Below are 57,671 nucleotides of genomic sequence, written 5' to 3' on the forward strand. Positions count from 1 at the left end.
GGTACGCTTCTTAAGCGGTTTCTCTGAATAATACATAATAAGTTGATTTTGTGTCAACTTATTTTAGGACGGGACAATTTTAAGAATCAAAAAAGCACGTTACTAACGTGGCTTTTTTGTTGGTCTATGATTATGTAAGTGCTTAATTTTTATAAGAATTCAATAAATGTTCTTTAAATTAAACTTTTGCATATTTTTGGTATTTGTAATTAACGAGATAGTTTTTTACCATTTTCAAAATTAGATGAATAGTTAACTTTTAGTTAATATTATATTGTCATATATCTATAAAATCTTTTCACAATGATTTTTTTTAGCGTTATAATTTTAAATAATACAATTAATTTAAATTAGGTGAAAGACCTGTAAACACATAATAACATAAGTGAAATGGAATGAAATAAAGCAACTTAAAAAATTACAGTTACTATATAAAATGTAATAATATTTTAGCGTTTTGATAAAATAATATCACGATTACGCTAAACATATACCTAAATTTGAAAAATAGAATTCATAAAAAACAGCAATACATATACAACTTGAATTCTTTTTTATATTTCAAAAAATGACAAATAAAAAAAACCTTAAAAAAAAGAAAATTACTCTTTTCCTTATTGGCGTATCAATGTTTTTTGCATTTCAATCTTGTGGAACAAAAATTAAAAGTGATGCTATTAAACCAAGCTTAGTTGATAAAAACGCCACAGAAATTACTTTTAATTTATATAATAAATTAGAATTGATTGCTAAAACAGGTTTTGCTATTGGTCACCAAGATGCAACTTCGTATGGAATTGGTTGGAGACATGAGAACAACCTTTCCATCATTAAAAGTGATGTTCAAGAGGTTGTAGGAGATTTTCCAGCTGTTTATGGTTTTGACATAGGTCACATTGAACTTGCTCAAGAAAAAAACTTAGATGGTGTACCTTTTAATGATATGAGAAACCTTATTATTGATGCCTATAAAAATGGAGGTATTATTACTATAAGCTGGCACTTAGACAATCCTGTTTCTTTAGGAGATTCTTGGGATCCTACACCTGCTGTTTCAGAAATTATTAAAGGTGGTAAAAACAGAGAAAAATACGAACTTTGGGTTCAACGAGTGGCAAATTTTTTAAATACACTTCAAATTAATGGTGAAAAAATTCCAGTAATTTTCAGACCTTTTCATGAAATGAATGGATCTTGGTTTTGGTGGGGAGAAGGAAATTGCACAGCTTCAAATTATATAAAATTATGGCAAGAAACGGTACAATTACTAAAAGACAAACACAATTTACATCATATCATATATGCTTATTCACCAAACAAATTGAATCCTACCGATGATTATTTAAAATACTATCCTGGAGATGAATATGTAGATATTTTAGGAATTGACATTTACGACTTTAACAATTCTGAAGCATATAGTAATGCAATTACACATGATTTAAATATTGTAAAAAAAATTGCAACAGAAAAGAAAAAATTATTTGCATTTACAGAAACCGGATTAGAAAAAATACCTACTCATAAATGGTTTACAGAAGTTTTGTACCCAACCATTGAAAACTCTGGAATTTCCTGGGTTCTTTTATGGCGAAACCATACAACATCGCACCATTATATGCCTTTTAAAGGACACACGAGTGAAAATGACTTTATTGAATTTGAAAAATTACCAAAAACATTCTTTTTAAAAGATTTACAAAAACTTAAAAACTAAATAAACTTATGAAATTACTTCACACCGTTGATATATTAATAATACTACTGTATTTAATTACCATTGTAGTAATTGGTCTTGTGCTGAGAAAAAGAGCTCAGCAAAGTAAAGATGATTATCTACTTGGGGGGAAATCCATTCCTTGGTATATGCTAGGCTTATCAAATGCTTCTGGAATGTTTGATATTTCCGGAACCATTTGGCTAGTAACGTTAATGTTTGTTTATGGAATAAAAAGCGCTTGGATTCCTTGGTTATGGCCCGTTTTCAACCAAATATTTTTAATGGTTTATTTATCTAAATGGTTGCGTCGTTCTAATGCAACAACTGGAGCCGAATGGATTGGAACACGATTTGGGTTTAAAAAAGGCGCTAAACTTTCACACATTATTGTGGTGGTTTTTGCACTTATTATGTGTTTAGGATATTTAGCGTACGGGTTTATTGGTTTAGGAAAATTTATAGAAATTTTTATCCCTTGGGAAATTGTAAGTAATTATGTGCCTTTTGCGGTTTCACCGGAATTTGTACCTCATTTTTACGGAATTATATTTACACTTTTTGCAGTGTTCTACTCGCTTTTAGGTGGTATGTCTGGTATTGTTTGGGCAGATGTAGTTCAATTTGCAATAATGACAGTGGCCGCTTTGGTAATTGGTTATTTAGGTTTTCAAGCAGTTGGAGAAAATATTTTAAATGTTCCAAAAGATTGGATGAGTCCAACCTTTGGTTGGAAATTAAATATGGATTGGAGTACAATAATTCCTGAAGTCAACCAAAAAATTCAAGAAGATGGATTTGGTTTATTTACGGTTTTCTTTATGATGATGGTATTTAAAGGTGTTTTAGTAAGTATTGCTGGCCCTGCTCCTACGTATGATATGCAAAAAATTCTTTCTACAAAATCATCTGCTGAAGCTTCAAAAATGAGCGGATTTGTTTCTGTTGTTTTAATGCCAATTCGTTATTTAATGATTGCTGGTTTTGCTGCATTAGCACTAATTTATTATGAAAAACTAAACTTAGTAAATTCTGCAGGAGTTATAGATTTTGAATTAATATTACCTACAGCTATAAAAGAATTTGTTCCAGTAGGTTTATTAGGACTTTTATTAGCGGGACTAATAGCTGCATTTATGTCAACTTTTGCTGGTACGTTAAATGCCGCTCAAGCTTATTTAGTAAATGATATTTATTTAAAATATAAGAACCCTAATGCCTCCTCGGTTCAAATTAAAAACATGAACTATTTAACTGGAATTTTAGTTGTAATTGTGAGTATCATATTAGGTTTATTTGCCAAAGATGTAAACTCTGTATTACAATGGATAGTTTCTGTATTATACGGAAGCTATGTTGGTGCCAATATATTAAAATGGCATTGGTGGAGATTTAATGGTGAAGGTTTTTTCTGGGGAATGGCAGCTGGATTAATTTCTGCAGGAATAGTTCCTGAATTATTCCCAGAGGTGTTAGGATTGTACTTATTTCCAATAATATTATTAATATCTATTGTGGGGTCAATAATAGGAACTTATTCAGCACCTCCTACAGAAGAAAAAGTGCTCCTTTCTTTTTATAAAAATGTAAGACCTTGGGGTTTTTGGGGGCCAATTAAAGATAAATTAATAGCCGAAAACCCAATTTTTAAAGAAAATAAAGATTTTGGAATTGATATGTTTAATGTTACTATAGGTATTATTGCTCAAACTACTTTAGTAATACTACCAATGTATATTATATTCAGACAAACCATACCAGTATATATTGCATTTGCAATTTTAGTGATTTGTGCATTTTTATTGAAAAAATACTGGTGGAATAATTTAAAAGAAGAAATTGATTAGTTTAATTGAGACAATATGAAATTGAAAACACAAAAAAACAACCTCAAAAAGGTACAAAAGCACACTGAAAAGTTACTTCATAAAAATAATAAACCTATTGCTAAAACAAATGGAATATTTAAACGCTATAAAAATCCAGTATTAACTTGTGATCATACACCAATTCATTGGCGTTATGATTTAAATCCGAAAACAAACCCTTTTGGTTTAGAGCGAGTTGGAATAAATGCGGTTTTTAACGCTGGCGCCATTAAATGGAACAATAAGTATGTTTTATGTGCCAGAGTTGAAGGAAATGATAGAAAATCATTTTTTGCAATTGCTGAAAGCCCAAACGGAATTGATAATTTCAGATTTTGGGATAAACCTTGTGTAATTCCACAAATTAGCGGAAATCCAGATACAAACGTTTATGATATGCGTTTAACACTTCATGAAGATGGTTGGATTTATGGCATATTTTGTACGGAAAGAAAAGACCCAAATGCTCCTGCAACTGATACTAGCTCTGCCATCGCAAATGCAGGAATTGTTAGAACAAAAGATTTAATTAATTGGGAAAGATTACCCGATTTAATTTCAAATACTGGTCAACAACGTAATGTAGTTTTACATCCAGAATTTGTTAATGGAAAATATGCATTGTATACAAGACCTCAAGACGGTTTTATTGATATTGGGAATGGTGGTGGAATTGGTTTTGGCTATGTAAATTCTATGGAAAAACCAGTTGTAGAAAATGAAATAATCATAAACAATAAAATATATCACACGGTTTACGAATTAAAAAATGGACAAGGTCCAGCTCCTATTAAAACTTCAAAAGGATGGTTACACATTGCTCATGGAGTTAGAAATACTGCCGCCGGCTTACGCTATGTTTTATATATGTTTATGACAGATTTAAATGATTTAACAAAGGTAACTCACCAACCTGCCGGATATTTTATGGCGCCAACCTATAAAGAAACTTTAGGTGATGTATCTAATGTACTCTTTACAAGTGGTTGGATTAAAGATGAAGATGGAACAGTTTTTATTTATTACGCTTCTTCAGATACTAGAATGCATGTTGCCGTTTCTTCCGTTGAATTATTAGTTGATTATGTTACAAATAGTCCTGAAGACACCTTTACATCAGCAGGTTCAGTTCAAACAATTATAAATTTAATAGACAAAAATAAAGGATTATATTAATGCACAAATCCGCAGAAATAGTTTCAAAAGCGCTGGCAATTGAGCTGGAGAATATTTTAAATTACTGGACACAAAATTCCATTGATGCAGTTAATGGTGGTTTTGTGGGTGAAAGAGATCATTTTAATAATTTGGTTCCAAATGCTTCAAAAGGAATTATTTTAAATTCCAGAATTTTATGGTCATTTTCTGCTGTATCAAACCATTATAAATCAGAAAAATACAAATCATATTGTGAACGATCCTACAATTATTTAAAAACTTATTTTAAAGATTCTAAATATGGTGGTGTTTTTTGGGAACTCGATTCAAAAGGAACTCCAATAAACAATCGAAAACAAGTTTATGCACATGCATTTATGGTATATGCACTATCAGAATATTACATTTTTTCTAAAAACGAAGAAGCTTTAAACTGGGCAATTGAGATCTATAATTTGATAGAAAAATATGCTCATGACCAGGTTTATCAAGGCTACATTGAGGCATTTAACGAAGATTGGTCATCTATTAGCGATATGCGATTGAGTAATAAAGATGCTAATGAAGCTAAAACAATGAATACCCATCTTCATTTATTAGAAGCATATACCAATTTGTATAAAGTTTATAAAAATGAAAATCTAAAAAATAACCTATCAGAGTTGCTGCAGTTATTTTTAAATAAATTTTTAAATTCAGAAAACCATTTAAACCTATTTTTTGATGAACAATGGAATTTAAAAAGTAATATTATTTCTTTTGGGCATGATATTGAAACTGCTTGGCTTTTAATAGAAGCTGCAAAAGTTATTAAAGATGAAAAAATACTAAAAGAAACTGAAAGAGTTGCCATTTTAATTGCAGATACGTTTTTAAAAAAAGGGATTGATAAAGATGGCGGTGTTATCAATGAATTCAAACCTGAAACTGAAGAATTTGATTTTGACAAACATTGGTGGCCACAAGCAGAAGCTCTTGTAGGTTTACGCTATGCTTTTAATATTACGGGCAACGAAAAGTACCTTCAAAAATCTCTTGAAATTTGGAATTTTATTGATTCAAAAATATTAGATAAAACAAACGGAGAATGGTTTTGGAGCGTTGACAAAAATGGCTATATATATACTAATAATTACAAAATAGGCATGTGGAAAGCCCCTTATCACACCTCAAGAGCTTGTATTGTATTAAATAAACTTTAAAATAAAAATAAAAATGAAAATAAATTTATTAATACTTTATGTTTTAAGTACAATAGTACTTATTTCCTGCAAAAATAATGCTACAAATAACAATGAAAATTCAACTGTTAAAAAAGACACCATTGCTCTTATTTCCGTTAAAAACACTTCCTTTTATAAAGGAAACAAACCATATTTTTTTGTAGGTACAAATTATTGGTACGGACCTTTAATTGCTGCAAAAAATATTGGAGATAGAGAACGCTTGATTAAAGAGCTAGACTTAATGAAGGAAATAGGAATTGATAATCTGCGAATTTTAGTTGGTGCTGAAGGCGATGGCGGTGACTCAAGAGTGCATCCTGCATTACAGCCAAAACAAGGCGAATATAATTTAGATTTATTAGATGGATTAGATTTTTTATTGTTTGAAATGCGTAAAAGAAATATGTATGCTGTTTTATACTTAAACAATAACTGGATTTGGTCTGGTGGCATGTCACAATATCTTGAATGGAATGGTTACGGTACTGTTCCAAATCCATTTTTAGAAGAATACACGTGGGATGAATATATGAATTACACCAAGCAGTTTCACTCGTGCGAACCCTGTAAAGAAGCATATTATAATCATTTAAAATTTATAATTGGCAGAACAAATTCCTACACAGGAAAAAAATATTCTGAAGATAATGTAATTATGTCATGGCAAGTTGCTAATGAACCAAGAGTTTTAATGACTCCTGATCACGAAAGTGCATTTAAAGATTGGTTAAATGAAACTGTTTCAATTATTGAATCTTTAGATTCTGTACATTTAATTTCTACAGGAACTGAAGGTAAACACGGGTTTTTACAAGTTATGGACATGTATGAAAGAGTGCATAGTAATAAAGATATTGATTATTTAGCAATGCATATGTGGCCAAAAAACTGGGGATGGTATAATATTGATAATGAAAAAGCATCCACGCTAACATCTATTGAAAATGCAAATAACTACATGAATGAACATATAGCAATTGCAAAAAAAATGAACAAACCAATTGTGATGTCTGAGTTTGGATTTCCGCGTGAAAAAGAAAGTTTATCCTTAAATGCTTCTGTTGAAAATAGAAATACATTTTACAGTGCCATTTTTGAACGTATTACTGAAAGTAAAAAAACAAATGGCGCATTGGCAGGTTTAAATTTTTGGGGATTTGCTGGGTACGCTAAAACAAATGAAGACAACGGAAAATGGATGCATGGCGATGATTTTAGCGCAGATCCTCCACAAGAACCACAAGGCTTAAATTCAGTTTTTGCTTCAGATACATTAACATTAGAGTTAATTAAAACTGAAAATAAAAAATTATTGGATAATTAAATGTTTAAATTTTTAAAATAAATTTTATTTTAATTTTGGTTAAAAAAGAGGGCTTACAAAATTATGTAACCCACTTTTTTCAAACTCTTTTAGCAACTTAATTAGATTTAAAACTTGATGCTGGTAATTGAGCGCTGTTAAATAAATTAGACTGTATGGTATTTCCCCAAGCAAATCGAACGTTTTTTGGCTCTTTAACTTTTTTTGAAGAAACTTCTATTGATTTATTTTTAATTGTTGCTTTAGCAGAATAGTACACTCCATCTTCTCCGCATATTTCAAATTGTGTTATTTTTTTATCGCTAAAATACAATCCATCTGCATTATCAAATTGTACAATAATGGTGTTTTTATTTATTGAAAAACTTTTAAAAAGAGGTCCATCAACAATTGCTTCAAATGTTTTATAATGTTTCGTAAGCGCTAAATTTGCCAATCTAACACCTACAGATTTTTTATCTTTTGGATGAATATCATCTACTGGTGAAACATCACTAATTACAACCATACCGGTTTCAGAAACTTTATTTAAAACTTTACGTTGCGCATCTCTAATTTCTGCACCACCAAAATGATTTTCACCATAATTATAAGGTGCAATTTGAACATAATAAAAAGGGAAATTTTTATTCCATAAAGATCTCCAAGATTCTATTAATGATGCGAGTGTTTTATCATACGTTGATGCTCCAACATTAGATTCCCCTTGGTACCAAAGAGCTCCAGCTATTTCAAAACCAATTAATGGATAAATCATGGCATTAAAAGCTCTGGCAGGCTCTGTTGGTCCCCAAGCAACAGGCTTTAAATTATTAGCCGCTTTCAATAAAATTGAATCTTTTTTAATTACATTTTCTGGCATCCAAATTTCAGCAGGAGTTCCTCCCCAAGCTGAAACTACTAAACCAATTGGAATATCTTTTAAATTTTCTTGTAATCTTTTTGCAAAATAATAAGCGGATGCACTTGAATTTTTCATTGTTTCAGGAGTACAAACTTCCCAATTTCCATGTAAATCATTTTGAGGTGAAGTTGCCGAAGATTTTGAAACCGTAAAAAAGCGAATAGTTGGATGATTGGCATTTTTAATTTCATCTTCCCCATTATTAATTCCCCAAGCTGCAGACATTTCCATATTAGATTGCCCAGAACACAACCAAACTTCACCAATTAAAACATCTTTTAAAATAATTTCATTATATCCATTAATTTTAATTACATAAGGTCCACCGGCCCTTGGCGTTTTTACATTAATTTCCCAATATGCTTGGTTACTTGCTTTTGTTTTAAATTCTTCTTCAGTCCATGAAGGCATTATTACAACCTCTTCATTTGGGTTTGCCCATCCCCAAAACTTCACATCATTGTTTTGTTGTAAAACCATATGATCTGAAAATAGTGCTGGTAAGGTTACATTTGCAAATGAAACATTTACTAACAATAATAGTAAATACGATATTTTCTTCAGCATATTATTTATTTTAAAATAGTTTCAATTTCTTGTAATTCTTCAGTTGTAAAACTTAAATTTTTTAAAGAGCCTAAATTATCTAACAACTGATTAGTACTACTTGCGCCAACCAAAACAGAAGTTATTCTTTTATCTTTTAAAAGCCATGAAATTGCCATTTGAGCTAAAGTTTGACCTCTTTCTAAAGCCAGATTATTTAACTTTATGGCTTTATTAATTACAACTTCCGTTACCTGATTCTCTTGTAAAAATCCGGTACTTTTTGCTGCTCTAGAATCTTTAGGAATTCCTTTTAAATATTTGCTTGTTAAAATACCTTGTTCTAATGGTGAAAATGCAATTGATCCAATCCCTTCATCTTCTATAACATCTAACAAACCATTTTCTACCCAACGATCCATCATACTATATTTTGGTTGATGAATTAAACAGGGAGTTCCTAATTCTTTTAGTATTTTAGATGCTTTTAACGTATCTTCTGCACTATAGGATGAAATTCCAACATACAATGCTTTTCCCTGACGAACAAATAAATCTAAAGCTCCCATAGTTTCTTCCAATGGTGTTTCTGGATCTGGCCTGTGGTGATAAAAAATATCAACATAATCCAGTCCCATTCTTTTTAAACTTTGGTCTAAACTTGCAACTAAATACTTTTTTGAGCCTAAATCTCCATAAGGACCTGGCCACATTCCCCAACCAGCTTTTGATGAAATTATAAGTTCATCTCTATAACCTTTAAAGCTTTCTTTAAGAATTTTACCAAAATTTTCTTCGGCTGAACCAGGAGACGGTCCATAATTATTGGCTAAATCAAAATGCGTAATTCCATTATCAAAGGCAGTATGCAAAATTTGTTTGCCATTTTTGTAGTCATCAACATCTCCAAAATTATGCCATAAACCTAAAGAAAGAGCAGGTAGCATCAATCCACTTTTCCCACATCTTCTATACTTCATTGTATCATATCTATCATTTTTCGCTATATATTTTTCCATTTTGTTATTAGTTATTATTTCAAAGGTTTTTGAATAAAGGTATTAATTTTTCAGCAATTTCTTTATGTTCTTGTACGCTTGGATGTGAAGAACATCCGCTATTGTAGGCTTTATCTAATTCGAATATTATTGGATTTTTATCAGTATTTGATTTAAAATAATTTTGAACTTCTTTTAAACAAGAAATTAATAAATTATTTGTCTCTCCAATAATCATTGGACTATTTATGAATACCACTTTTGACGTTGGATAATGTGAATAAACCGTTTTTACAAAATTTATATAATTAGAAATAAACTTTTCTTTGTTAAAAGGTAATCTACTTTTCACTCCATCACCTAAAGATAAATCATTTGTCCCCATGCAAATACTAACAATATCTGGTTGAATTTTAAATTCGTATTTTTTAGTTGAATCCGAATTTAAGTACAAATTTTCATAAACTTCAGGCAGTATTGGCTTCTCTATATGTTCATCATTCCAGGCTCTATACATTCCAATACCAGAAACTGAACTCAACATAAAATTAACATTTAAAGCTCTTGCAATTCTTGGTCCATATGCCAGATATGCATTATGATGATCTAGATATTCACCAGTATCACAAGGAACATCACTGGAATCAGCAGCAGCTCCACATGTTACAGAGTCTCCAATAAACTCTATAGTTGCTTTTTTTGAATTTGGAAATTGCAATATTTTTTGAGCGGTAACTCCTTTAAAAATTATTGTGCCACTACTAGCTTCAGTAGCTTTAAAAATTCCAATTTTGTTTTGATTATTCTTTGGTAAACTCAATGGAATATTAGTCATTGACTTTGAATCAATTTTAAATTTTTTTTGATATTTATCATTAATTGCTACAACAACATAATTATGAGAATTGTTGCCAGATTGTAAGTGTAAATTAATAGAATCTCCTTCAACAATAAACTCAACCGATGCTGCAGAACTTATAAATGCTACACTTGAATCTTTAAAAACTTCTGTTCTACCTTGATAAAAAAACTGATTATTAACGGCATTAAAATGTTGTAAATTGGAATCATTTTTTACACCACAACCAACATTTAATATTAGAAAAAATATAGAAATAACTTTATACATGTTTTTTATTTTTAAAATATAAAGCTATAAAAATTCATGTTAAATCTCTTAATATAATTCATCATTTACTCCTATTATTTAAGCTAACAATTATAATATTTAACACCTATAAAACTCTCTTTATCCCTTCAAACTTTTCACGAAATTCACTAGGTGTAGAATTTTTAGATTTTTTAAAAACTCTGTTAAAATTAGCTATATTATTAAAGCCACATTTAAAACTAATTTCGCTTATGCTTAAATCGGTTTCAATTAACCAACGTGTTGCGTAACTTATTCGTGTATCATTTGTATAATCTACAAAGGTTTTTCCGGTTCTTTTTTTTATAAATCGGTTAAAAGAAACGGGGCTCATACTTACAATATTTGAAATTTCATTAAGCGTTATTTTTTTATTAAAATTTTCCTGAATGTACTCGTACACTTTTTTAATTTTATCACTATTTTCAAATACTTTATTTTGCGAAGAATAAGTGGATAATAACCGCTGATTTCTGGAATTTGCTAAATCTTGTAAAATTGACATCAATTCCATAAGGTAGTCAATACTATCAATTTTTGCAAGTGCTTTAATTCTATCCTTTACATCAAACGCCGTTTTTTTGGAAAACAAAATTCCATAACTAGATCTGTCAAACATGTCTTTTATAGGCTTAAAAATCCTACGAGAAAGCATTTTATCATCAAACAAATCATTGTGAAATTGAATGGTAACTTCATTTATACTTTTACTAGTACATTTATGTAATTCCCAACAATGTTCAATATTAGGCCCAACTAAAACCAATTCAACTTCATCAATTTCTTCTATACTATCGCCAACAAATCGTCTAACACCTTTGCCGTTTGAAATAAAGTTTAATTCATATTCTGGATGAAAATGAATTGGGAAGTCAAAATCGTCTTTTACCCTATCAAAAACCAAAAAACTATCTTCTGGTGCCAGCGGTGTAATTTCTCTATGAAACGTTTTATTCATACTAAAAAAAAATTATGTTGAAATTTTAGATTAAATAATGACAATATTCAACAGGTAATTATTGCATCTAAAATACATTATTTTATACATCTGCCAATACGTATTGGACTGTTTTAAAGTAATAATGTAATTTTTATATAATACTTTGTAAATATAGTATTACTCTAAATTTAGTTCTTTTTTAAATTTTATTGCTTTTTAATTTAAAAGTTACATACCATTCATATTTTATGTTGATTACTCTTTTCCTTTAAAAAAAATAACCTATTTTTATAATTACAACATTTTAAAAATCAAATGCTTAAAATTTTCATTACTCCATATGCAAAGTATCTATTTAAACCAAGTTTTATATTTAAGCTTTCAATGTTTTACAATTGCTTTTATTTTATTATCCCTATTTAGATTACGTACATATTTTGGCTTAAGTTTATTATTTGCTGCTTTGGGGGTTTTTCAATATATGCAAGTATTTTTAGCAAATACTTTATATTTTGAAGTGTATCCAACTATTTTTGTTTCGTCTGGCTCTTCTGTAATCTTTACAGGAAGCATTTTCGCAATTTTATTAATTTACATAAAAGAGGATGCCATTGAAGCTAGAAAAGCTATTTATGGAATTTTGGCTGCAAATATTATATTATCCTTACTTCAATTTTCTATAAGCATTGGTTTAAAAGGTGACAAAGTATTAAATGTTTATAATCTCCCCGTTGAACTCTTCAATCAGAATTATAAAATTTCAATAATTGGAACTTTACTTATTTTTTTAGATTCATTTTTAATAATTTTTGTATTTGAAATAATATCAAAAAAAATTCAATCCATCTTTTTTCGAATATTATTTTCATCTCTTTTTATTTTAAGTATAGACTCTGTTTTGTTTGCCGTAGGAGCTTTTTATGGTACTGATCAAGTAAACAAAATAATTATTTCTGGCCTAATTTCTAAAAGTTACGCGGCTATTCTTTATGCTATATTTTTCACTATTTATTTAAAACACTTTGATAAAACAAATTTAAAATTAGATGCCAAAGGAAATGTGCTTAAAGATATTTTTCATTCGCTTACATTTCGCCAGAAGTATGAAAAAATTTACGCAAAAAGCATTCAACAAGAAGAAGAATTAATTAAAAGTGAACAAAAACACAAATATTTTGTTGAACAAACCAATGAAGGTTTTTTTAAAATGGAAGCTGAAATTCCAATTCCAATAAACCTAAGTGAAGATAAACAAATTGAGCTCATGTACCGGTATTTATTTATTTCAGAATGCAATGAAAACTTTGCCAAAATGCGCGGTTATAAAAATAAAGAAGAAATTATAGGTACTAAATTAAAAGATTTACAAGGTAATAAAAATGAAGACGTGAATTTTGCCGCACTTTCCAAATTTATTCAATCTAATTACATTACACTGCAAACCAAAACAATTGGTTTAGATAAAAATAAAAATGAACGCCATTTTTTAAACAATACAATTGGAATAATTGAAAATGATAAGTTATTATCGTTTTGGGGAACCCAAAGTGATGTAACCGACAAAATAAACGCTGAAATTGCTCTAGAAGAAGCAAATACCATTATAAATAGAAGTCAATCTGTAGCATTTTTATGGAGAAATGAGGAAAATTGGCCTGTTGAATTTGTTTCTGAAAACATTGTAAAACTAACTGGCTATGAACCTAAAGATTTTATAAATAAAACTATTTCATATGCAGATATTATTTATGCAGACGATAAAGAAAGAATTGGTAACGAAGTTAAAATTGCAAGTAGTAATTTAACTACTACTAATTTTAATCACCAACCTTATAGAATTATAACCAAAGACAAAACTATAAAATGGGTGCAAGACGAATCCTACATTCGTAGAAATAAAAACAACGAAATTACTCATTTCGAAGGAGTTGTAATAGATATTACCGAAAAAATAAATGCCAACATTCAATTGGTAAACGAAAAAAACAAAGCTCAAAATTACTTAAATGTTGCTGGTGTAATGTTGGTTAGTATTGATTCAAAAGGTATTGTTCAATTAATTAACCCCAAAGGTTGTGAAATACTCGGTTATTCAGAAAATGAAATAATAGGTAAAAATTGGTTTGATAACTTTCTACCAAAAGATGAAATACATAAAATTAAAGAAATTTCAAACCTAATATACAAAGGAAAAATTGAACACGTAAAATATATTGAAAATGAAATTCTCACAAAAAATGGAGATAAAAAGTTAATTGCTTGGACAAACGTTTTAATTTTAGACCTCCAAGGAAACATTACATCTACATTAAGCTCTGGAGAAGATATTACAGAACGTAATAAAATTCAAGAAAAACTTAAAATTAACGAAGAAAAATACAGAACGCTTTTTGAATATGCGCCTGAAGGTATTTTAATTGCAACTACAGAAAGTTATTATTTAGATACCAACACAGCCATGTGTAAAATGTTAGGTTATACTCGTAAAGAGCTCATAGGCCTGCACGCTACAGATATAGTTCAACCTTTAGAAATTAACAATATTCAACCAGCGTTGGACACTATAAATTCATCAAAGCCTTATGAAAAAGAATGGCAATTTAGGCGAAAAGATGGAACTTCATTTTCAGCAGAAGTAACAGTTACTACTTTACCAGATGGCAATTTATTAGCCTTAGTGAAAGATGTAACTGAACAAAAATTATTAAAAGCTAATTTAATACAAGAAAAAGAATTATTGAAAGTAATTATTAATAATATTCCTGTAATGCTTTCCTTATATGATCCAAACATAAATATGTTGTTTTTAAATAATGAATTTGAAACAAAATTAGGCATTACAACAAAAGATGCAGATGAAATGGATATTATGGAGCTATTTTATCCAGATGAAAAAATTAGAAAACAAGTAGCTGACTTTATGTTAAATGCACCTAAAGAATGGAGAGAGTTTCCAATTTCAACAAAAAACGGAACCATTTTAAATACTGAATGGACCAATATTAAATTAGACAACGGAACCCAAATTGGAATTGGATTAGACATAACTGAACGAAAATTAATTCAGAAAAATTTGATTAGGTTTAATAATAGATTACAAGTATTAAATAATGTAAATTCTACAATTTTACTTTCTAAAGATTTAAACTCTATTGTAGAAAATATTCTATTAGAACTCCAAAAAACTATTCATTATAAAAGAGCTTCATTTGGAGCGTATGATTCTGAAAGCAATACATTTAAAATGTTAAGTGTAATTGTAGAAGAGAAGGCTTCAAAACCTTTAATTAGCAAAGTAGAAGCTTCAAAGTTTATTTTTATAGAACTCGATAAACTTAAATCTGGTGAACATCAAATAATTGAGGATATTTCAGCATTAAAAAGTCCATCACCTATTATAACTACAATGGTTTCTTTAGGTTTAAAATCAGTACTTTTTGTTCCATTAATTTCTAATGAACAACTTAGTGGTATTCTTTCCCTATATAGTGATTCTGATGAAACTTTTTCACAAGAAAATATTGATATTAGTAAAGAAATAGCAAATCAATTAGCTATTGCTGTAAATCAACATAAATTAAAAAATGAAATACTTGAATATACCGAAAATCTTGAAGAAAAAATAAAAGAAAGAACTGAGCAGTTAGAATTTTCAAACAAAGAATTAAGAGATTTTGCACAAATAGTTTCGCACGATTTAAAAGCGCCTTTGAGAGCCATAAGTCAGCTTAGTTATTGGGTTTCTCAAGATTATAGTGACAAAATTGACGCGGCAGGTCAAGAACAACTTGCAATGTTAGTTGGTAGAGTAAAACGATTAGATAATTTAATTGAAGGTATTTTACAATATTCTAGAGCTGGTAAAGCTAGAGAAAAAGAAGTTTTAATTGATTTAAATACTATTGTTGATGATGTCATTATTTCTTTAAATCCAGACCACAACATTCATATAAAAGTAGAAACTGATCTTCCAAAAATATTAGCTGACCCTACACGTTTTAGTCAAGTTTTTCAAAATTTAATTGCAAATGCTATTAAATTTAATGATAAACCTATTGTAAATATAACTATTGGCTGCATTCAAAAAGAAGATATTTGGGAGTTTTATATTTCAGATAACGGCCCTGGAATTGAAGAAAAGTATTTTGATAGAATAATTCAAATTTTTCAACGCCTTGAAACACGTGACAACCAAGAAGGAACCGGTGTTGGATTAAGTTTAGTAAAAAAAATAATTCAAATTTATAATGGAGAAATTTGGATCACATCAAAAATAAATAAAGGAACAACATTTCATTTTACATTACCCATAAAAATTTAATTATGAAAAATTCAAATCTCACCATATTATTAGTAGAAGACGATAAAGTTGATGTAATAACAATTCAACGTGCCTTACGCGAATTAAAAATATTAAATCCAGTTGTTATTTGTGAAAATGGCTTAGAAGCATTAAATTTCCTAAATAATGAAGAAAATTTGTTACCAGGAATTATTTTATTAGATTTAAACATGCCAAAAATGAATGGTATAGAATTTTTAGAACATAGAAAAAAAAGCCAAATCATTAATTTAATTCCAACCGTTGTTTTAACAACATCTAAAGACGAACAAGATAAAGTTGAAAGCTTTAATTTAGGTGTTGCAGGTTATATGATTAAACCTGTAGATTACTTAAAATTTGTTGAGGTAATTAAAACAATTGATTTATATTGGACACTAAGTGAATTGCCTAATAAAAATAGATAAATTGTAAAATGAAACATCTGTTATTAATTGAAGACGACCAGGTTGATCAAATGGCTTTTGAAAGGTTTGCAAGCACCAGTGAATTTAATTTCACATATAAGGTTGCAAATTCAATTTCACAAGCAAAAGACACGCTTAAAATTGAAAAATTTGACGCCATTGTTTCCGATTATTTTTTAGGTGATGGCAATGCTTTTGAAATATTAGAATTAAAATTTGATATTCCAATAATTGTAATAACAGGTACCGGAAGTGAAGAAATTGCAGTACAAGCCTTAAAAATGGGTGCATATGATTATTTAATAAAAGATGTTGATGGCTTTTATTTAAAAATGTTGCCTATAACTGTTGAAAATGCACTTCAAAGATTTCAATCTGAAAAAGAATTAAAAGAATACCATACAAATTTAGAAGAATTAATTGCCCAAAAAACAGCAGAACTAAAAAAAGAAATTGAAATTAATAAAGAAACTTCAGAAGATCTTTTAAAAATGAATATGATTTTTAAAAACTCAAATGAAGTTACTTTTATGACCGATTTTAATGGAGTTATTACTTTTGTAAATCCTAAATTTACAGAATTGTATGGATATACTTCAGAAGAAGTAGTTGGAAAAAAAACTCCTAGAATTTTAAAAAGTAACATTCCAAATAATATTGATTATGATAGTTTTTGGACTAAATTAACCAATAAACAAAGCATTTCTAACTTTAGTTATATCAATAAAAAAAAGGATGATTCATTAATTCCAATTGAAGGTTCTTTTGAACCAATTCTTGATTCTGAAAAAAAAATCATCGGTTATTTAGTCATACAAAGAGATATTTCTGATAGAATAAAAAGTCAAAATATTCAAAAAGTATTATTTAATATTTCCAATGCAGTTAACACAACTAAAAATTTAAAGCAATTAATAAAATCAATAAAAAAAGAATTACAAATAATCATAGATTCTACAAATTTTTATATTGCTCTTTACGATGACATTAACAACAAAATTACGCTACCCTTTTTTGAAGATGAAAAAGATTTTTTTACTTCAATACCTGCAGAAAATTCAATAACTGAATTTATCATAAAAACCAAAAAACCATTATTAGCCTCTGGAGAAGAACTAGTTGCATTAGGAAAAGAAAAAAACTTTAATATTGTTGGAACTATTCCAAAACAATGGCTTGGTGTTCCTATTAAAGTTGGAGAAGTAATAACAGGCGTAATTGTACTGCAAAGCTATAAAAGCACAAAGGCTTTTACCGAGGATGATAAGAATTTATTAATCTTTGTATCTGACCAAATTGGTCTTTCTATTCAAAATAAAAAAATTGAAGAAGACCTAACAATAGCTTTGGAAAAAGCTACAGAGTCCGACAAACTTAAAACTGCATTTCTTCATAACATAAGTCATGAAATTAGAACACCCATGAACGGAATATTGGGTTTTACCAGTCTTTTAAAAAACCCTCAATTATCGGATGAAAAACAACAATCTTTTATTGATATAATTACCAAAAGTGGAGAACGTATGCTAAATACGTTAAATGATTTAATGGATATGTCTAAATTAGAAACAGGACAGGCAAAATTGAATTTAACGGAAACAAATATAAATCAAGAATTAGAAATTTTATTTTCCTTTTTTAAACAAGAAGCAACCAATAAAAAATTACTTTTAAACTTAACCCTACCAAAAGGAGAAAATCATATTTCTATTAATACTGATAGAGAAAAATTATATGCAGTACTTAGTAACCTCCTAAAAAATGCTTTAAAATTCACAAATATTGGAGGCATTGATTTTGGATATACTTTAAAGGAAAACTGCTTGGAGTTTTATATTATGGATACCGGTATTGGAATACCTAAAAACCGACAAACAGCAATTTTTGAAAGATTTATACAAGCAGATATTTCTGATGAATTAGTATTTGATGGCTCTGGATTAGGTTTGTCTATTTCAAAATCATATGTAGAAATGCTTGGTGGTGAAATTTGGGTAGAATCTATTGAAAACCAAGGTTCACAATTTTTCTTTACCATTCCTATTGATTCAAACAATACTGTTTTAAAAGAAATACCACATGAAATTGAAACTACAGAAGCTGTAAACGCTAATAAAATATCAGTGTTAATTGTTGAAGATGAAGAAATTGCTTCCATATATTTATCTATTATTATGGAAGATTATTGTTCATCCATATATAGAGCTGTAAATGGTGAAGTTGCTTTAAAAGTTTTTAATGAACATCCTGAAATTGACCTCATTTTATTGGATATTAAAATGCCAAAAATGAATGGTTATGAAACAGTTTTAAAAATTAGAGAAAAAAATAGAGATGTTGTTATTATAGCTCAAACTGCATTTACATTTCCAGGAGACCAAGAAAAAGCATTACGTTATGGTTGTACAGATTATATTTCAAAACCTATAAAAGCAACTAATTTAATTGCTCTAGTAAAAAAATATTTTGATATATAATTTTAGCAAATTAACCTTTAAAGATTGGTAATGTAAATTTAAACTCACTACCTACATTTGGAGTACTTTCAACCCAAATTTTACCGCCACTTTTTTCAACAAAATCTTTGCATAAAATAAGTCCTAATCCTGAGCCATGCTCGTTGGCTGTTCCTACACTCGTATTTTTAATTTCAATATTAAATAGGTTTTCAATTTCATCTGCTGCAATTCCAATACCATTATCTTTTACACAAATTTCAACAAAATCTTCTTTTATTGTTGAGTAAATTTGTATCTCACCCTTTGAATAAGTAAATTTAATTGAATTTGAAACTAAATTTCTTAAAACAGTGTTAATCATATTTTCATCTGCATACACAAAAATATGATTATCCACATTATTAATAATATTAATTTCCTTATTAAATGCCTGAATTTCAACAAATGAAATTGATTCTGACACTAATAATGCCAATTCAATTTTTGTAGGAGTAAAACTCAAATTACCAGACTGATTATTAGCCCAAAGCAATAAATTTGACAATAAGTTTGAAGCTTTTAAAGAGGATCCTTTAATGATTTTTAAAAATTTCAGCTTTTTTTCATCTGAATATTCTTTATAATTATCAATTAAAAGTTCTGTAAAACCTTGTATGGAATTAAATGGATTTTTTAAATCATGTGCAATTATTGAAAAAAACTTATCTTTTGTACTATTCAGTTGCTTTAATTTTATTGTTTGCTGTTGAATTTCTTCATTCATCTTATTAATTTGATGATTTTTAAATTCCATTAAATTATATGCTTTTTTCTTAGCGGTATGAAGATTTATGGAAATTACTAAAAAAACAACAAAAATTGTCATTAAAATAATTAATACATAACTAATCTTTTTTTCGTTTTCATACTTAATTTCTGCTAATTCATTTTTAGAAGACAACTCATCAATAGTTAACCTTTTATTTTCTAACTCATTAAGCGCATGAAACAAACCTACATTTTTTCTCTTTTCCTTCTCAAAAACACTATCTCTTAATTTATTATACTTTTTCAGGTATTCGTATGACTTTTTTAGATTTCCAATTTTATCATAATTATCAGCTAAAGATTGAAGGTTTTCTATTTGAAATTGCAAATCTCCAGTTTCTACTGATAAATTCAAACTTTTAAAATTGTAATCAATAGCTTTATTAATGTTATTTTGTTTGATATTCAAATTCGCTAAATTATAATAAATGATAATTTCTAAACCAGTTGCATTGTTTTCGTTTACAATCTTCATTGCTTTATCAAAATATAAAATAGCTTCATTATATTGTTTTAAACTAATATAACAATCACCTATATTATTATAGTTAGTTGCTAAACCTTCTTTAAAATTAAATTTCTCTTGAATTTTAATTGATTTATAATAATAATTTAAACCTTTTGAAATATTTTTATTATCTGCATATACATTTCCAAGATTTGTATAGCAAGTTGCAACGCCATCTTCATCGTGTAATTCAACATATAACTTTAAAGCATCATTAAAATATTTTGAAGCAAATTCATAATTTTCCTGCCCGTAATATAAGTTTCCTATATCAACATAATTCATTGCAACGCCATCACGATTATTTAATATTTTATCATAAACTTTTAATGACTTTAAAAAATACTGAATTGCCAAATCCTCTCTAAAAAGAAGCGTATACACTCTTCCCATATAATTAAATAAATTGGCAATTTCAATGCTATTATTTATGCTTTCATATTTCAGTAGTGCATTTTAAAAATTTCCTAAAGCCTCTACATATCTACCTGAATAGTAATAATTTATTGCAGCTTTTTTATATGCTTTTGCTAAATAAAATTGAGATTTACTAATTTCAGCTACTTTAACCGCTTTATTATAGTAATAAAATGAAGAATCACTTTTTTCAGAAAATTTAAATTGATCTGCAATTTTAATAAGTATTGAAACTTTTGACGTATCTATAGTTTCATTTAACAAATCTAACTTTAATTGCTCAATATTTTTAGCAACTTCTTGACTAAAAATAGAAGAGTAAAAACCAATAAGCAATAAAATAAATAATCTAATTTTCACTAAAACATTTTTAATGGGAACTAAACAAACTAATTTCTAATTAATTGTAAGTAACAAACTTAAACTAATTTTTTTTAATATAATCTTAGAATCATTCTAATTTAGAAATGACTACTGAGAATGATCAGAAACAATCACCCATTTATTATCAATTTTTTTAAAAATAAGTGTAAAAATACCATTCGCATCACCAGATTGTCTTTTTAAATAATACTCTCCAGTTAATGAATATAAATTTTTTGCTAAAAAATCGGTGCTTAAAACCTTAAATGTTAAAGTACCCGTATGATACGGAGTTGGATAATTTTTTTTATAATTTTTAAAGGTTTGTTCCCAACCATAAGTAATTCCATTTTTACCAATAAACTGAAGCTTTTCAGATTTCCAATACACATCCATATAAGCTTCCATATCTCCTTTACTCCAATTTTCAGCACTTTTAGTTAATGCCTTTTTAATATCCTCAATATCATTATCTTTATTTTTTTGAACTTCACAATTGGTTAAAAATACTCCAACAAACAATATAATTCCTAACTTTTTCACCTTATAAATTTTTAAACATTACATAATGCTCACCTACGTATTCAATATTAAATTTTGATCCAAAAGTTTTTAAACCTTGTTTTTCATAAAATGGAACAGCAATAACTCTAGCATTGCACCACAAGCAATTAATTTTCATTTCTTGCAAAATTTCAAAAGCTTTATCCATCATTAATTTACCAGCTCCAATACCTTGATATTCCGTAAGTGTTGCCATTCCTCTTAGTTGAAATTGACTCCCTTTCAAATCCGGATTTTCAGCTTTTACATAGCTTGAAACAGCTATTAATTTTTTATCTTTAAATGCTCCTAAATGAAAAGTATCATCATTTAAATCTCCTCCAAATTTATAAGGCAATGGAATATTTTTTCTTAAAACCTCTAAACGAATGGGATAGGTTTCAACTGTAGTTATTTTTTTAACTTCTATCATAATTTATTTCAAATAAAACTGCTGGTTGATTATCATATTCAAATTTTTTAACGACTTTAAATTTACATTTTTTTAGCACACGAATTGAAGCTAAATTTTTAACATAAACCCTACCAATAATTTTAACTAATTTTAAGTGAATAAAGCCATAATTTATGCAGGCTAAACTGGCTTCTGTTGCATAACCATTTCCCCATTCATTTTGAAAAAAACGAAATCCTAAATCAACCTCACCAGAATTTTTATCTTTTTTTAAACCACACCAACCTATAAATTTAGTTGTTTCTTTTAAACAAACTGCCCATCTACCAAAACCATTTATTTTATAATCTTTATACAAAGAGATAAATTCTTCTGCTTCAAAAATAGATTTAAAAGGTTTGTTTCCTGTGTATTTTATAACTTCAGTATTATTATTTAAATTAAACAAATAAATAGCATCTGCTTGTTCAAATTCTCTTAAATACAATCTTTCTGTTTGTAAAATAATTTTCATATTATTGATAAAAGAAATGCTAATTTACAATTTAACATGGAAACTATTGATATTAAACTAATTCCAACTGAGAATATTTTAATTATTTTACCTCTTTTAAAAGAATTGAATTCATATACTGATGAAAACATTTTAAAAGATAGAATTATAGATATGTCGAAAAATCCAAATTATAAGTGCGTTGGAGTATATACGAATACAAAATTAATTGGTATTTCTGGATTGTGGTTTATAACAAGACACTATTGTGGTAAACAATTGAACCAGATCACGTAGTTATAAATAGCGAATTTAGGAGTAAAGGCATAGGTAAAATACTGTTTAAATGGATCTATAATTACACCAAAAACATTGGTTATGAAGCAACTGAGTTAAACACCTATATTGAAAATACTAAGTCTCACCAATTTTATGAAAATGAAGGGTTTAAAAAGTTGGGTTATCATTATATAAAAAAAATATAAAATTCTTTAAAAATCACTTGCCAGATTGCAAATTGATTGTATATTTGCAACCGTTAATGCGAGAGTAGCTCAGTTGGTAGAGCTTCAGCCTTCCAAGCTGACTGTCGCCGGTTCGAGCCCGGTCTCTCGCTCAAAAAAAGCCAAACTTTATGTTTGGCTTTTTTCATTTTAGCTTATGTCCAAAAAGTAATAATAATACAATTGGAATTCCTAATAAAATCACCGTCATAGTACTATATAAAAAAGCATCTGGATATACCAAAAGCAACAATGCATAACCTCCAATTGCACCACCTAAATGCGCTGTATGTCCAACATTTCCTAATTGTTTTTTCATTCCATAAATAGAATATAATAAATATCCCACTCCAAAAATGTAACCAGGAATTGGAATTGGCAGTGGAAACATCATTAAATTCATTCCTGGGTTTAATAAAATAGCAGCATAAATAATTCCTGCTACTGCTCCTGAAGCACCTACTGCAGAATAATACAATTCACTTTTATGATAAGTTTGTGTTAAAACACTTCCTGCTATTAAACTCCCAAAATATATAATTAGAAACTTTAATATTCCTAATTTTACTATAATAATAGGTGCAAATATGTACAAAACATACATATTTAAAATTAGATGCATATAATCTACATGTAAAAAACCAGAAGTTAACATTCTTATTTTTTCACCTCGGTTTATGGCTCCTATTTGAAATTTATATTTATCAAAAAACAAACGATCACTAAATCCTTTAATAGAAGCCAATACATTTGCTACAATTATTAAAAGAAGAACTTTATCTATATTCATTATATATATTTTACTTCACGAAAATATAAAAAATAGTTGAGATAAATTTTTGAAAAAAACTATAAGGTTAGACTAACTTATTCTTTAACACATAATTAACAATAATGTTCTGATTTTGGCATAAGTATTGTAAATAATTATATACGAAGCGAAGAATTGGTAAACTTTGTTTTAATTATATAATTTAAGTTTGGTTAATAAAAAAAGCGCAATATAATATTGCGCTTTTTTTATGATATAAAATTATACCTACTTATTTTACTAAAGTTCCTTCCTCAAGAACTATATCATAAACATAACCCGCTCCAAAGTCCTTATTTAAAACTATGATTCCTTTAAAGGTAACTATATCCCCTTCTTTTACAGTTTCTTGGGTTGTGATTGTTAAATCTCTTTCATTGTTAAATTGCGAACCGTCTTCTATATGAACCCAATTTTTATCCATTATGCCATTGTTTACTTTTACAACTTTGCCTCTAACAATTACATTTTTTTTATCTAAAGTAGTTTTACTTTTAAGCAATTCTTCAATTGAAATTCCTCCTGTTGCTTTTTCAATTTTTTCGGTGCTAACCATTGTTTCTTCTATGGTATTGCTATGTTCATGCGCATGTTCTTCCTTAGACGCTTGTATTTCTTCAGTTGTTCTTACATTTTCGGCAAAAGTTATAAAATCAAATGTTTTATCTAATTGTTTGCTTATAAAATCCTTCATAACCATTCCTCCGTTGTAATAATAAGTGTTTCCAACTTCAACTGGCATATTTGTTATTGCCATCCAGTAATTTTTTCCATCTTCTTCAACATTTAAATATGCGTAAGCTCCTCCATCAACTTTTTCTTTAACAACAATTTTATGAAGGTCGCTATTTACAGTTTCTAAAGGTGAATTTATCTTAGAATAATTGCCTTTATCTTTACAACTTGCAAGTGTTAAAATTAAAATGAATACTGCTAAAAATTTTATTTTATTTTTCATTATTTTTATTATTTATTTTGATGTAAAATTAATTGAATTTAACCTTTAAATGTATGACATTCATCACCAATTAATTTCTGATAAATTATTGCTTTTTAAATAATTATTAACCTCACTAAAATGCTTATTACCAAACCAATAACCTCTATTTGCACTTAATGGGGATGGATGCCCACTTGTTAATATGCAATGCTTTTTAGCATCAATTAATACACTTTTCTTTTTTGCATAACCTCCCCAAAGTAAAAAAACAACGTTTTCATTATTTTCTGAAATTGTTTTAATTACAGCATCCGTAAATTGCTCCCAACCTTTTTTTTGATGTGAGCCTGCTTCGTGCGCTTTTACTGTGAGCGTAGCATTTAATAATAATACACCTTGTTTTGCCCAACGCTCTAAATTGCCACTTTTTGGATATGGAATTTGTACATCACTTTCAATTTCTTTAAAAATATTTATTAAGGATGGTGGATGTGAAATTCCTTCATTTACCGAAAAACATAATCCGTGAGCTTGATTGGGTCCGTGATATGGATCCTGACCAATAATTACCACTTTTAGCTGCTTAAAATCGCATAAATTAAAGGCTTCAAAAATTTTATTTCCTTCTGGATAACAAGTATTTTCTTTATATTCTCGTTTTACAAAATTTGTAAGTTCCTTAAAATAAGGCTTTTCAAACTCTTTCTGTAACACTTTCTCCCAACTTTCGGCAATTTTTACTTTCATTATTAGTATTTGTCTTAAATGTCTACTTTTGTATAACTTTTCAAAAGTAGCGCTTTTTATGAGTAACATTTCAGAAAAAACATTAAATGATTTAGAATTTAATACCATTTTACAATCGGTAAGAGAGTTGTGTATTTCTGAATTAGGCAAAGAAGCCACCAAAAAAATAAAGCCATTAAAAAGTCGCGAAAAATTACAGGAAGAGCTTTTTCAGGTAAATGAATATTTGTCTTCATTTGTAAATGAAAATAGAATTCCAAATCATTATTTTGATGATATTTTAAAGGAAATTCATTTATTAAAAATTGAAAATAGCTATTTAGAACCAGCTGCTTTTTTAAGAATTGCCAACAACGCTTCTACCGTATTTGAGATCTTAAAGTTTTTAAAAACATTTAAAAATTATTATCCAATATTGTATTTAAAATCAGAAGAAATTGAATACGAGAAATTTATAGTTGAAAATATTCAAAAATTCATTACTCCTTTTGCTGAAGTAAATGATAATGCATCGCCAACTTTACGACAAATACGAAGTGAAATAAACGCTGTTAGAGGAAAAATTGGCGCTAGTTTTACCAAAGCTTTAGCCTATTACAACAGTGCTGGTTATTTAGATGAAATTAGAGAATCGGTTGTTGACAATCAGCGAGTACTTGCTGTACAAGCAATGCACAGAAGAAAAGTGAGAGGAAGTTTATTAGGCAGTTCTAAAACAGGAAGTATTGTATATATTGCGCCAGAAGCCACCTTACAATATAGCCGAGAATTGCAAAATTTATTGTTTGATGAACACGAAGAAATTGTACGAATTTTAAAAGAATTAACAGATAGCCTACGCATTTTTGCGCCCAATTTACTGGAATATCAAAAATATTTAACAAAATTAGATGTCATTGGAGCAAAAGCTAAGTACGCAAAAAAAATAAATGGGTGTTTGCCTAAAATTACTTCAGAAAAGAAAATTTATTTTAGAGATGCTTTTCATCCTATTTTATTGTTAAAAAATAATAGCAAAAACATCCCAACGGTTTCGCAAACATTAGAGTTAAATGAACAACAACAAATAATTGTTATTTCTGGACCAAATGCCGGTGGAAAAAGTATCACCTTAAAAACCATTGGTTTATTGCAAGCCATGCTGCAAAGTGGTTTATTAATTCCGGTACACGAACGTTCTGAAACTTTTATTTTTGATAAAATCTTAACGGATATTGGAGATAATCAATCTATTGAAAATCAACTAAGTACTTATAGTTACCGATTAAAAAATATGCGTAATTTTTTAAGAAGATGTAATGAAAATACGCTTTTTTTAATTGATGAATTTGGAACTGGAAGTGATCCCGAATTGGGTGGCGCATTGGCTGAAATATTTTTAGAAGAATTTTATTCTAAAAAAGCCTTTGGAATTATTACTACACATTATGCCAATTTAAAAGTATTAGCCAGTGAATTGGAGTTTGTTTCTAATGCAAATATGCAGTTTGATGAAAAAACTTTAGAACCAAAATTTAAATTATTTATTGGACAAGCGGGAAGCTCATTTACTTTTGAAGTTGCTCAAAAAAACGGAATTCCATATAGTTTAATTAACAAAGCTAAAAAACGTGTTGAAGGTGAAAAAGTTCGACTGGATAAAACAATTTCAAACCTTCAAAAAGAACGAAATAAATTACAACTAACTTCTGAAACTTTAGAGCTAGAAAAAACGAAAGCCATTGAGCAAACGGATAATTTAACTGAAAAACAACTAAAAATTCAGGAAAAATTAGAAAGCTTTCAAGAGCTGTATGATAGCAACCAAAAAATGTTGCAATACGGTAGAAAAATAAACGATTTATTAAATAAATATTTTCAAACCAATAATAAAAAGGCGTTAACTACCGATTTTAATAATTGGTTGGTTGTTGAAAAAACAAAATTCCTAAAAAAGAATCCTCCAAAACCTAAAACAAAAGTTGAAAAGAAAAAATTAACTGTTGAGAAAAAACAAGCCGAAGAAAAATTGAAGGTTGTGGAAAAAGAAGTTTTGGTGGCCGTTGAAAAAGTCCGTGAAGAAAAAATAAAGGTAGATAAAGTAATTGCCAAACAAAAAGCAGACTACGTTTTTAAAATTAATGACAAAGTTAGAATTATTGATAGTAACACTGTTGGAACTATTGATAAAATTGAAAAGAAAAACGCCTTTATAAATTATGGCGTATTTACTACAAAAACAACTTTAAATAAATTAGAATTGGTACAAGCGGCCAAAAAATAAATTTATTTTTTAATTAATACATCTATAGCAAGTTATATTTGTTTTAAAAAAATATATTCTTAAATTTAGCGTGCAAAAAATCTGACCATGTTAAATAATAGTAAAGCCCTTATTACTTTTGTTATATGGTCTATTATTGCTTTAACTTTTCACTATTTTATTTCAAATAAAATTTTTCATAATTGCTTTTCTGAAACTGAAAATACTAAAGTAAATTCAACTGAAATTAATAGACCTTTATTTGTAATTACTGATTTTAAAAACAACTCTTTATTTACCTTTAATGAAACCATAACAATTATTAAAAATAAAGACAGTGTTCTTTTTTCTTCTAATAAAAATACTGTTTTAGATAGTGTAAAGAACTATTTATTAAACAATTATGATAAGAACTGTTCAATTACAGGTTATTTTTCTTCTGAAGAAAATAGTGCTAATTTAGGTTTTAAAAGAGCAGATTATTTTAAAAATTTATTGATATCAAACAACGTGGACTCCGCTAGAATTGAAACCAATCAATTTGCAAAACAACATTTATTTACCCAAAATAATAAAGCTTTAAATGGTGTGAAATTACAATTCAAAACAAGAAACCCTCATTTAATTGACAGCATTGAACAAACTATTGCTAACAAAATTTTACACATTATTTTTACTGATGAAAATACAATTATTGATTCCATTCAACTAAATACATATCTACCATTACTAAAAAAGTATTGCAAAAAACAGGTACCTTCTGAAATAAGCATCACTGGACACACTGATAATGACGGTTATTTTCAAAACAATATTGTGAAAGGTTTAAACTGGGCAAATGCTACTAGAGATTATTTTATAAAAAAAGGTTTAAAATCCATAAACATAACAACAACCTCAAAAGGAGAAGCTGAACCAATTGCTAATAAATATACCGAAGAAGGAAAAGCTAAAAATAGAAGAATAGAAATAAAAATTATTAAATAAAAACATATATGCAGTCTATATTTTCAAATCAAAATTTAATTCATTTGGCAGAACTGTTTTTTTGGTTACTTGGAGCTTTTATAATTGGTTTTTACTTTGGAACTCTTAAAAGAAAATCAAAAAAAACAACTACTTATAAAGATTTGGAACATGCTGATGTAAATCATGATGATTCATTTGATTTGGTAGATGATATTAGTAAAATTAGAGCTAAAAAAACCTTTGAACGAGGAGGAAAAGAAACAGTTCAAACTGTTTTTGAAGAAGCTAAAGGTCTAAACTTTGAAACTATTGGAAAAGCATCTGCTGAAACCAAAGACGATTTAAAACAAATAAAAGGCATTGGGGCTAATATAGAAGAAAAATTGAATGATGTAGGAATTTATAATTATACTCAAATTACCAACTTTACAAGTAAAGATATTGATGAATTAACAGATTTAATCAAGTTCTTTCCTGGTAGAATTGAACGTGACGATTGGGTAGGCCAAGCCTACAAATTATTAAACAATAAAAAACTTTAAGAAACTTTATTCGCTTTTATAACGTTCCATTTCACGATCATAAAAAGCTGAAGCTTCTTCAATTAATGTAGCAACTTGAATTTCTAACTCTTCTTGATCTTCTCCTTGAAAATCTTCAAACCATTCAATTTCATCATCAACTAAATTGATTATAAAACGTGGAAAATCTGTATGTATCACAAAAATTGCGTCTTGATGATCTGTATTGTCTCCCAACAAAAATTTAGGTAAGTTCATTTTTCTCTTGTATTAATTTATTTGTTAAATAATTAAATCTTAAAAATAGCATTATTGCAGAACTGGTTAATGCTGTTAACAACCCAATCCATATACCGTAAGGGCCCATATCTAAAGTTCTTCCAAGGTAAAAACAAACCGGAAAACCAATAATCCAATAGGCTATAAATGTTATAATTGAAGGAACATTTACATCTTGCAACCCTCGCAATCCACCTAAAACAACAGCTTGTAAACCGTCTGAAAGTTGAAAAAATCCCGCAACCACCAATAAGCTCGATGCAATTTTAATTACCTCTAAATCTGATGTAAAAACCCAAGGCAACAAATCTTTCAAAAGGAAAAAGCTTATTGCAAAACCAAACATAATGATAAAAATGAGTAAAAAATTAGAAAAGGCAATTCTCCGTAATTCCACATAATTCTTTAATCCAATTTGATTTCCAACTCTAATTGTTGCAGCAACTCCTACTCCAACAGCTATCATAAAGGTAGTGGATGCTAACTTTAAAGCAATTTGATTTGCTGCTTGCGGTAGCGCACCAAAAGTTCCAGCTAAAATAACGGAAGCTGTAAACAAACCAACTTCAAAAAGCATTTGTAAAGCTGTTGGAAATCCCAATTTAATAATTTTGTTAAAAACAGTACTGCTAATTTCAGCCAATTGCAATTTCTTCATGTAAATGGCGAATTTTTTTCGTTTCTTTAAAACATAATAAATAAAGAACACCATAACAAACCTTGAAACCAATGTTCCAATAGCTGCGCCAACAATTTCTAATCGAGGGAAAATCCAAAATCCATATATTAAAGCAAAGTTTAAAACTATGTTTACAACATTTGTTAAAATGGTTGCCCACATAGCATATTTAGTTTCAGATAATCCATCCGTAAATTGTTTAAATCCCTGAAAAATCATTAAAGGAATCATAGAAAATGCTACAATTTCGTAATAAGGTATAGCTAATTTAACAACTTCTTCAGGTTGATCTAAATGATATAATATAGGTTTTATCAACAATAACAAAATCCACATAGCAACACCTATTATAGATGTTAAAATTAACCCATGTTGAAAAACACTTCTACCCCTTTCCTTATCTCCTTCCCCATCAGATTCAGCAATTAAAGGTGTGATTGCTAATGAAAAACCAATTCCTATTGATAGTGCAATAAATACCAAACTATTACCCAAAGATGTAGCTGCAAGTTGCACAGGCCCAATCCTTCCTACCATTATGTCATCAATTAATCCAACCAATAAATGTCCTAACGAACCCATCATTATTGGTGTGGCTAATTTTAAATTATTTTTGAATTCGGAAGTATAATTCTTTAATTTCAACGTTGCTTATATTTCAGTTTGCGAAGATACATATTTTAAATTGCTTATTGAATTAGTTATATTTTCTTAAATTTCATTTTATTATAAAATATTCATCAATCTTCATTTTAAAAGACCACTAAAAAATGTACATTTGTTCCTTATCACTTACTAAGTACTAAAAAATAAATATTATGGCAAAAATAACACTAAAAGGAAACCCAATTAAAACAGTTGGTTCCTTACCTAAAGTAGGAAAAAAAGCTCCTAAATTTTCATTAATAAAATCTGATTTATCAAAAGTTAAATTAAAAGATTTTAAAGGTTCTAAATTAATTTTAAACATTTTCCCAAGCCTAGATACAGGTACTTGCGCAGCATCAGTTAGAAATTTCAATAAAGAAGCTGCAAGTTTAGAAAACACAAAAGTTTTATGTATTTCAAGAGATTTACCATTTGCACAAGCGCGTTTTTGCGGTGCGGAAGGCATTGAAAATGTGGTTACATTATCTGACTTTGCAAAAGGGAAATTTGGAAAATCTTATGGATTAACCATTAAAGATGGTCCTTTAGCAAACTTACATTCTAGAGCTGTTGTTGTTGTAAATGAAGAAGGTATTGTTACTTATACTGAACAAGTTCCTGAAATTGTGGACGAACCAAATTATGAAGCTGCCTTAAAAGCGCTTTAAAAAAATGAATTCAGAACGTAATTTTTTTCTAAACAGAATAAAATCTGTTAAATATGCTGCAAAAGGCTTTTGGATATTAATTACATCTGAAAAAAGTATCATAGCACAAGTTATTATTGGCATTATTATGACAATAATTGGCTTTTTAATGAATATTTCTGCTACCGAATGGTTGTTCCAAATTATGGCAATTTCAATAGTTTTGGTAGCAGAATCATTAAATACTGCAATTGAAAAAATGGCTGATTTTGTACATCCAGATTATCACACAAAAATTGGCTTTATAAAAGATATTTCTGCAGGCGCTGCATTTTTTGCTGCAATATTTGCTGTAATTATTGGTTTAATAATTTATATACCTAAATTTATTTAGTAATTTAAACGCAATCACATAAATTTTCTATTTTTGTGGGATATTGAAGTAAATGGCGAAAAAAACAAAAACAACTAGCAAATCTACTGATAAACAGCGTTTTCAAAAAATAAAATTATTTTTTGGGAATAGGCAAACACAAACTATTTTGGGTGCTTTTCTGGTTTTATTCAGTATATTTCTGATGACTTCATTTATTTCCTATTTATTTAATTGGCAACAAGACCAAAGTCAACTTGACAATTTTACCAACAAAGAAGTTTCCGTAAATAATTTATTAGGAAAAATTGGTGCCAGTTTAAGTCACTTATCAATATATAAAGGTTTTGGAATTGCAGCTATTTATTTACCAATTCTTCTATTTTTTACAGGGCTTTCTATCTTTCTAAAAGAAACGCTAATAAAGGTGCGTAAATTTTGGGGATGGGGACTTTTAGGAATGGTTTGGATTGCTATTTCTTTAGCCTTTTTTGCTAAAAAGAATGCTTTATTAGCTGGTGTTGTTGGGTTTGAATTAAACGCTTATTTACAGCAATTTTTAGGCAAAACTGGGCTAATATTAAGTTTGCTTTTTTTACTTATTACTTATTTAGTAATTCGTTTTAAATTAACTCCTGAAATTGTACATAGTGCAGTAAAATCTGATAAAACAGGGTTAGAAAATGAAGTAACTGCCATTGACGAAATAAATAATGACAGAAAAACAGAAAATAACGAAGTTGAAAAAACCGTTATTTCAGTTCCTCAGCCTACAATTGAAATTCCTTTAAATAAAAAACCAACTCCAATCTTTGAAAAACCTGATGACGAACTAGATTTTAAAATTATTCATACAACTGAACAAAAAGAAGATGATGTTGCCATTGATGTAGATAAAATTGTGGAAGAAAATCATGTGGAAGAAAATTTATCAGACCAATTAGTGAAAGACTTTGGTGAATTTGACCCAACGTTAGAACTAGGAAACTATAAATTTCCAACGCTAAACTTATTACGCGATTATAACGAAAGTATTTCTGTAGATCAGGAAGAATTAGAAGCCAATAAAAATAGAATTGTTGAAACACTAAACAATTACAATATTGGTATTGATAGAATTAAAGCTACAGTTGGGCCAACAGTTACCTTATATGAAATAGTTCCTGAAGCTGGTGTTCGAATTTCAAAAATTAAAAACCTAGAAGACGATATTGCACTTTCACTTTCCGCAATGGGAATTCGAATTATTGCGCCAATTCCTGGTAAAGGTACCATTGGTATTGAAGTTCCAAATAAAAAGCCAACCATGGTTTCTATGAAATCTGTAATTTCATCCATTAAATTTCAAAACTCTGAAATGGAATTACCTATTGCATTAGGTAAAACTATTTCAAACGAAACTTTTGTAGTTGACCTTGCAAAAATGCCACACTTATTAATGGCTGGTGCAACCGGACAAGGAAAATCCGTTGGGTTAAATGCCGTTTTAACATCATTATTATATAAAAAACATCCCGCTGAAGTAAAATTTATATTGGTAGATCCTAAAAAGGTTGAATTAACATTATTCAATAAAATTGAACGTCATTATTTAGCTAAATTACCAGATACAGATGAAGCTATTATAACCGATACAACTAAAGTAATTAACACTTTAAATTCGTTGTGTATTGAAATGGACAATCGTTATGATTTGCTAAAACTAGCCATGGTTCGTAACATTAAAGAATACAACGTTAAATTTAAAGCTAGAAAATTAAATCCAGAAAATGGTCATAAGTTTTTACCATATATTGTACTGGTAATTGATGAATTTGCTGATTTAATTATGACTGCCGGTAAAGAAGTAGAAACACCTATTGCCCGTTTAGCGCAGTTGGCTAGAGCTATAGGGATTCATTTAATTGTCGCAACACAAAGGCCATCGGTGAATGTTATTACTGGTATTATTAAAGCCAATTTCCCTGCTAGAGCAGCATTTAGGGTTACCTCTAAAATAGATTCACGCACAATTTTAGACACCTCTGGAGCCGATCAATTAATTGGTAAAGGTGATATGCTTTTTTCTGCAGGAAATGATTTAATACGTTTACAATGTGCCTTTGTAGATACTCCTGAAGTTGAAAAAATAACAGATTTTATTGGCTCACAACGTGCATATCCAGATGCTCATATGTTACCTGAATATAGTGGTGAGGAAATTGGCACAAGTCTTGATAATGATATCAGCGAACGCGATGTTTTATTTAAAGATGCCGCATTAGTGATTGTGCATGCACAACAGGGTTCTGCATCGTTATTACAAAGAAAATTAAAACTAGGCTACAACAGAGCTGGAAGATTGATTGACCAATTAGAAGCTGCTGGTATTGTTGGACCTTTTGAAGGAAGCAAGGCGCGTCAGGTATTAATTGCAGATGAAGCTGCTCTAAACTTCTTATTAAACAATGAAGAAAATTAACGAATAATAGATTTTATAAAAGGAATGAAAAAATTAATAATTTTAATTGCAGTTATACTAATAAGTGTTCAAACATTTGGGCAAAAATCTCAAGAAGCAAAATCGTTACTTGACAATGTTGCAAAAAAAGTAGAAAGCTATAAAAACATCTATATTGAATTTAACCACAAGTTAGATAATAATGAAGCAAATGTGCATCAAGAAACTTTAGGTAATGTTACTTTAAAAGGAGATTTGTACCATTTAAATTATATGGGAACAGAACAATTATATGATGGAAAAAAAACATACTTAATTATTCATGAAGATGAAGAAGTAATTATTCAAAAACCTTCAAAAAACAATGAAGAAACAATTACTCCTTCTAAAATGTTTTCATTTTATAAAACTGGATTTAGTTATGCAATGGATGATCTTAAAACTATTAAAGGAATTAAAATTCAATATGTAAAATTAACTCCTACAGATAAGCGTTCAGAAATTTCAAATGTTTTAGTAGGTATTGACGCTAAAACAAATCATATTTATAATATTATAGAAACTGGGAAAAATAATACGACAACAACACTTGAAGTAAGAAGTTTTAAAACAAATCAACCAGTTTCAGAAAAGCTTTTTATCTTTGACATGTCAAAATACAGAGACCAGAAAAAATATTCAATCTCTGAGCCAAAATAATCGTCTTGAAAATATTTGATAAATATATTTTAAAAAGTTTTCTACAACCTTTTTTAGCCACATTTTTTGTGGTTCTTTTTGTTTTAGTAATGCAAGCGCTTTGGCTTGCTTTTGATGAAATTGCAGGAAAAGGTATTGACCTGTTTTTTATTCTAAAATTTCTTTGGTATTTAGCTTTAATATTAACACCTACAGCTTTACCAATTGGAATTTTACTCTCATCAATTATGGCCTTAGGTAATTTAGCGGAAAATTATGAATTTGCTGCTATAAAATCTGCTGGGATTTCTTTGAAAAGAGTCATTCTTCCACTAGTAATCTTAACAGTATTATTAAGTGCTCTAAACTTTGTTTTTTTAAATAATATTTATCCTTGGGCAACATTAAAACAAAAGAATTTGTACTTAAATATGAAAAAAAAGAAACCAGCATTGGCTTTGGTTCCTGGCATATTTAACACAGATATTCCTAATTTTAGTATAAAATTTGATGAAAAATATGGTGAGGAAGAAAATCTATTAAAAAACGTTCAAATTGCTGATTTAAGTGCCGGGAAAGGAAAAATTAAAGTTATAACTGCGGAAAAAGGAGAAATTACAACAGATGAAGGTAGTAAATATATGACCTTGACTTTAAACAACGGTAATTATTACGAAGACCATATGAAATCTTCATATTCGCCTACTGAACGTGCAAAAATGCCCGGATCTAGAGCTACTTTTAAAACATATATCATAAATATTGATGTTTCTTCTTTTAATGATTCTGAAAAATTAAACGACACACTTGTTAAAGAACATCATGGAATGCTAACTATAAAACAGTTAGATTCTTTTTCAAAAAAGGAGAAAGTAACATTTGATGAAAAAGTAACCTTAAATTCCAATTATTTTTATGATAGTTTTAAAGCAAAAAACCTCTATAAAATATCCGATACTATACGAAGAGATAGCTTAAACCCTATCATTTTAGAAAACTTTAATGTAGCAAATAAAAGCATTGTAATTAATGATGCATTACAAAATATTAAAAGAATCATTTCAAGAAATGATAATCAAATGCGAGGTTTTAAAGAACAGCGTAAATTACTGAATTTATACGATTTTGAATTAAGTTATAGAATTGCCTTTTCATTAGCTTGTTTAGTCCTCTTTTTTATTGGGGCTCCATTAGGTTCCATTATTAGAAAAGGTGGATTTGGATTACCAATGATTATGGCTATTACCATTTTTGTAATTTATTTCTTTATTTCTCAATTAGGTAGAAATTTATCAGAAGAAAGTGCTATTTCTACATTGTTTGGAAGTTGGCTTTCTACTTTAATCTTACTCCCTTTTGGAATTTTACTTACAAGGCGTGCCGCAAAAGGAATGGGAATATTTAATATTGATAACGTTTTTGAAACTATAAAAAAGTTTTCAAAAAAAATTTATAAAACCAATTAAAAGATAATGACAACTTTAAAAAGTAACATTAAATTAAATACAATTCAAGAAGCTATTGAAGATATTAAAAACGGCAAAATTATAATTGTTGTTGATGATGAAGATAGAGAAAATGAAGGTGATTTTATTGCCGCCGCAGAATGCGTAACACCAGACATGGTTAACTTTATGGCTAAGCATGGTAGAGGATTAATATGTACTCCACTTACCGAAGAACGTGCTGAAGAACTTGACTTGCCTTTAATGGTAAATAAAAATACGGTGCTACATAATACACAATTTACCGTTTCTATAGATTTAATTGGGGAAGGTTGTACAACAGGTATTTCTGCTCAAGATAGATCCAAAACAATTAAAGCTTTAACCCAAAAAGAAACAAAACCAGAGGATTTTGGCAGACCTGGGCATATTTTCCCTTTAAGAGCAAAACAAGGGGGAGTTTTAAGAAGAACTGGACATACAGAAGCAGCTATAGATTTAGCACGATTAGCTGGATTTCAACCTGCTGGAATTCTAGTTGAAATTTTAAACGAAGATGGTACTATGGCTCGTTTGCCTCAACTAGTTGAAGTTGCTAAAAAATTCGATTTAAAAATTATTTCAATTGAAGATTTAGTGGCCTATCGAATGAAATATGACTCTTTAATTCATAAAATTGAAAATTTCACTATACAAACACGTTTTGGTGAATTTAATTTAAAAGCCTACAAACAAACAAATAATAATCAGGTTCATATAGCTTTATCAAAAGGCACTTGGACGAAAGATGAACCAGTTTTAGTTCGTGTAAATTCAGCTTTAATTAATAATGATATTATACGATTATTAACTATGAGTCCGGATGATTCTTTTTCAAGGATTTTTAAAATTATTAACGATGCTGGAAAAGGTGTTGCTGTTTTTATTAGTCAAGAAAACCAATCTTTTAATTTAATTAACAGATTGTCATTATTAAAAAAATCTCAAAAAGCTGAACTAAATAACGTTCCTAAAATTCAGCCAGATGATAAAGATTTTGGAATTGGAGCACAAATTTTGCACGATTTAGAAGTGTCTAAATTACGTGTACTAACAAATTCACCATCCGTAAAAAAACGTATTGGAATGACCGGTTACGGACTTGAAATTGTTGATTATGTAAACTACTAATCTTTGTATGAAAAATTGTTTAATTATTTTAAGTTGTTTTTTTATTCTTATAAGTTGCAACAATAAAAATGATGTTACTAAAAAGACAACAAGTACTATTAACAATTTTACAAAAGGTTTTACATTAGAAGGAGAATTAATAAATGGTGAGGCTTCTAAAGTTTATTTAAATAAAATTATTGGTAATACCATTTATCAAATAGATTCAGCAAAAATTGAAAACAATAAATTTAGCGTTCAGGGTATTGTTGAATATCCTGAACGTTTTGCTTTAACTTTTGATACGTATGCATCAAAAACAATTCTAATTTTAGAAAATTTACCCATCCAAATTAGTGTAAATACAGAGCAAATTAATGATCCCATAATAATTGGTTCTCCCCTAAATTCAAAGCTTGATGAATATAAAAAAATTTCAAAATCAATATTTAGAAAAATAGACTATTTATATCCAAGATTTCAAAAAGCTAGACTTGAAAATGACGTTGAAAAATTAACGGAAATTGGCCACCAAATGAAATCTATTGAAAAAGAATTTCAAGTATTTAGCTTTCAATTTATTGAGAAAAATAAAAACTCATTTATTGCTCCCATCCTATTAAGCGATCAATTAAAAACTTCAACAATAGATACCTTTAAAATAAAAGAAAGTTATCAATTATTATCAGAAGAAGTTAAGCATTCACCTGATGCTCAAATAATTGCTTCATTTTTAAAATTACATTAAAAAACTTAAATCAGTTTCTGTAGCTAATTCAACAGCTTGTTTTTTAGCTTGAAACAAACGTGCATGTAGTTTTCCTTTTAGAATTACTTTATTACCATTTACCAGTAACCAACTACCTTCTCGCAAACCTAAAACTGGCGTTTCATTAATTGTATGATACTCATTAATACGCGTTTCTCTAGTTTCACCCATATGTGTAGAATTTAAGTCTGGATCTAAGAAATGTGGATTAATATTAAACCTTACAAAGCCAAAAGTAATAAAACTTTTAGGGTAAATGATAGGCATATCATTGGTATTTTGCATAGTCAAACCCGTAACATTACTACCTGCACTTGTTCCAAAATAAGGAGTTCCATTTTCAACTACATTTTTAATTGTAGACATTAATTTATGGTCGTATAATTCAAAAACCAACAAAAATGTGTTTCCTCCACCAGTAAAAATACCTTTTGCATTATTTACAGCATCAATTGGATTTTTAAATTCGTGAATTCCTTTCACCTTTATATTTATTTTTTGAAATGCTTCTTGCACCTTTGCCGTATAATCTTCATGCGATAATCCACTTGGTCGCGCATACGGAATAAATAAAATTTCTTGTACACCTTTAAAAAAAACAGAAAGTTCTGGTAAAATATATTCTAAATAGCCCTTTCCGTGTACTGTTGATGTGCTGGCAATCAATAATTTTTTCATCCTAAAAGGTTTTTATCAAATGTAGCAAACAAATACTATTTAACAAAAGTTTACAACAGCATTAATATAAATTTAAGATTTCATCAACTTTCTTTGTTAAATGAAATTGAGACTAACCAATCTATTATTTTTCATATTAATTGCCAGTAATTGCATGGCACAAAACAAACCGTTTAAATTAAATGGTAAAATTTATTGCAATTTAAATAAGGTTAGAGATGTGAACATTATAAACTTAAATAGTTATGTGGGCACAGTTTGTAACGATTATGGAGATTTTGAAATTACTGCAAAACTAAACGATTCCATATTATTTTCTTCCATTGAATTTGAATCAAAAAAAATAAAGGTGACTGAAACAATGCTCCAATCAAAAAATATAACTATTTTTTTAATTCCTTCAATAACTCAATTAAAAGAAGTCTTTGTTGGCTTAACAGGTAATTTAGCGTATGATATTAAAAATAAACCAAAAGATACCATTCCTACTCACACATTTTCATTTACAAAAGCAGATTTAAAAAAGGATTTAGGCCCAGATATTCACGGTCCAAAAAGCGCTCCTTTTGTAGGTCCGTTTAAGCCGTTACCGCCAACGGTATCCATTCCAAATTTTGCCTATGAAAAAGAACAACGCTTAAAACGTGAAATTGCCAAATTAAAAGAGTTTCCTATAAAAATTAGAAGAGAATTAGGAATTAAATTTTTTACTGAAAAATTAAACATTCCTGAAGAAAAAATTGATAACTTTATTAATTACTGTGAATATAGAGATGTTATAAAAAAATACTATGAAAAAAGATTATTTGAGGTTATTGATATATTTAAGGATGAGAGCATTCCTTATAATGCCATTAAAGAATAAGAACGTAAGTATTGCCCTTTTTTTTATGGTTGTTTTATCAACTACGTATGCGCAACAACAAGAAGCAATACATGGAATTGTTAAGTCCGAAGCTACTGTATTACAAGATATTAACATCATAAACAAAACTAAAAATTTAGGAACCTCAAGCAATGCTAACGGTGAATTTACTATGCATGTTTCCGAAGGAGATTCTATTCAGTTTTCTTCCATAAATTATAAAACAAGAATTATTGCAATATCCTTAAACCACTTAAAAACAAAACAAATAATAATTTTTTTAGAACCCGGTTTAAATGAATTAGATGAAATTGCTATTGAACAAAAAGTACGATTAGATTTTGGTAAAGTTGCACTTCCAAAAGATGCTATTTTTGAAAAAGATGAAATAGATTTAAAGGCAGCTCCAAATGCACGAAATTTAACAGACCCAACAAGTCCTGCTGGAAGTAACACGGGTAATATATTGGGAGTTATTACTTTAATTTCAGATATCATTTTCGAAAAATCAAGAGAGCGCAAAAAAGAAGAAAAAAAAATGGTGCAACTTCAACAAAATTTCTCCAATACTATACTTGATAAATACGGTGAAGAATTTTTCACAAAAGGTTTAAATATCCATAAAAATGATGTGTATTTATTTATAGATTTCTGCAATGATAATGGCTTAAAAGAATACTATTTAAGTGATGAGTTTACCACCAAAAATTTTATAGTACTTCAAAGCAAAAAGTTTTTAGAAATAAAAAAACAGTAGTTTTTTGATAACCCATTTGAATTATATGGAACGCTTTTTGTTAATTAGCAAAAAAGAATTTATGAAATACCAAAAATATGTAATACTACTTATCATAGCTCCTTTATTGGCCTTCTCTGTACACAAATATTACATCAGTTTGTGTGAAGTTGAATATGTTGAAGAAAAAAAATCTGTTCAAATAATTATCAGTCATTTTATTGATGATTTGGAAATTACCTTAAATAACGAGCATAAAAAAGATTTTTTTTTAGCTACCAACAAAGAAGCTAAAAACATTCAAGAAATTTATGAAGATTACCTTCACAAACATTTAAAATTTACCATCAATCAAAAACCAGCACAATATCAATTTATAGGAAAAGAATATGATGATGATTTGGTGCGTTTTTATTTAGAAATCCCAAACGTTCAAAAACTAAATTCTATAGAAATTGAAAACACTTGTCTTATTAAAGATTTTGAAGATCAACAAAACATTATTAAAATAAAAGTAAAGAAATTCAACAAAACATTTTATTTAACTAAAAGTAATGTGAAAGGTTTGTTAAAATTTCAATAAAAAAAGCACTTTTCTGTTAAAATGAATTATTTTCGAATGTAAATCCTATTAGCTTCAAAAATGAAAAAAATTACATTAGCAATACTATCTTTAGTATTCTTATCCTCTACCCTTTTTGCTCAAGAAAATACACAAGAAAAAGTTAGACAAAAAGGTCACTACAATAGTAGTAAATTTAAACAACTAGACGAAGAATTGCCAACTCCAAATAAGCAACACATGGCTTCCGGAGCGCCTGGTTATGAATATACCCAGCAGCAAGTTGATTATAAAATGACTATTATTTTAGATGATGAAAATCAAAAAATATTTGGAGAAGAAACCATTACGTATCACAATAATTCTAAAGATGCATTAGACTATTTATGGGTGCAATTAGATCAAAATATGCGCGCTCCAAACTCTAAAACAAATGATGTTAGTGGCGGCGGACCAGATGCATTATATACGCCAGCAAAATTTACTAAAATGTTTATGGGAAAACCTTTTCAAGGAGGTTTTAATATTGATTATATAAAAGATGTGAATGGAAATCCACTTAGCTATATGATTAATTTCACCATGATGCGTGTAGATTTACCGAAACCATTAGCAGCTGGAGAAAAATTTATTTTCAACATAAAATGGTGGTATAATATTAATGATTATATGGCAGACCGAGGAAGATCTGGTTATGAGCCATTTCCTGATGGCAATAATTTATATATTATTGCGCAGTTTTTTCCTCGCCTAGCAGTTTACAATAATGTAAAGGGTTGGCAAAATTTACAATTTTGGGGACGTAGTGAATTTGCTTTAGAATTTGGAAATTATGATGTTTCAATTACAACGCCAAAAGATCACATATTAAACGCAACAGGCGTTATTCAAAACCCAAAAGAAGTATTTACAAAAGAGCAAAATAAAAGATACGAAAGTTCAAAAACATCGTTTGATAAACCTGTTTTTATTGTCACTCCAGAAGAAGCGCTTGAAGCTGAAAAAAGTAAAAATACAGCAACTAAAACCTGGAAATTTTATGCAGAAAATGTGCGTGATTTTGCATTTTCATCATCAAGAAAATTTATTTGGGATGCAATGGCTGTAGATTTTAATGGAAAAACTGTTATGGCTTATTCCTTATATCCAAAAGAAGGAAATCCCTTATGGGAAGAACATTCAACACGTGTGATTGCAAATACTTTGAAAGTATATTCTGAAAGTACTTTTGATTATCCGTATCCACACGCAACTTCTATAAATGCTGAACGCCAAGGAATGGAATACCCAATGATTTGTTGGAATGGCGGACGACCAGATGAAAATGGAAAATATAATGATAGAACTAAAAAAGGAATGATTGGTGTAATTACACACGAAGTTGGTCACAACTTTTTTCCTATGATTGTGAATTCCGATGAACGTGAATGGACGTGGATGGATGAAGGTATTAACTCTTTTGTTGAAATATTAGCAGAATATAAATACGATCCAGAGTTGTTTCCGTTATCTAAATATCCAAAAAATATTGTTGGCTATATGTCTGGAGATCAAGATCAATTATCTCCAATTATGACGCAAGGTGACAATGTTTTTAATTTTGGTTCAAATGCGTATGCAAAACCTGCTGCTGGATTATTTATGTTACGCCAAACTATTATGGGGCCTGAAATGTTTGATCACGCCTTTAAAACCTACGCAAAACGCTGGAAATTTAAACACCCAACTCCTGCTGATTTCTTTAGAACTATGGAAGATGCTTCTGCTATGGATTTAGACTGGTTTTGGAGAGGCTGGTTTTATACAACAGGCAATAATGATATAGGAATTAAAGAAGTAAAAAAATACCACGTTACTGATAAACCAACTGAACAAGCCGAAAATTTAGCAAAAAGATATGGAATTACTGTAGATCAATTACCTCCATCTTTATATTTAGTTTCAGAAGATAGTAAAGAATATACCGATGATTTAAAAGGTAAAAAACCTGAAGATTACACCGTATTAAATAACTATTTACAAGATAATTTTTCTGCAGAAGAAAAAGCAACTTTAAAAGCTCCAAAGTATTTTTACGAATTAGTTTTTGATAAACCAGGAGATTTAGTAATGCCAATAATTGTAGAGTTTGAATATGAAGATGGCTCTAAAGAACGCAAACAATATCCAGCTGAAATTTGGAGATTAAATGATAATGAAGTAACAAAAGTTTTTCCATCAAGCAAAGTAATTAGTAAAATAACAATAGATCCTGATGAAGAAACAGCCGATGTTGATACAAGCAACAACAGCTGGCCAAAAAACACCGAAACACAATTTGATAACTTCAAAAAAAATCAAATAAAAGGATAATAGTAAGCCACTCTATGAGTGGCTTTTTTTATTTCAACCTTTTCACTACTTTAGAAAATTAATTATGACTACTTATGAAAAAATTTATTTCCATCACATTATTACTTTTAATAAGTTTAAATCTCTCCTTTTCCCAAGAAATCAAGAAAAAAGGACATTACAACATCAGTAAGTTTAAACAATTAGATGAAGAGTTACCAACACCAAATACTGAACATAATGCATCTGGTGCACCTGGATATGAATATTCGCAACAGCAAGTAGACTATAAAATGGATATTATTTTGGATGATGAAAACCAACGAATTTATGGTGAAGAAACAATTACATATCACAATAATTCAAAGGACAGCTTAGAATATCTTTGGGTTCAGCTCGATCAAAATATGAGAGCTCCAGATTCCAAAACACCCGATTTAAGAAATGAAAATGTTGGAACACTCTACTCTCCTGAACAATTTTCAAAAAAATATATGCAAGCACCTTTTAATGGTGGTTTTAAAATTGATTTTGTTAAAAATATTGATGGTAGCAATGCATCCTATCATATTAATGAAACAATGATGCGTTTAAATTTAGACAAGCCATTAGCTTCTGGCAGTACGTTTTCTTTTAAAATAAAATGGTGGTACAACATCAATAACCACGTTACACAAGGAGGAAGATCTGGTTTTGAACACTTTCCTGAAGATGGAAATAACAGTTATGTAATTGCTCAATTTTTTCCAAGATTATGTGTTTACAATAATGTTGAAGGTTGGCAAAATAAGCAATTTTATGGCAGAAGTGAATTTGCATTAGAATTTGGAAATTATGAAGTAAACATAACCACCCCAAAAGATCATATGTTAGGTGCAACAGGCGTTTTAAAAAATGAAAGTGAAGTTCTCACCAAAACGCAACAAAAAAGATTGGCTGAAGCAAGAAAATCTTTTAAAAAACCAGTTATAATTGTAACGCAAGAAGAAGCTACTGAAATAGAAAAAACCAACATTAAAGAAACCAAAACTTGGAAATTTTATGCAGAAAATGTGCGTGATTATGCGTTTGCAAGTTCTCGTAAATTTATTTGGGATGCCATGGCCGTTGATATTAATGGAAGAACTGTAATGGCATATTCTTATTATTCAAAAGAAGCCAATCCATTATATGGCGATCATTCTACCAGAGCTACAGCGCAAACACTAAAAACATATTCTAAACATACATTTGATTATCCGTACCACAAAGCCATTTCTGTTGATGGACAAATGGGAATGGAATATCCGCAAATTTGTTTTAATCCAGGAAGACCAAATCCAGATGGAACTTATAATGATCGTACAAAATATAGAATGATTGGCGTAACTATTCACGAAGTTGGTCATAACTTTTTTCCAATGATTATTAATTCTGATGAGCGCAAATGGACGTGGATGGATGAAGGTTTAAATTCTTTTGTGCAAATGTTAGCACAACAAGATTATGAAGAAAATTATCCACTAAACAGAGGTTTACCAAAAAATATTGTGGAGTATATGAAAGGTGATCAATCACAATTATCTCCAATTATGTCGGAAGGTGAAGATTTGTATGAATTTGGAAACAATGCCTATGCAAAACCAGCTGCCGGACTTTGGATGTTACGACATACCATTATGGGACCTGAGTTGTTTGATTTTGCTTTTAAAACGTATGCAAATAGATGGAAATTTAAACACCCAAAACCTGCAGATTTTTTTAGATCTATGGAAGATGCTTCTGCAATGGATTTAGATTGGTTTTGGAGAGGCTGGTTTTTTACAACAGATAATAATGATATTGGTATTAAAGAAGTTAAAAAATACCATATAACCGACAAACCAACTGAACAAGCTGAAAACTTAGCAAAAAGATATGGAATAACTATAGAACAATTGCCACCATCTTTATATTTAGTTTCTGAAGACAGTAAAGAATATTCCGAAGAATTAAAAGGAAAAAAACCAGAAGATTATAGCGTTTTAAATACCTATATTGAACAAAATTTTACTGCAGAAGAAAAAGCTACTTTAAAATCTCCAAAGTATTTTTACGAATTAACTTTTGATAAACCCGGAGGGTTAGTAATGCCAATAATTGTAGAATTTGAATACGAAGATGGATCCAAAGAACGCAAACAATATCCAGCTGAAATTTGGCGATTAAATGATGCTGAAGTGACAAAAGTTTTCCCGTCTAGTAAAACAATTGTAAAAATTACTGTAGATCCAGATGAAGAAACTGCCGATGTAGATACAAGTAATAATAGCTGGCCTAAAACAACTGAAACACAATTTGAAGAATTTAAAAGAAATCAAATTAAAGGATAAAAAAAAAACCGCTCAAATGAGCGGTTTTTTTTATTTATTCTTTTTTTCGAAACATAAAATAGAGTCCTATAATAATTAAAGGAATACTTAAAATTTGTCCCGTATTTAATCCTAAAATCCAATTTTCACCACCTTCAACTTGCTTTTCCTTAAAGAATTCAACCATAAATCTGGCCGACCAAAGTAATGCAAAAAACAATCCGAAAATATACCCAAGCTTTTGCTTTTTATCTGTTTTCCAATACACAAACATTAATATTCCAAAAATAATTAAGTAACAAAATGCTTCATATAATTGTGCAGGATGACGCGGAAAATCTTCACCCAATCTTTTAAATACAAATCCAAAATCTGAATTGGTAGGTTTACCAATAATTTCAGAATTCATTAAATTCCCAATTCTTATAAAAACTCCAGCAATAGCAACAGGAATAGCTACTCTATCTAAAATATATAATAATGGTTCTTTTAATACTTTTTTGCTATAAAAATATAAAGCTGTTATAATTCCAATGGCCGCTCCGTGACTTGCTAAACCAGCAAAACCAGTAAATTCAAACTTTGGAGAAAAACGGAATGGTAAAATAACTTCTAATGGTTTTCTCAATAAAAACTCTGGATCATAAAATAAAAAATGTCCAAGTCTAGCTCCTATCAGTGTAGCAATAACTACATAAATAAAGAGTGAATCTAACTTTTCAATAGGAATTTTATCATTTATAAAAATTTTCTTCATTAAATGTAACCCTAACATAAATGCTATTACAAACATTAAGCTATAATAACGTAAAGCAAAAGAACCAATTTTAAAAATTTCTGGTGCTGGATTCCAATCTATTTGAAGTAATGTCATTATTTTTTATTTTATTATTAATTGTACTAATTATTTTGATGTTTCTTTTTTCTCAATTTTATCTGGAACCGGATCAAAGCCACTTCCACCCCAAGGATGACAACTTCCAATTCGTTTTAGAGCTAGCCAACCTCCTTTAAAAACACCGTGTTTTTGTAGCGCTTCTAACGTATAACTAGAGCACGTAGGTGAATACCTACAACTAGCTGGTGTATATGGCGAAATTGCTGCTTGGTAAAAACGAACCAACCAAATAAACGGTATTGCTACTATTTTTGATATACTTTTCAAATTAGTTTACTGAAAAAGTTGTTCCCTCTTTACCATCTTTTAATTGAATTCCTAAAACGGCCAATTCATCTCTAATTTTATCAGATAATGCCCAATCTTTATTATCTCTGGCCTCTTTTCTCATGGTGATTAACAATTCAACAACACCCGATAATTTATCAGAAGAATCTTCTTGCATATCATTTTTTAAACCTAAGACATCAAAAACAAACGCATTTATGGTTATTTTAAAATTCTGCAAATCATCTGCTGTTAATGTTTCTTTTTTATCAATTAACAAATTTACATATTTTACTGCTTCAAATAAATTTGCAATTAAAATTGGACTGTTAAAATCATCATTTAAAGCGTCGTAACATTTTTGTTTCCAAGAATTTATATCAATTGAAGATGCTTTAGATGCTTCAATTTTGCTTAAACTATTAACCGCTTCCATTAATTTCAAATAACCTTTTTCTGAAGCTTCAATTCCTGCACTTGTAAAATCTAAAATACTTCTGTAATGTGCTTGTAACATAAAAAAACGAGTAGCACTTGGTGAAAATGCTTTTGGCAATATTTTATTATCGCCAGTAAAAATTTCATCAGGTAAAATATAATTCCCTGTTGATTTCGCCATCTTCATTCCGTTTAATATCAACATATTAGCGTGCAACCAATAATTTACAGGTTTCACTTTATTTTTAACTTGCGATTGTGCAATTTCACATTCGTGATGTGGAAATTTTAAATCCATTCCACCACCGTGAATATCAAAAGTTTCCCCTAAATACTTTGTACTCATTGCTGTACACTCTAAATGCCAACCAGGAAAACCATCGCTCCAAGGAGAAGGCCAACGCATAATGTGTTGTGGCTCCGCTTTTTTCCAAAGTGCAAAATCTTGTGGATTTTTCTTATCACTTTGTCCGTCAAGTTCTCTTGTATTATGAATAGAATCTTCAATATTTCTACCAGAAAGTATTCCGTAATGTTCAGTTTCATTGTATTTTAACACATCAAAATAAACCGATCCATTTATTTCATAAGCCAACCCTTTGTTTAAAATATCTTTAATTATTTCAATTTGTTCTACAATATGTCCAGTGGCTGTTGGTTCAATACTTGGTGGTAAATTATTTATTTTTTGAAGAATATTATGAAAATCAACCGTATACCGTTGTACCACTTCCATGGGTTCAATTTGTTCTAAACGTGCTTTTTTAGCAATTCTATCTTCACCTACGTCTGCATCATTTTCTAAATGACCTGCATCGGTAATATTACGAACATAGCGAACTTTATATCCCAAATGTTTTAAATAACGGAAAATTAAATCGAAAGACATAAAAGTTCTTACATTTCCTAAATGCACGTTACTATATACTGTTGGTCCACATACATACATTCCTACATTTCCTTCAACAATTGGCACAAATAACTCCTTAGATTTACTTAATGAGTTGTATATTTTTAACTGATTTGTTTTGTATAATTCCATTAATTACTGCTTGAATTTAAAGTGGTAAAGATAATAACAATTACGTAATGGAAAAATTTAAACTTTTATTAAAAATTATGTGAACAAATGGTATTTATGAAACACTTAAAAACAAGATATTAGGTTTTATATTTTTATTTAATTCAACCCACTTTCACTACTAAATCTATAAATTCAAAACTTTTGCGCTGTGTTACATTTATGTAATATAATTATTCTAATTTTACATAAATTTTGAAAAATCCAATTCATAAAAATTATTGAAAAATAATGACGTACGAATTTACCATTATTGTTCCTGTTTTTAACGAGGAAGACAATCTTAAACGCGTTGAGCAAGAGCTTTCTAACTATATAAAAATTGCCACAAAAAAAACAAAAATTTTATTTGTAAATGATGGCAGTAAAGATAAAAGTCAGCAATTAATTGAAGAAATTTGTGCTGGAAATTCAGATTTCAGCTTTATAAATTTCGAAAAAAATTGTGGTTTAAGTGCCGCTATCGCTGCAGGATTTAAACATACTGACACCGAGTTAGTTGGTTATATTGATTCCGATTTACAAACGGCTCCTGAAGATTTTAATTTATTATTAGCAGCAATAGAAAACTACGAATTGGTTACTGGAGTGAGAGCTAATAGAAAAGATTCGTTTGTTAAAAATATGTCGTCAACAATAGCGAACGGAATTAGACGAGCATTTACACACGATGGAATGGATGACACTGGCTGTCCGTTAAAAGTTATTAAAACAGATTTCGCCAAAAATATTCCAATGTTTAAAGGTTTACATCGTTTTTTACCTGCTATGATTTTATTACAAAATGGCAGAATTAAACAAATACCTGTACAACATTTTCCAAGAATTGCAGGAGTTGCTAAATATGGTTTATGGAATCGTTTATTAGGACCTTTAGTAGATTGTTTTGCATATGTATGGATGAAAAAGAAATACATAAATTATAATATTGCAAACAAAGGTTAATGAGTAACTGGATAATTTATAGCGTTGGTTTTATAGCTCAACTTTTATTTTCTGGAAGGCTTATTTTACAATGGATTTTATCGGAAAAAAGTAAAAAGGTTTTAACGCCTACCCTATTTTGGTGGTTAAGTTTATTAGCATCATTTTTATTATTTGTTTATGGGTATTTAAGAGAAGATTTCGCCATTATGCTTGGGCAAGCCTTAACTTATTTTATTTATATCAGAAACTTACAATTGCAAGGTGAATGGCAAAAAACACCAAAATCTGCGCGTTTTTTCCTATGGATATTTCCAGTTTTAATTGTTATTTACTCCTACAATAATAATTCATATGATGTAGATAAATTATTAAAAAATGAAGCCATTCCCACTTGGTTATTAATTTTAGGAATTGTTGCGCAAGTAATATTTACATTGCGTTTTATTTATCAATGGATTTATTCAGAAAAAAATAAACAATCTATTTTACCAATTGGTTTTTGGCTGCTTAGTTTAATAGGTTCCATTCTTATTTTATTTTATGCAATTTTAAGAAAAGATCCTGTTTTATTAATTGGCCATTTAATGGGTTCCATTATTTATTTTAGAAATATTATGATTTCTAGGAATGAAATAAAAATGAATACTTAAATTTAAGTTTATATATTTACTTGCTAATATAATTATAGTTAACAACATACTAAATGGCGGAACAAGTAGAATTATCAATTGTAATACCTTGTTATAATGAAGGAAAAAGATTAGATGTTGCACAAATATCTTTATTTTTAAATAAGCAATTAAACGTATTACTTTGCTTTGTTGATGATGGCTCAAAAGATAATACACTTGAAGTTTTACACACTTTAAAAAATAATTTTCCAACCGCTATTGAAATAATTTCTACAGAAAAAAATGGTGGAAAAGCCGAAGCCGTTAGAACCGGAGTTTTACATTGTAGCAAACATTTTAATCAAAAAAGCATTGCATATATAGATGCTGATTTGGCCACTTCTATAGAGGAATGTGTTGAAATTAGTACGCAAATACATTCAAAAGTATTGTTTGCTTTTGGATCAAGAATTTCAAAAATTGACAATCAAATAGATCGAAAAACCTATCGTTTTTATATTGGCAGAATTATTGCTACAGCAATATCTCATCAATTAGGCGTTACAGTGTACGATACCCAATGTGGATGTAAAATCATTGAAAATGAATTAGCAAAAAAAATATTTCAACAAAAATTTATTTCTAAATGGTTGTTTGATGTTGAATTATTTCATAGAATTATTGCTATCTATGGACGAGAAAAAATTGCGGAAATTTGCAGAGAAATACCCTTAAAAAAATGGATTGATATTGGAGAATCGAAAGTTCAATTCACCTATTTTTTTAAATTATGGTTCGATTTATTTAAAATAGGCAAAACTTATAAAACCAATTCTTAATTATGAGCTTGTTTTCAAAAAAAATATCATCTTTTACGCTTTTAGTTATTGCATTGCTGTTATTTAGAGTTGTGTTAAATTATTCCATTCCTTTAATGGACAAAACGGAGGCACGTTATGCGGAAATTGCCAGAATAATGGCTGAAACTAACGATTTTGTAACGCCTCAAATAGATTATCATGTACCCTTTTGGGCAAAACCACCATTATCAACTTGGTTGTCTGCATTAAGTATTAAAGTTTTTGGAGAAAACGAATTTGCCGTACGGTTTCCATATTTACTACTGAACGTTTTAGTACTTTTATTAATTGGCAGATATGCCAAAGAAAAAAAACTAGACTTTTTTATCCCTGCTTTTGTTTTATTGACTATTCCAGAATTCCTCATTCATACTGGAGTTGTATCAACAGATACAGCGTTGGCATTTTGTGTTACGCTGGTTATGATTTCATTTTGGGAAGCGGTTAAAACAACAGAAAATCACTTATGGAAATACGTATTTTTTATAGGTTTAGGATTGGGAATGCTCGCTAAAGGCCCTATTATTTTTATCCTTACTGCGCCTCCAATATTTGTTTGGATGGTCTTTTTTAAAGAATATAAAACAGTTTGGAAAAACTTCAATTGGTTCTTAGGGATTCTTTTATTTGTAATAATTGCAGCTCCGTGGTATTATTTAGCAGAACTAAAAACACCTGGATTTATAGATTATTTTATTGTAGGTGAACACTTTAAACGCTTTTTTGATTCAAGCTGGAAAGGTGATATGTATGGTTTTCCAAAATCACAACCTATGGGAATGATTTGGTTATTTTTAATAGCCTTTGCAATTCCTTGGATTCTGTTAGTTATTCAAAAAGTTTGGCAAAAAAAACTATCTATTTTAAAAGATAAATGGGTACTATTTTTATTGCTTTGGTTGTTGTGGACTCCCGGATTTTTTACCATTTCTAAAAGTTTAATTCACCCGTACATTATGCCAGTAATGGTGCCAATTGCCTTATTAATAACCTATTGGTGGGAAGAATTTAAAAATATAAAACGAATTATTTATATTTCATTAATATTTCCAGGAATTGCTTTACTAATATTTATAGGAATGCAATTCACATCAAAAAGTGAGTTTTATATTAATTCTGATAAACATATTATTGAAAATATTCCCGATAAAAACATACCATTATTTTATTGGCAAGACAAGAGTTATTCTAGTCAGTTTTATTCCAAAGGAAAAATAAAAGTCATTGAAAATGAACAAGCACTAACAACTCACTTTAACACCGATAATTCCTTTTTAATAATTATTCCTCATAAAAGATTCAAAAAAATGGATCCTGTTTATGTAAAATCTTTACAAGAGATTGATAAAAACAATAAAAATGGAATGTACCTATTTAAAAAATAACATTTTATTTATATAATTGATTTTAAACCTGTTATAGAATGCTTAAAACAATTGAAAAAAATCCTATTCTAGTATTATCCATAGTTATAGTTTTAATGCTATTGGTTCATTTAGATGTTCCAAGTGTAACAATTATGGAAGCTCGTAATTTTATTACTGCTCGGGAAATGGTGCACGATCATAATTGGCTTTTAACTACCATGAATGGTGAAGCGCGTTATCAAAAACCACCGTTACCAACTTGGCTGAGTGCTGTTTCTGGCTTGTTGTTTGGCATTAACTCAATTTTTGCGTTACGTCTGCCTGCAGCATTAATGGTGTTAGTATTAGGTGTGTTTTTATATTTTCTTTCGTTAAAATTAAACCTAACAAAACTTCAAAGTTTTTACAATGCATTAATTGTAATCACGTCTTTTTACGTTTTTGCAATTATAAATGAAGCTCCGTGGGATATTTATACGCACGGCTTTATGCTTGGTGGAATTTACTTTTTATTCCTGCTTTTTGAAGAAAGAAAAACTGTTTGGAGAAATGTAATGTTGTCCGCCTTTTTTATAGGATTATCAATATTAAGTAAAGGTCCGGTATCCTTATTTGCAGTATTTTTACCTTTCTTAATTTCTTATGGAATTGTTTTTAAGTTTAAAGAGATTAAGACTAAAATTTTTCCAATAATTATTTTATTAATTCTTTCCGTTCTAATTGGCGGATGGTGGTTTGTATATGTAAGATTGGCAGATCCAGCTGCATTTTTAGAAATAGCATCAAAAGAAACAGGAAATTGGGCAAGCTATAATGTAAAGCCATTTTATTACTATTGGAGCTTTTTTACACAGTCTGGAATTTGGGCAATTCCTGCGCTCATTAGTTTGCTTTATCCGTATATGATAAAAAGAATTGAAAACAAAAAAGTATATAAATTTTCATTTTGGTGGGTGCTTATCGCCGTTATTTTACTCTCATTAATTCCAGAAAAGAAACCAAGATATTTAATGCCCGTTTTAATTCCTTTAGCCATTAATATTGGAATTTACATAGATTTTATCATTCAAAATTTTAAAAACTTATCTTTAAAGAAAGATATTTTCCCTGTATATTTTAACTTTGGATTGATCAGTTTTATTTCATTTTCATTACCAATTGCGCTATTAATTATTCTTAAAGCTGATGTGAAAAATCACCTGTTTAATTTTATAGCATTAACCGTTGCTTGTGTTTTAATTGGTGTAAATATTATTAAATATTTAAGAAATAAAAATATAAAGGTTGTGTTTTATTTGGTAATTTTATTTATGATTTCGGCCTTAAGTTTAGGATTGCCTATTTCACAAAGTTTAAATAAAAATGTAGCATACAAATCTATTAATTCGTTGCATTTAATTGAAGATTCAAGTTCCATTAAAACCTATTCAATTGGTGAAATTGCACCAGAATTATTATGGGATTACAACGGAACTCTAAAAGATATTTACAAAAACGGACAATTAGAGGTGCCAAACGAAACAAGATTCGGACTTTTAATTATGGATGAAGATGTGCCTATAATAACATCTCAATTAAACAATATTTATAAGCTTGAGTTAAAAGAAACCTACAATTTAAACGAAGGTTCTAAAATGAAAGAAAGATTAATAAGACAATTTTATATTATATCAAAAAAATAGTACTTTTATCCCATGAAAAATTTAACAACCATAGATAAACTAGCATATTCATTTTTAATTATCATATTTGGATTAGGAATCTACTTTGCAAATACCGATTTAACGTATTTTGATGAAGTTTATACTGTTGAAGACGGTTTTGTTGAAAATGGCTCCGCTATATTTTTATTCGCTTCAAGTATGCTGTTATTGTATCGTTTTTTTAAATTATTCAAGTACAAAAAAATGCTTTGGAAAGTTGGAATTTTAGCAATGTCTTTATTGTTCTTTTTTGGAGCAGGAGAAGAAATTTCTTGGGGGCAACGTATTTTTGATGTGCAATCTTCAGAATATTTCTTACAAAATAATGCCCAAGGAGAAACCAATTTACACAATATGGTTGTAGATGGTAAAAAAGTAAATAAAATAATTTTCAGTCAACTTTTAACTGTTATTTTGGTTTTGTATTTAATAGTTACCCCTTTATTATTTAGAAAATACGAATGGTTTAAAAATTTGGCTAATACATTTGCAGTTCCAATCGTAAAATGGCATTATACCATTGCTTTTTTAGTTGGTACTCTTTTATTAGTTTTTATTAGTTCAAATAGAAAATGGGAAATTTACGAGCTTTCTTTTAGTGTAATATTTTTATTAATTTTTATAAGTCCTTTAAATAAGAACATTTATATTAAACAATAAATCTATTGGAAAAAATTGTAAATAATTTATAACATAAAACACCATAAAGTATTCCAAAAAACATTCCAGTTAAAATATCTAACGGAAAGTGGACACCTACATAAATTCTGCTGTAACCTACTAAAATAGCCCAAATAAATAATAAGTAAATCCATATTTTACTGTTAAATTTTAGCGCTAAACTAAAAAACACGGCAATTGCCATAGAATTTGCAGCGTGCGCTGAAAAATAAGAATACAAACCACCACATCTATTTCCTACTAAACGGCATAAATTTGCTATTTCATTATTATGGCAAGGTCTTAAGCGTTTAAAACCATTTTTAAACAAGTTACTAGTTTGATCGGAAACCAAAATTAAAACAGCAATAAACACCAATAAAACCATTGTTTTTTTAAGTCCAAATTGTTTATAGGTTATATATAACAATAAAAAATATAATGGGATAGCTGAAAACTTATTTGTTACAATAAGCCAAAAGCTATCCCATTGTATGTTTCCTAAATTATTTAGGTATAAAAATAATTCAATGTCTTTTTCAATTAATGAATGTATCATTGAGTTTATTTTTAGGTATTATTTAAAATTAGTTTTATTCAATTTCTACCAATTCTATTTCAAAAACCAAATCAGTATTTGGAGGAATTACTCCACCTGCGCCCTGAGCACCATAGCCCAAATGCGAAGGAATATATAATAAAGCTTTGTCTCCAACTTTTAATTCTTGTAAACCTTCTTTAAATCCTGCTATTAAACGGGCATCCGGTCCGTAAATTGTTGAAAACGGATTATATCCATTTTGATGATCACGTTCTTGATCAAAAATTTCGTACGCAATAGCAACTTCTTTATAGCTAGTATCAAATAATTTACCATCTGTAAAATATCCTGAATAGTTTACTTTTACATTTTGACCAACTTTAGGTTTTTCTCCATTTTTAGTTTCAACCATCGCAATTTTTAAATCTGAAGGAAGTTCAATGGCTTTATCTTTATATTCATTAAACCTAGCAACTGTAGCATCCAATACTTTTTGAATACGTTTCTCTTTTTCCTTCATTTCTTTTTCATGCTTTTCATAAAAATTAGAAAATTCTTTCGCTGCATTAAATCTTTTTGCTGCTTTTCCAACCCTTATTATTTGAACTTTATAAATAGTATCAAATTTCACAATTGAATCAACTACATCTTGTCCTTTAATTACATTACCAAAAACAGTATGCTTTCCATCTAGCCAGCCAGTTTCTTTATGTGTAATAAAAAATTGACTGCCGTTAGTACCAGGACCTGAATTAGCCATAGATAAAATACCAGCTTTATCGTGCTTTAACACTAAATTACCTAAAGAATCTTTTGGAAATTCATCAATAAACTTGTAGCCAGGATCACCAGAACCCGTTCCTAATGGATCACCTCCCTGAATCATAAAATCATTGATAACTCTATGAAAAATAGTACCATTATAAAATGGTTTTCTTTTTAAAGAATCCGCCACAAAATCATTGGTTCCTTCGGCTAAAGAAACAAAATTAGCCACTGTAATTGGAGTTTTATCAAACTCTAATTTCAACAATATTGCTCCTTTATTAGTTTCCATATTAGCATACAACCCATCAGCTAAATCTGTATATTCGGTTGGTTTGCAAGAGAAGATAATAAAAAATAGTACCAGTATTAAAATTTGATTTTTTCTCATAAAACGTATTTACTAATTTTTATAAAACTAACTATTTTAAAATTATTTTACAATTTCTAATAATTCAACTTCAAAAACTAAAGGCATAAACGGTTTAATTGCTCCACCTTGACGAGGGAAAGCACCATATGCTAATTCTTGAGGAATAAAGAACTTGAATTTTGAACCAACAGACATTAATTGTAAACCTTCAGTCCAACCTTTAATTACTCTATTTACCATAAACTGAGCTGGTTCTCCTCTTTCAACAGAACTGTCAAATACCGTTCCGTCTGCTAAAGTTCCGTGGTAATGAACTTTTACAGTTGCAGTCTCAACAGGTTTTTCTCCCGAACCTTCTTTTAACACAATATATTGTAAGCCACTTTCAGTTACTTTTACTCCTTCAGCAGTTTTATTTGCTTCCATAAATTTTTCTCCTTCAGCTTTTACCTCTGCAAATTCGGCTTCTACTTTTTTAGTAGCTTCTTCTTGTTGTTTTTTCATAGTTTCTTCTTGTCTTTTTTGAAAAAACTTATTTAAAACAACATTAATTACTTCTGGATTAATTTTCATATCTAATGAATCTACACCATTATGAAATCCTTGAATAAATAACTCTTTGTTAATGTCATCAAAATTAGCTTTTACTTTAGACCCCATATCTAAACCTAATGCATAACTAACTGAATCCAATTCTGTTTTTAAAGGTTTTTTGGTAACACCTTGACCATTACAAGATACTAAAGAAACTATAGTACCACAAACTAATAAGAATTTAATTACTTTCATTTTTTTTGTTTATTTTAATTAATTGAACTTTATATATTAACGGTTGATTAATATCAATTTTATTATGATCACCTACGTAACCAAACATTTTATAAGATGGAAATAAAAAAGTGACATTATCACCTTCATTCATTATTTTCAATCCATCTCTTAATCCTTCAACAATTTCTTGTTTATCAATTACATATTCTCGCAATCCAATTTCTTCTTTTCCGTAAATTTTTGAATTATAAATATCAAAAACTTCATACGTATAAATTACTTTATCATCCATTGCTGGAAAATAAATATTGTTGCTTTTTAAATTAAATTTGTACCAGAATCCATTTGGTGAAACTTCGTAACTACTCATAGAATCTAATTGTATAACTTGCAGTATTGCTTGCTCTTCACTTTTAATAATTGATTTATTTAGTGATACAGATTGTTCCATTAAAGTACCCGTTTTACTACTTATAGGACTT

General features: G+C 28.9%; 53 protein-coding genes and 1 tRNA gene (1 of these 54 running past the window's edge). 32 read left to right on the plus strand and 22 right to left on the minus strand.

The annotated features are described in order from the left end of the window. The first annotated feature begins 568 nt into the window (after positions 1-568). From JEY78_RS06905 to JEY78_RS06925, 5 genes are read left to right on the plus strand one after another with little or no spacing between them, the layout of a single operon-like run. The gene (locus JEY78_RS06905) at positions 569-1,717 is read left to right on the plus strand and encodes a glycoside hydrolase family 26 protein (RefSeq protein ID WP_291848597.1); all 1,149 of its coding nucleotides are present in this window, start codon (positions 569-571) and stop codon (positions 1,715-1,717) included. Between the two features lie 8 nt (positions 1,718-1,725). Continuing rightward, positions 1,726-3,564 (plus strand): sodium:solute symporter family protein, encoded by a 1,839-nt coding sequence (locus JEY78_RS06910; RefSeq protein WP_291848600.1) that lies wholly within the window; start codon positions 1,726-1,728, stop codon positions 3,562-3,564. Between the two features lie 15 nt (positions 3,565-3,579). Next, positions 3,580-4,761, plus strand: a complete 1,182-nt coding sequence (locus JEY78_RS06915; protein WP_291848603.1) for a glycosidase — start codon at positions 3,580-3,582, stop codon at positions 4,759-4,761. Then, positions 4,761-5,945, plus strand: coding sequence for an AGE family epimerase/isomerase (locus JEY78_RS06920; RefSeq protein ID WP_291848606.1), 1,185 nt, complete (start codon positions 4,761-4,763; stop codon positions 5,943-5,945). The genes JEY78_RS06915 and JEY78_RS06920 overlap by 1 nt, the downstream gene beginning before the upstream one ends. Positions 5,946-5,958: 13 nt before the next feature. Then, a complete protein-coding gene (locus JEY78_RS06925) occupies positions 5,959-7,293 on the plus strand; it encodes a beta-mannanase (RefSeq protein WP_291848608.1) in 1,335 nt (444 codons plus the stop codon). A 97-nt stretch (positions 7,294-7,390) separates the two neighbouring features. On the opposite strand, the gene JEY78_RS06930 is transcribed toward JEY78_RS06925, so the two are convergent. The 4 genes from JEY78_RS06930 to JEY78_RS06945 form a co-directional block, all read right to left on the minus strand. Further along, a complete protein-coding gene (locus JEY78_RS06930; protein WP_291848611.1) occupies positions 7,391-8,764 on the minus strand; it encodes a sialate O-acetylesterase in 1,374 nt (457 codons plus the stop codon). Positions 8,765-8,769: 5 nt separating this feature from the next. Next, positions 8,770-9,762 carry an L-glyceraldehyde 3-phosphate reductase gene (gene mgrA, locus JEY78_RS06935; protein WP_291848614.1) on the minus strand — a complete coding sequence of 331 codons (993 nt, stop codon included), beginning with the start codon at positions 9,760-9,762 and terminating at the stop codon, positions 8,770-8,772. 19 nt (positions 9,763-9,781) lie between these two features. After that, positions 9,782-10,870 (minus strand): SGNH/GDSL hydrolase family protein, encoded by a 1,089-nt coding sequence (locus tag JEY78_RS06940; protein WP_291848617.1) that lies wholly within the window; start codon positions 10,868-10,870, stop codon positions 9,782-9,784. A 106-nt stretch (positions 10,871-10,976) separates the two neighbouring features. After that, on the minus strand, positions 10,977-11,849 hold the full coding sequence (locus tag JEY78_RS06945; protein ID WP_291848620.1) for an AraC family transcriptional regulator: 873 nt from the start codon (positions 11,847-11,849) through the stop codon (positions 10,977-10,979). Between the two features lie 322 nt (positions 11,850-12,171). Here JEY78_RS06945 and JEY78_RS06950 point away from each other — a divergent pair, with 322 nt between their 5' ends. From JEY78_RS06950 to JEY78_RS06960, 3 genes are read left to right on the plus strand one after another with little or no spacing between them, the layout of a single operon-like run. Further along, a complete protein-coding gene (locus JEY78_RS06950; protein ID WP_367158771.1) occupies positions 12,172-16,152 on the plus strand; it encodes a PAS domain S-box protein in 3,981 nt (1,326 codons plus the stop codon). 2 nt (positions 16,153-16,154) lie between these two features. Next, on the plus strand, positions 16,155-16,580 hold the full coding sequence (locus tag JEY78_RS06955) for a response regulator (protein ID WP_291848626.1): 426 nt from the start codon (positions 16,155-16,157) through the stop codon (positions 16,578-16,580). 8 nt (positions 16,581-16,588) lie between these two features. Next, complete coding sequence (locus tag JEY78_RS06960) at positions 16,589-19,057, plus strand: response regulator (RefSeq protein ID WP_291848629.1); 2,469 nt, start codon at positions 16,589-16,591, stop codon at positions 19,055-19,057. 10 nt (positions 19,058-19,067) lie between these two features. Here JEY78_RS06960 and JEY78_RS06965 read toward each other — a convergent pair whose 3' ends face one another. The 5 genes from JEY78_RS06965 to JEY78_RS06985 all read right to left on the minus strand — a co-directional run bounded on the left by JEY78_RS06965 (position 19,068) and on the right by JEY78_RS06985 (position 22,606). Continuing rightward, complete coding sequence (locus tag JEY78_RS06965) at positions 19,068-20,801, minus strand: tetratricopeptide repeat protein (protein WP_367158772.1); 1,734 nt, start codon at positions 20,799-20,801, stop codon at positions 19,068-19,070. A 9-nt stretch (positions 20,802-20,810) separates the two neighbouring features. Then, positions 20,811-21,131 carry a hypothetical protein gene (locus JEY78_RS06970; RefSeq protein WP_291848632.1) on the minus strand — a complete coding sequence of 107 codons (321 nt, stop codon included), beginning with the start codon at positions 21,129-21,131 and terminating at the stop codon, positions 20,811-20,813. 111 nt (positions 21,132-21,242) lie between these two features. Beyond that, entirely contained in the window at positions 21,243-21,677 is a 435-nt protein-coding gene (locus JEY78_RS06975; RefSeq protein ID WP_291848635.1) for a DUF4440 domain-containing protein, read from the minus strand. Position 21,678: 1 nt separating this feature from the next. Then, positions 21,679-22,110 (minus strand): GNAT family N-acetyltransferase, encoded by a 432-nt coding sequence (locus tag JEY78_RS06980; RefSeq protein WP_291848638.1) that lies wholly within the window; start codon positions 22,108-22,110, stop codon positions 21,679-21,681. Next, positions 22,097-22,606 (minus strand): GNAT family N-acetyltransferase, encoded by a 510-nt coding sequence (locus JEY78_RS06985; protein ID WP_291848641.1) that lies wholly within the window; start codon positions 22,604-22,606, stop codon positions 22,097-22,099. Before JEY78_RS06985 ends, JEY78_RS06980 begins: the two co-directional genes overlap by 14 nt. Positions 22,607-22,642: 36 nt before the next feature. On the opposite strand from JEY78_RS06985, the gene JEY78_RS06990 reads away from it, so the two are divergent. The 3 genes from JEY78_RS06990 to JEY78_RS07000 all read left to right on the plus strand — a co-directional run bounded on the left by JEY78_RS06990 (position 22,643) and on the right by JEY78_RS07000 (position 23,201). Then, positions 22,643-22,882 (plus strand): hypothetical protein, encoded by a 240-nt coding sequence (locus JEY78_RS06990; protein ID WP_291848643.1) that lies wholly within the window; start codon positions 22,643-22,645, stop codon positions 22,880-22,882. Between the two features lie 41 nt (positions 22,883-22,923). Then, positions 22,924-23,070 carry a hypothetical protein gene (locus tag JEY78_RS06995; protein ID WP_367158773.1) on the plus strand — a complete coding sequence of 49 codons (147 nt, stop codon included), beginning with the start codon at positions 22,924-22,926 and terminating at the stop codon, positions 23,068-23,070. Positions 23,071-23,128: 58 nt separating this feature from the next. Continuing rightward, positions 23,129-23,201: transfer RNA gene (locus JEY78_RS07000), tRNA-Gly, on the plus strand. A gap of 32 nt (positions 23,202-23,233) precedes the next feature. Here the strand turns inward: JEY78_RS07000 and JEY78_RS07005 are convergent. The 3 genes from JEY78_RS07005 to JEY78_RS07015 form a co-directional block, all read right to left on the minus strand. Continuing rightward, positions 23,234-23,878, minus strand: a complete 645-nt coding sequence (locus JEY78_RS07005; RefSeq protein WP_291848646.1) for a rhomboid family intramembrane serine protease — start codon at positions 23,876-23,878, stop codon at positions 23,234-23,236. 253 nt (positions 23,879-24,131) lie between these two features. Then, a complete protein-coding gene (locus JEY78_RS07010) occupies positions 24,132-24,857 on the minus strand; it encodes a hypothetical protein (RefSeq protein ID WP_291848649.1) in 726 nt (241 codons plus the stop codon). A 63-nt stretch (positions 24,858-24,920) separates the two neighbouring features. Next, a complete protein-coding gene (locus tag JEY78_RS07015; protein WP_291848652.1) occupies positions 24,921-25,586 on the minus strand; it encodes a uracil-DNA glycosylase in 666 nt (221 codons plus the stop codon). A gap of 58 nt (positions 25,587-25,644) precedes the next feature. Between JEY78_RS07015 and JEY78_RS07020 the strand changes: the two genes are divergently transcribed. The 3 genes from JEY78_RS07020 to JEY78_RS07030 all read left to right on the plus strand — a co-directional run bounded on the left by JEY78_RS07020 (position 25,645) and on the right by JEY78_RS07030 (position 29,339). Further along, positions 25,645-27,849, plus strand: a complete 2,205-nt coding sequence (locus JEY78_RS07020) for a DNA mismatch repair protein MutS (RefSeq protein WP_291848656.1) — start codon at positions 25,645-25,647, stop codon at positions 27,847-27,849. 87 nt (positions 27,850-27,936) lie between these two features. After that, positions 27,937-28,815: an OmpA family protein gene (locus JEY78_RS07025; protein ID WP_291848659.1), complete on the plus strand. Its 879-nt coding sequence runs from the start codon at positions 27,937-27,939 to the stop codon at positions 28,813-28,815. An 8-nt stretch (positions 28,816-28,823) separates the two neighbouring features. After that, entirely contained in the window at positions 28,824-29,339 is a 516-nt protein-coding gene (locus JEY78_RS07030; RefSeq protein WP_291848662.1) for a hypothetical protein, read from the plus strand. A gap of 6 nt (positions 29,340-29,345) precedes the next feature. On the opposite strand, the gene JEY78_RS07035 is transcribed toward JEY78_RS07030, so the two are convergent. Both JEY78_RS07035 and JEY78_RS07040 read right to left on the minus strand, forming a co-directional pair. Next, entirely contained in the window at positions 29,346-29,576 is a 231-nt protein-coding gene (locus tag JEY78_RS07035; RefSeq protein WP_291848665.1) for a hypothetical protein, read from the minus strand. Continuing rightward, a complete protein-coding gene (locus tag JEY78_RS07040; RefSeq protein WP_291848668.1) occupies positions 29,563-30,921 on the minus strand; it encodes an MATE family efflux transporter in 1,359 nt (452 codons plus the stop codon). Before JEY78_RS07040 ends, JEY78_RS07035 begins: the two co-directional genes overlap by 14 nt. A 173-nt stretch (positions 30,922-31,094) precedes the next feature. Here JEY78_RS07040 and tpx point away from each other — a divergent pair, with 173 nt between their 5' ends. The 7 genes from tpx to JEY78_RS07075 are packed head-to-tail and all read left to right on the plus strand — an operon-like array spanning position 31,095 to position 38,404. Beyond that, a complete protein-coding gene (tpx, locus tag JEY78_RS07045) occupies positions 31,095-31,592 on the plus strand; it encodes a thiol peroxidase (RefSeq protein ID WP_291848670.1) in 498 nt (165 codons plus the stop codon). Between the two features lie 4 nt (positions 31,593-31,596). Further along, on the plus strand, positions 31,597-31,965 hold the full coding sequence (locus tag JEY78_RS07050) for a diacylglycerol kinase (RefSeq protein ID WP_291848673.1): 369 nt from the start codon (positions 31,597-31,599) through the stop codon (positions 31,963-31,965). Positions 31,966-32,017: 52 nt separating this feature from the next. Next, the gene (locus tag JEY78_RS07055) at positions 32,018-34,405 is read left to right on the plus strand and encodes a DNA translocase FtsK (protein ID WP_291848676.1); all 2,388 of its coding nucleotides are present in this window, start codon (positions 32,018-32,020) and stop codon (positions 34,403-34,405) included. 24 nt (positions 34,406-34,429) lie between these two features. Continuing rightward, positions 34,430-35,083 carry an outer membrane lipoprotein carrier protein LolA gene (locus JEY78_RS07060; RefSeq protein WP_291848679.1) on the plus strand — a complete coding sequence of 218 codons (654 nt, stop codon included), beginning with the start codon at positions 34,430-34,432 and terminating at the stop codon, positions 35,081-35,083. Between the two features lie 5 nt (positions 35,084-35,088). Next, positions 35,089-36,528 (plus strand): LptF/LptG family permease, encoded by a 1,440-nt coding sequence (locus tag JEY78_RS07065; RefSeq protein WP_291848682.1) that lies wholly within the window; start codon positions 35,089-35,091, stop codon positions 36,526-36,528. 6 nt (positions 36,529-36,534) lie between these two features. Next, positions 36,535-37,677: a 3,4-dihydroxy-2-butanone-4-phosphate synthase gene (ribB, locus tag JEY78_RS07070; RefSeq protein ID WP_291848686.1), complete on the plus strand. Its 1,143-nt coding sequence runs from the start codon at positions 36,535-36,537 to the stop codon at positions 37,675-37,677. 7 nt (positions 37,678-37,684) lie between these two features. Beyond that, positions 37,685-38,404 (plus strand): DUF4369 domain-containing protein, encoded by a 720-nt coding sequence (locus JEY78_RS07075; protein WP_291848689.1) that lies wholly within the window; start codon positions 37,685-37,687, stop codon positions 38,402-38,404. Here the strand turns inward: JEY78_RS07075 and pepE are convergent. Then, entirely contained in the window at positions 38,396-39,103 is a 708-nt protein-coding gene (pepE, locus tag JEY78_RS07080; RefSeq protein ID WP_291848692.1) for a dipeptidase PepE, read from the minus strand. The genes JEY78_RS07075 and pepE overlap by 9 nt on opposite strands. A 154-nt stretch (positions 39,104-39,257) precedes the next feature. On the opposite strand from pepE, the gene JEY78_RS07085 reads away from it, so the two are divergent. The 5 genes from JEY78_RS07085 to JEY78_RS07105 all read left to right on the plus strand — a co-directional run bounded on the left by JEY78_RS07085 (position 39,258) and on the right by JEY78_RS07105 (position 45,948). Next, positions 39,258-39,968, plus strand: a complete 711-nt coding sequence (locus tag JEY78_RS07085; RefSeq protein ID WP_291848694.1) for a hypothetical protein — start codon at positions 39,258-39,260, stop codon at positions 39,966-39,968. Further along, positions 39,952-40,725 carry a carboxypeptidase-like regulatory domain-containing protein gene (locus JEY78_RS07090; protein ID WP_291848697.1) on the plus strand — a complete coding sequence of 258 codons (774 nt, stop codon included), beginning with the start codon at positions 39,952-39,954 and terminating at the stop codon, positions 40,723-40,725. Before JEY78_RS07085 ends, JEY78_RS07090 begins: the two co-directional genes overlap by 17 nt. Positions 40,726-40,786: 61 nt before the next feature. Next, positions 40,787-41,287, plus strand: a complete 501-nt coding sequence (locus tag JEY78_RS07095; protein ID WP_291848699.1) for a DUF6702 family protein — start codon at positions 40,787-40,789, stop codon at positions 41,285-41,287. 60 nt (positions 41,288-41,347) lie between these two features. Beyond that, positions 41,348-43,618, plus strand: a complete 2,271-nt coding sequence (locus tag JEY78_RS07100) for a M1 family metallopeptidase (protein WP_291848702.1) — start codon at positions 41,348-41,350, stop codon at positions 43,616-43,618. Between the two features lie 74 nt (positions 43,619-43,692). Beyond that, a complete protein-coding gene (locus JEY78_RS07105; protein WP_291848705.1) occupies positions 43,693-45,948 on the plus strand; it encodes a M1 family metallopeptidase in 2,256 nt (751 codons plus the stop codon). A 34-nt stretch (positions 45,949-45,982) separates the two neighbouring features. On the opposite strand, the gene lgt is transcribed toward JEY78_RS07105, so the two are convergent. The 3 genes from lgt to cysS are packed head-to-tail and all read right to left on the minus strand — an operon-like array spanning position 45,983 to position 48,572. Further along, positions 45,983-46,801: a prolipoprotein diacylglyceryl transferase gene (lgt, locus tag JEY78_RS07110; RefSeq protein WP_291848708.1), complete on the minus strand. Its 819-nt coding sequence runs from the start codon at positions 46,799-46,801 to the stop codon at positions 45,983-45,985. A 30-nt stretch (positions 46,802-46,831) separates the two neighbouring features. Beyond that, positions 46,832-47,083: a membrane protein insertion efficiency factor YidD gene (gene yidD, locus JEY78_RS07115; RefSeq protein WP_291849230.1), complete on the minus strand. Its 252-nt coding sequence runs from the start codon at positions 47,081-47,083 to the stop codon at positions 46,832-46,834. Positions 47,084-47,093: 10 nt separating this feature from the next. Continuing rightward, entirely contained in the window at positions 47,094-48,572 is a 1,479-nt protein-coding gene (cysS, locus tag JEY78_RS07120) for a cysteine--tRNA ligase (RefSeq protein ID WP_291848712.1), read from the minus strand. A 270-nt stretch (positions 48,573-48,842) separates the two neighbouring features. On the opposite strand from cysS, the gene JEY78_RS07125 reads away from it, so the two are divergent. From JEY78_RS07125 to JEY78_RS07150, 6 genes are read left to right on the plus strand one after another with little or no spacing between them, the layout of a single operon-like run. Beyond that, on the plus strand, positions 48,843-49,556 hold the full coding sequence (locus tag JEY78_RS07125; protein WP_291848714.1) for a glycosyltransferase: 714 nt from the start codon (positions 48,843-48,845) through the stop codon (positions 49,554-49,556). After that, entirely contained in the window at positions 49,556-50,188 is a 633-nt protein-coding gene (locus tag JEY78_RS07130) for a lipid-A-disaccharide synthase N-terminal domain-containing protein (RefSeq protein ID WP_291848717.1), read from the plus strand. The genes JEY78_RS07125 and JEY78_RS07130 overlap by 1 nt, the downstream gene beginning before the upstream one ends. Before the next feature lie 53 nt (positions 50,189-50,241). Continuing rightward, the gene (locus JEY78_RS07135; protein ID WP_291848720.1) at positions 50,242-50,988 is read left to right on the plus strand and encodes a glycosyltransferase; all 747 of its coding nucleotides are present in this window, start codon (positions 50,242-50,244) and stop codon (positions 50,986-50,988) included. A gap of 2 nt (positions 50,989-50,990) precedes the next feature. Continuing rightward, positions 50,991-52,394 carry a glycosyltransferase family 39 protein gene (locus JEY78_RS07140; RefSeq protein WP_291848724.1) on the plus strand — a complete coding sequence of 468 codons (1,404 nt, stop codon included), beginning with the start codon at positions 50,991-50,993 and terminating at the stop codon, positions 52,392-52,394. Between the two features lie 38 nt (positions 52,395-52,432). Then, the gene (locus JEY78_RS07145) at positions 52,433-54,058 is read left to right on the plus strand and encodes a glycosyltransferase (protein ID WP_291848759.1); all 1,626 of its coding nucleotides are present in this window, start codon (positions 52,433-52,435) and stop codon (positions 54,056-54,058) included. A gap of 12 nt (positions 54,059-54,070) precedes the next feature. After that, entirely contained in the window at positions 54,071-54,739 is a 669-nt protein-coding gene (locus tag JEY78_RS07150) for a hypothetical protein (protein ID WP_291848762.1), read from the plus strand. On the opposite strand, the gene JEY78_RS07155 is transcribed toward JEY78_RS07150, so the two are convergent. The 4 genes in view from JEY78_RS07155 to gldI are tightly spaced (at most 42 nt apart) and all read right to left on the minus strand, a layout consistent with a single transcriptional unit that may run on beyond the window. Continuing rightward, positions 54,729-55,298 carry a phosphatase PAP2 family protein gene (locus JEY78_RS07155; protein WP_291848765.1) on the minus strand — a complete coding sequence of 190 codons (570 nt, stop codon included), beginning with the start codon at positions 55,296-55,298 and terminating at the stop codon, positions 54,729-54,731. The genes JEY78_RS07150 and JEY78_RS07155 overlap by 11 nt on opposite strands. A gap of 34 nt (positions 55,299-55,332) precedes the next feature. Further along, complete coding sequence (locus JEY78_RS07160) at positions 55,333-56,436, minus strand: peptidylprolyl isomerase (RefSeq protein ID WP_291848768.1); 1,104 nt, start codon at positions 56,434-56,436, stop codon at positions 55,333-55,335. Between the two features lie 42 nt (positions 56,437-56,478). Beyond that, the gene (locus tag JEY78_RS07165; protein WP_291848771.1) at positions 56,479-57,207 is read right to left on the minus strand and encodes an FKBP-type peptidyl-prolyl cis-trans isomerase; all 729 of its coding nucleotides are present in this window, start codon (positions 57,205-57,207) and stop codon (positions 56,479-56,481) included. Beyond that, a protein-coding gene (gene gldI, locus JEY78_RS07170; protein ID WP_291848774.1) for a gliding motility-associated peptidyl-prolyl isomerase GldI crosses the window boundary here: on the minus strand, positions 57,194-57,671 show its 3' portion. It continues 68 nt past the right edge of the window; only the last 478 of its 546 coding nucleotides appear in the window; its start codon lies off the right edge, out of view; its stop codon occupies positions 57,194-57,196. The genes JEY78_RS07165 and gldI overlap by 14 nt, the downstream gene beginning before the upstream one ends.

It is taken from the genome of Lutibacter sp. (assembly GCF_016342705.1).
Taxonomy (GTDB): domain Bacteria; phylum Bacteroidota; class Bacteroidia; order Flavobacteriales; family Flavobacteriaceae; genus Lutibacter.

What these genes read in the sequence shown, in the direction of transcription:
- JEY78_RS06905 (WP_291848597.1), top strand. Translation starts at nt 569, where the DNA reads ATGACAAATAAAAAAAACCTTAAAAAAAAGAAAATTACTCTTTTCCTT.
- JEY78_RS06910 (WP_291848600.1), top strand. Translation starts at nt 1,726, where the DNA reads ATGAAATTACTTCACACCGTTGATATATTAATAATACTACTGTATTTA.
- JEY78_RS06915 (WP_291848603.1), top strand. Translation starts at nt 3,580, where the DNA reads ATGAAATTGAAAACACAAAAAAACAACCTCAAAAAGGTACAAAAGCAC.
- JEY78_RS06920 (WP_291848606.1), top strand. Translation starts at nt 4,761, where the DNA reads ATGCACAAATCCGCAGAAATAGTTTCAAAAGCGCTGGCAATTGAGCTG.
- JEY78_RS06925 (WP_291848608.1), top strand. Translation starts at nt 5,959, where the DNA reads ATGAAAATAAATTTATTAATACTTTATGTTTTAAGTACAATAGTACTT.
- JEY78_RS06930 (WP_291848611.1), bottom strand. Translation starts at nt 8,764, where the DNA reads ATGCTGAAGAAAATATCGTATTTACTATTATTGTTAGTAAATGTTTCA.
- mgrA (WP_291848614.1), bottom strand. Translation starts at nt 9,762, where the DNA reads ATGGAAAAATATATAGCGAAAAATGATAGATATGATACAATGAAGTAT.
- JEY78_RS06940 (WP_291848617.1), bottom strand. Translation starts at nt 10,870, where the DNA reads ATGTATAAAGTTATTTCTATATTTTTTCTAATATTAAATGTTGGTTGT.
- JEY78_RS06945 (WP_291848620.1), bottom strand. Translation starts at nt 11,849, where the DNA reads ATGAATAAAACGTTTCATAGAGAAATTACACCGCTGGCACCAGAAGAT.
- JEY78_RS06950 (WP_367158771.1), top strand. Translation starts at nt 12,172, where the DNA reads ATGCAAAGTATCTATTTAAACCAAGTTTTATATTTAAGCTTTCAATGT.
- JEY78_RS06955 (WP_291848626.1), top strand. Translation starts at nt 16,155, where the DNA reads ATGAAAAATTCAAATCTCACCATATTATTAGTAGAAGACGATAAAGTT.
- JEY78_RS06960 (WP_291848629.1), top strand. Translation starts at nt 16,589, where the DNA reads ATGAAACATCTGTTATTAATTGAAGACGACCAGGTTGATCAAATGGCT.
- JEY78_RS06980 (WP_291848638.1), bottom strand. Translation starts at nt 22,110, where the DNA reads ATGATAGAAGTTAAAAAAATAACTACAGTTGAAACCTATCCCATTCGT.
- JEY78_RS06985 (WP_291848641.1), bottom strand. Translation starts at nt 22,606, where the DNA reads ATGAAAATTATTTTACAAACAGAAAGATTGTATTTAAGAGAATTTGAA.
- JEY78_RS06990 (WP_291848643.1), top strand. Translation starts at nt 22,643, where the DNA reads ATGGAAACTATTGATATTAAACTAATTCCAACTGAGAATATTTTAATT.
- JEY78_RS07005 (WP_291848646.1), bottom strand. Translation starts at nt 23,878, where the DNA reads ATGAATATAGATAAAGTTCTTCTTTTAATAATTGTAGCAAATGTATTG.
- JEY78_RS07010 (WP_291848649.1), bottom strand. Translation starts at nt 24,857, where the DNA reads ATGAAAAATAAAATAAAATTTTTAGCAGTATTCATTTTAATTTTAACA.
- JEY78_RS07015 (WP_291848652.1), bottom strand. Translation starts at nt 25,586, where the DNA reads ATGAAAGTAAAAATTGCCGAAAGTTGGGAGAAAGTGTTACAGAAAGAG.
- JEY78_RS07020 (WP_291848656.1), top strand. Translation starts at nt 25,645, where the DNA reads ATGAGTAACATTTCAGAAAAAACATTAAATGATTTAGAATTTAATACC.
- JEY78_RS07025 (WP_291848659.1), top strand. Translation starts at nt 27,937, where the DNA reads ATGTTAAATAATAGTAAAGCCCTTATTACTTTTGTTATATGGTCTATT.
- JEY78_RS07030 (WP_291848662.1), top strand. Translation starts at nt 28,824, where the DNA reads ATGCAGTCTATATTTTCAAATCAAAATTTAATTCATTTGGCAGAACTG.
- JEY78_RS07035 (WP_291848665.1), bottom strand. Translation starts at nt 29,576, where the DNA reads ATGAACTTACCTAAATTTTTGTTGGGAGACAATACAGATCATCAAGAC.
- tpx (WP_291848670.1), top strand. Translation starts at nt 31,095, where the DNA reads ATGGCAAAAATAACACTAAAAGGAAACCCAATTAAAACAGTTGGTTCC.
- JEY78_RS07050 (WP_291848673.1), top strand. Translation starts at nt 31,597, where the DNA reads ATGAATTCAGAACGTAATTTTTTTCTAAACAGAATAAAATCTGTTAAA.
- JEY78_RS07055 (WP_291848676.1), top strand. Translation starts at nt 32,018, where the DNA reads ATGGCGAAAAAAACAAAAACAACTAGCAAATCTACTGATAAACAGCGT.
- JEY78_RS07060 (WP_291848679.1), top strand. Translation starts at nt 34,430, where the DNA reads ATGAAAAAATTAATAATTTTAATTGCAGTTATACTAATAAGTGTTCAA.
- ribB (WP_291848686.1), top strand. Translation starts at nt 36,535, where the DNA reads ATGACAACTTTAAAAAGTAACATTAAATTAAATACAATTCAAGAAGCT.
- JEY78_RS07075 (WP_291848689.1), top strand. Translation starts at nt 37,685, where the DNA reads ATGAAAAATTGTTTAATTATTTTAAGTTGTTTTTTTATTCTTATAAGT.
- pepE (WP_291848692.1), bottom strand. Translation starts at nt 39,103, where the DNA reads ATGAAAAAATTATTGATTGCCAGCACATCAACAGTACACGGAAAGGGC.
- JEY78_RS07085 (WP_291848694.1), top strand. Translation starts at nt 39,258, where the DNA reads ATGGCACAAAACAAACCGTTTAAATTAAATGGTAAAATTTATTGCAAT.
- JEY78_RS07090 (WP_291848697.1), top strand. Translation starts at nt 39,952, where the DNA reads ATGCCATTAAAGAATAAGAACGTAAGTATTGCCCTTTTTTTTATGGTT.
- JEY78_RS07095 (WP_291848699.1), top strand. Translation starts at nt 40,787, where the DNA reads ATGAAATACCAAAAATATGTAATACTACTTATCATAGCTCCTTTATTG.
- JEY78_RS07100 (WP_291848702.1), top strand. Translation starts at nt 41,348, where the DNA reads ATGAAAAAAATTACATTAGCAATACTATCTTTAGTATTCTTATCCTCT.
- JEY78_RS07105 (WP_291848705.1), top strand. Translation starts at nt 43,693, where the DNA reads ATGAAAAAATTTATTTCCATCACATTATTACTTTTAATAAGTTTAAAT.
- lgt (WP_291848708.1), bottom strand. Translation starts at nt 46,801, where the DNA reads ATGACATTACTTCAAATAGATTGGAATCCAGCACCAGAAATTTTTAAA.
- cysS (WP_291848712.1), bottom strand. Translation starts at nt 48,572, where the DNA reads ATGGAATTATACAAAACAAATCAGTTAAAAATATACAACTCATTAAGT.
- JEY78_RS07125 (WP_291848714.1), top strand. Translation starts at nt 48,843, where the DNA reads ATGACGTACGAATTTACCATTATTGTTCCTGTTTTTAACGAGGAAGAC.
- JEY78_RS07130 (WP_291848717.1), top strand. Translation starts at nt 49,556, where the DNA reads ATGAGTAACTGGATAATTTATAGCGTTGGTTTTATAGCTCAACTTTTA.
- JEY78_RS07135 (WP_291848720.1), top strand. Translation starts at nt 50,242, where the DNA reads ATGGCGGAACAAGTAGAATTATCAATTGTAATACCTTGTTATAATGAA.
- JEY78_RS07140 (WP_291848724.1), top strand. Translation starts at nt 50,991, where the DNA reads ATGAGCTTGTTTTCAAAAAAAATATCATCTTTTACGCTTTTAGTTATT.
- JEY78_RS07145 (WP_291848759.1), top strand. Translation starts at nt 52,433, where the DNA reads ATGCTTAAAACAATTGAAAAAAATCCTATTCTAGTATTATCCATAGTT.
- JEY78_RS07150 (WP_291848762.1), top strand. Translation starts at nt 54,071, where the DNA reads ATGAAAAATTTAACAACCATAGATAAACTAGCATATTCATTTTTAATT.
- JEY78_RS07155 (WP_291848765.1), bottom strand. Translation starts at nt 55,298, where the DNA reads ATGATACATTCATTAATTGAAAAAGACATTGAATTATTTTTATACCTA.
- JEY78_RS07160 (WP_291848768.1), bottom strand. Translation starts at nt 56,436, where the DNA reads ATGAGAAAAAATCAAATTTTAATACTGGTACTATTTTTTATTATCTTC.
- JEY78_RS07165 (WP_291848771.1), bottom strand. Translation starts at nt 57,207, where the DNA reads ATGAAAGTAATTAAATTCTTATTAGTTTGTGGTACTATAGTTTCTTTA.